52 protein-coding genes (2 of these 52 only partly in view) are annotated in these 56,482 nt (G+C 61.7%); 23 read left to right on the top strand and 29 right to left on the bottom strand.

What is annotated here, in order from left to right:
• Window positions 1-718 carry the 5' portion of a L(+)-tartrate dehydratase subunit alpha gene (gene ttdA / locus D886_RS0109710; RefSeq protein WP_027593742.1) on the bottom strand. Its footprint begins 182 nt before the window's first position, so the window shows 718 of its 900 coding nt (coding positions 1-718); its start codon is at window positions 716-718; its stop codon lies off the left edge, out of view.
• Between the two features lie 49 nt (window positions 719-767).
• A complete protein-coding gene (locus D886_RS0109705) occupies window positions 768-2,117 on the bottom strand; it encodes a dicarboxylate/amino acid:cation symporter (protein WP_027593741.1) in 1,350 nt (449 codons plus the stop codon).
• A gap of 192 nt (window positions 2,118-2,309) precedes the next feature.
• Here D886_RS0109705 and D886_RS0109700 point away from each other — a divergent pair, with 192 nt between their 5' ends.
• The 4 genes from D886_RS0109700 to D886_RS0109685 all read left to right on the top strand — a co-directional run bounded on the left by D886_RS0109700 (window position 2,310) and on the right by D886_RS0109685 (window position 7,612).
• A complete protein-coding gene (locus tag D886_RS0109700) occupies window positions 2,310-3,236 on the top strand; it encodes a LysR substrate-binding domain-containing protein (RefSeq protein ID WP_027593740.1) in 927 nt (308 codons plus the stop codon).
• Between the two features lie 110 nt (window positions 3,237-3,346).
• Window positions 3,347-3,856 (top strand): sigma-70 family RNA polymerase sigma factor, encoded by a 510-nt coding sequence (locus D886_RS0109695; protein WP_027593739.1) that lies wholly within the window; start codon window positions 3,347-3,349, stop codon window positions 3,854-3,856.
• A 3-nt stretch (window positions 3,857-3,859) separates the two neighbouring features.
• Window positions 3,860-4,807: a FecR domain-containing protein gene (locus D886_RS0109690; RefSeq protein WP_027593738.1), complete on the top strand. Its 948-nt coding sequence runs from the start codon at window positions 3,860-3,862 to the stop codon at window positions 4,805-4,807.
• 327 nt (window positions 4,808-5,134) lie between these two features.
• Window positions 5,135-7,612 carry a TonB-dependent siderophore receptor gene (locus tag D886_RS0109685; RefSeq protein WP_027593737.1) on the top strand — a complete coding sequence of 826 codons (2,478 nt, stop codon included), beginning with the start codon at window positions 5,135-5,137 and terminating at the stop codon, window positions 7,610-7,612.
• Window positions 7,613-7,663: 51 nt separating this feature from the next.
• Here D886_RS0109685 and D886_RS0109680 read toward each other — a convergent pair whose 3' ends face one another.
• A complete protein-coding gene (locus D886_RS0109680; protein WP_027593736.1) occupies window positions 7,664-8,104 on the bottom strand; it encodes a GNAT family N-acetyltransferase in 441 nt (146 codons plus the stop codon).
• A gap of 167 nt (window positions 8,105-8,271) precedes the next feature.
• Here D886_RS0109680 and D886_RS0109675 point away from each other — a divergent pair, with 167 nt between their 5' ends.
• The 4 genes from D886_RS0109675 to D886_RS0109660 all read left to right on the top strand — a co-directional run bounded on the left by D886_RS0109675 (window position 8,272) and on the right by D886_RS0109660 (window position 12,287).
• Window positions 8,272-8,526 carry a helix-turn-helix domain-containing protein gene (locus D886_RS0109675; protein WP_027593735.1) on the top strand — a complete coding sequence of 85 codons (255 nt, stop codon included), beginning with the start codon at window positions 8,272-8,274 and terminating at the stop codon, window positions 8,524-8,526.
• On the top strand, window positions 8,510-9,748 hold the full coding sequence (locus D886_RS0109670; protein WP_027593734.1) for a type II toxin-antitoxin system HipA family toxin: 1,239 nt from the start codon (window positions 8,510-8,512) through the stop codon (window positions 9,746-9,748). Before D886_RS0109675 ends, D886_RS0109670 begins: the two co-directional genes overlap by 17 nt.
• Window positions 9,749-9,859: 111 nt before the next feature.
• Window positions 9,860-10,339: an isochorismatase family cysteine hydrolase gene (locus tag D886_RS0109665; RefSeq protein WP_027593733.1), complete on the top strand. Its 480-nt coding sequence runs from the start codon at window positions 9,860-9,862 to the stop codon at window positions 10,337-10,339.
• Window positions 10,340-10,436: 97 nt separating this feature from the next.
• Window positions 10,437-12,287 carry a DUF3857 domain-containing transglutaminase family protein gene (locus tag D886_RS0109660; RefSeq protein WP_027593732.1) on the top strand — a complete coding sequence of 617 codons (1,851 nt, stop codon included), beginning with the start codon at window positions 10,437-10,439 and terminating at the stop codon, window positions 12,285-12,287.
• Between the two features lie 35 nt (window positions 12,288-12,322).
• Here the strand turns inward: D886_RS0109660 and pbpG are convergent, their stop codons facing one another.
• The 3 genes from pbpG to D886_RS0109645 all read right to left on the bottom strand — a co-directional run bounded on the left by pbpG (window position 12,323) and on the right by D886_RS0109645 (window position 14,111).
• The gene (gene pbpG / locus D886_RS0109655; RefSeq protein ID WP_027593731.1) at window positions 12,323-13,246 is read right to left on the bottom strand and encodes a D-alanyl-D-alanine endopeptidase; all 924 of its coding nucleotides are present in this window, start codon (window positions 13,244-13,246) and stop codon (window positions 12,323-12,325) included.
• A 240-nt stretch (window positions 13,247-13,486) separates the two neighbouring features.
• Window positions 13,487-13,669 carry a hypothetical protein gene (locus tag D886_RS0109650; protein WP_027593730.1) on the bottom strand — a complete coding sequence of 61 codons (183 nt, stop codon included), beginning with the start codon at window positions 13,667-13,669 and terminating at the stop codon, window positions 13,487-13,489.
• Between the two features lie 94 nt (window positions 13,670-13,763).
• Window positions 13,764-14,111: a hypothetical protein gene (locus D886_RS0109645; RefSeq protein ID WP_027593729.1), complete on the bottom strand. Its 348-nt coding sequence runs from the start codon at window positions 14,109-14,111 to the stop codon at window positions 13,764-13,766.
• 159 nt (window positions 14,112-14,270) lie between these two features.
• Here D886_RS0109645 and D886_RS0109640 point away from each other — a divergent pair, with 159 nt between their 5' ends.
• The gene (locus tag D886_RS0109640; protein WP_027593728.1) at window positions 14,271-15,095 is read left to right on the top strand and encodes a shikimate 5-dehydrogenase; all 825 of its coding nucleotides are present in this window, start codon (window positions 14,271-14,273) and stop codon (window positions 15,093-15,095) included.
• 115 nt (window positions 15,096-15,210) lie between these two features.
• On the opposite strand, the gene D886_RS0109635 is transcribed toward D886_RS0109640, so the two are convergent.
• The 3 genes from D886_RS0109635 to D886_RS0109625 form a co-directional block, all read right to left on the bottom strand.
• Window positions 15,211-15,453: a hypothetical protein gene (locus D886_RS0109635; RefSeq protein WP_027593727.1), complete on the bottom strand. Its 243-nt coding sequence runs from the start codon at window positions 15,451-15,453 to the stop codon at window positions 15,211-15,213.
• A 95-nt stretch (window positions 15,454-15,548) separates the two neighbouring features.
• Complete coding sequence (gloA, locus tag D886_RS0109630) at window positions 15,549-16,076, bottom strand: lactoylglutathione lyase (protein ID WP_027593726.1); 528 nt, start codon at window positions 16,074-16,076, stop codon at window positions 15,549-15,551.
• A gap of 221 nt (window positions 16,077-16,297) precedes the next feature.
• A complete protein-coding gene (locus D886_RS0109625; protein ID WP_027593725.1) occupies window positions 16,298-16,657 on the bottom strand; it encodes a histone-like nucleoid-structuring protein, MvaT/MvaU family in 360 nt (119 codons plus the stop codon).
• Between the two features lie 359 nt (window positions 16,658-17,016).
• Between D886_RS0109625 and D886_RS0109620 the strand changes: the two genes are divergently transcribed.
• Complete coding sequence (locus D886_RS0109620; protein WP_027593724.1) at window positions 17,017-18,306, top strand: OprD family porin; 1,290 nt, start codon at window positions 17,017-17,019, stop codon at window positions 18,304-18,306.
• A gap of 91 nt (window positions 18,307-18,397) precedes the next feature.
• On the opposite strand, the gene D886_RS27430 is transcribed toward D886_RS0109620, so the two are convergent.
• Entirely contained in the window at window positions 18,398-19,969 is a 1,572-nt protein-coding gene (locus D886_RS27430) for a metallophosphoesterase (RefSeq protein ID WP_050580742.1), read from the bottom strand.
• A 159-nt stretch (window positions 19,970-20,128) separates the two neighbouring features.
• Here D886_RS27430 and cobF point away from each other — a divergent pair, with 159 nt between their 5' ends.
• Window positions 20,129-20,878 carry a precorrin-6A synthase (deacetylating) gene (gene cobF / locus D886_RS0109610; RefSeq protein ID WP_027593723.1) on the top strand — a complete coding sequence of 250 codons (750 nt, stop codon included), beginning with the start codon at window positions 20,129-20,131 and terminating at the stop codon, window positions 20,876-20,878.
• 167 nt (window positions 20,879-21,045) lie between these two features.
• Here cobF and D886_RS0109605 read toward each other — a convergent pair whose 3' ends face one another.
• Window positions 21,046-21,396, bottom strand: coding sequence for a response regulator (locus D886_RS0109605; protein WP_027593722.1), 351 nt, complete (start codon window positions 21,394-21,396; stop codon window positions 21,046-21,048).
• A 249-nt stretch (window positions 21,397-21,645) separates the two neighbouring features.
• Here D886_RS0109605 and D886_RS0109600 point away from each other — a divergent pair, with 249 nt between their 5' ends.
• From D886_RS0109600 to D886_RS0109580, 5 genes are read left to right on the top strand one after another with little or no spacing between them, the layout of a single operon-like run.
• Window positions 21,646-25,113, top strand: coding sequence for a response regulator (locus D886_RS0109600; RefSeq protein ID WP_027593721.1), 3,468 nt, complete (start codon window positions 21,646-21,648; stop codon window positions 25,111-25,113).
• On the top strand, window positions 25,110-25,931 hold the full coding sequence (locus D886_RS0109595; protein ID WP_027593720.1) for a protein-glutamate O-methyltransferase CheR: 822 nt from the start codon (window positions 25,110-25,112) through the stop codon (window positions 25,929-25,931). Before D886_RS0109600 ends, D886_RS0109595 begins: the two co-directional genes overlap by 4 nt.
• Complete coding sequence (locus D886_RS0109590) at window positions 25,928-26,503, top strand: chemotaxis protein CheB (protein WP_027593719.1); 576 nt, start codon at window positions 25,928-25,930, stop codon at window positions 26,501-26,503. Before D886_RS0109595 ends, D886_RS0109590 begins: the two co-directional genes overlap by 4 nt.
• Window positions 26,497-27,723, top strand: a complete 1,227-nt coding sequence (locus D886_RS0109585) for a hybrid sensor histidine kinase/response regulator (protein WP_027593718.1) — start codon at window positions 26,497-26,499, stop codon at window positions 27,721-27,723. The genes D886_RS0109590 and D886_RS0109585 overlap by 7 nt, the downstream gene beginning before the upstream one ends.
• Before the next feature lie 44 nt (window positions 27,724-27,767).
• The gene (locus tag D886_RS0109580; protein WP_027593717.1) at window positions 27,768-28,145 is read left to right on the top strand and encodes a response regulator; all 378 of its coding nucleotides are present in this window, start codon (window positions 27,768-27,770) and stop codon (window positions 28,143-28,145) included.
• A gap of 117 nt (window positions 28,146-28,262) precedes the next feature.
• Here the strand turns inward: D886_RS0109580 and D886_RS0109575 are convergent, their stop codons facing one another.
• The 3 genes from D886_RS0109575 to D886_RS0109565 are packed head-to-tail and all read right to left on the bottom strand — an operon-like array spanning window position 28,263 to window position 30,908.
• Window positions 28,263-28,850 (bottom strand): TetR/AcrR family transcriptional regulator, encoded by a 588-nt coding sequence (locus D886_RS0109575; RefSeq protein ID WP_027593716.1) that lies wholly within the window; start codon window positions 28,848-28,850, stop codon window positions 28,263-28,265.
• 12 nt (window positions 28,851-28,862) lie between these two features.
• Window positions 28,863-29,711: a 3-hydroxybutyryl-CoA dehydrogenase gene (locus tag D886_RS0109570; protein ID WP_027593715.1), complete on the bottom strand. Its 849-nt coding sequence runs from the start codon at window positions 29,709-29,711 to the stop codon at window positions 28,863-28,865.
• Between the two features lie 12 nt (window positions 29,712-29,723).
• Window positions 29,724-30,908, bottom strand: a complete 1,185-nt coding sequence (locus D886_RS0109565; RefSeq protein ID WP_027593714.1) for an acetyl-CoA C-acyltransferase family protein — start codon at window positions 30,906-30,908, stop codon at window positions 29,724-29,726.
• A 168-nt stretch (window positions 30,909-31,076) separates the two neighbouring features.
• Here D886_RS0109565 and D886_RS0109560 point away from each other — a divergent pair, with 168 nt between their 5' ends.
• Window positions 31,077-32,093 (top strand): AraC family transcriptional regulator, encoded by a 1,017-nt coding sequence (locus D886_RS0109560; protein ID WP_027593713.1) that lies wholly within the window; start codon window positions 31,077-31,079, stop codon window positions 32,091-32,093.
• 10 nt (window positions 32,094-32,103) lie between these two features.
• Here the strand turns inward: D886_RS0109560 and D886_RS0109555 are convergent, their stop codons facing one another.
• Window positions 32,104-32,541, bottom strand: coding sequence for a carboxymuconolactone decarboxylase family protein (locus D886_RS0109555; protein ID WP_027593712.1), 438 nt, complete (start codon window positions 32,539-32,541; stop codon window positions 32,104-32,106).
• Window positions 32,542-32,740: 199 nt separating this feature from the next.
• Here D886_RS0109555 and D886_RS0109550 point away from each other — a divergent pair, with 199 nt between their 5' ends.
• Window positions 32,741-33,199, top strand: a complete 459-nt coding sequence (locus D886_RS0109550; RefSeq protein ID WP_027593711.1) for a nucleoside deaminase — start codon at window positions 32,741-32,743, stop codon at window positions 33,197-33,199.
• The gene (locus tag D886_RS0109545; RefSeq protein ID WP_027593710.1) at window positions 33,196-34,392 is read left to right on the top strand and encodes a cyanate transporter; all 1,197 of its coding nucleotides are present in this window, start codon (window positions 33,196-33,198) and stop codon (window positions 34,390-34,392) included. The genes D886_RS0109550 and D886_RS0109545 overlap by 4 nt, the downstream gene beginning before the upstream one ends.
• On the opposite strand, the gene D886_RS0109540 is transcribed toward D886_RS0109545, so the two are convergent.
• The 9 genes from D886_RS0109540 to D886_RS0109500 all read right to left on the bottom strand — a co-directional run bounded on the left by D886_RS0109540 (window position 34,385) and on the right by D886_RS0109500 (window position 44,910).
• A complete protein-coding gene (locus tag D886_RS0109540) occupies window positions 34,385-35,818 on the bottom strand; it encodes a PLP-dependent aminotransferase family protein (RefSeq protein ID WP_027593709.1) in 1,434 nt (477 codons plus the stop codon). The two genes, D886_RS0109545 and D886_RS0109540, sit on opposite strands and share 8 nt — an antisense overlap.
• 77 nt (window positions 35,819-35,895) lie before the next feature.
• Window positions 35,896-36,234 carry a hypothetical protein gene (locus D886_RS0109535; RefSeq protein WP_027593708.1) on the bottom strand — a complete coding sequence of 113 codons (339 nt, stop codon included), beginning with the start codon at window positions 36,232-36,234 and terminating at the stop codon, window positions 35,896-35,898.
• Between the two features lie 383 nt (window positions 36,235-36,617).
• A complete protein-coding gene (glcF, locus tag D886_RS0109530) occupies window positions 36,618-37,841 on the bottom strand; it encodes a glycolate oxidase subunit GlcF (protein WP_027593707.1) in 1,224 nt (407 codons plus the stop codon).
• A 9-nt stretch (window positions 37,842-37,850) separates the two neighbouring features.
• Window positions 37,851-38,903 (bottom strand): glycolate oxidase subunit GlcE, encoded by a 1,053-nt coding sequence (gene glcE, locus D886_RS0109525; protein ID WP_027593706.1) that lies wholly within the window; start codon window positions 38,901-38,903, stop codon window positions 37,851-37,853.
• The gene (gene glcD / locus D886_RS0109520; RefSeq protein ID WP_027593705.1) at window positions 38,903-40,402 is read right to left on the bottom strand and encodes a glycolate oxidase subunit GlcD; all 1,500 of its coding nucleotides are present in this window, start codon (window positions 40,400-40,402) and stop codon (window positions 38,903-38,905) included. Before glcD ends, glcE begins: the two co-directional genes overlap by 1 nt.
• A 132-nt stretch (window positions 40,403-40,534) precedes the next feature.
• A complete protein-coding gene (locus D886_RS0109515) occupies window positions 40,535-40,852 on the bottom strand; it encodes a DUF2388 domain-containing protein (RefSeq protein WP_027593704.1) in 318 nt (105 codons plus the stop codon).
• Between the two features lie 241 nt (window positions 40,853-41,093).
• On the bottom strand, window positions 41,094-42,542 hold the full coding sequence (locus D886_RS0109510; RefSeq protein WP_027593703.1) for an aldehyde dehydrogenase family protein: 1,449 nt from the start codon (window positions 42,540-42,542) through the stop codon (window positions 41,094-41,096).
• The gene (locus D886_RS0109505) at window positions 42,539-43,507 is read right to left on the bottom strand and encodes an NAD(P)-dependent oxidoreductase (RefSeq protein ID WP_027593702.1); all 969 of its coding nucleotides are present in this window, start codon (window positions 43,505-43,507) and stop codon (window positions 42,539-42,541) included. The genes D886_RS0109510 and D886_RS0109505 overlap by 4 nt, the downstream gene beginning before the upstream one ends.
• Before the next feature lie 11 nt (window positions 43,508-43,518).
• On the bottom strand, window positions 43,519-44,910 hold the full coding sequence (locus D886_RS0109500; protein ID WP_027593701.1) for an FAD-binding oxidoreductase: 1,392 nt from the start codon (window positions 44,908-44,910) through the stop codon (window positions 43,519-43,521).
• 312 nt (window positions 44,911-45,222) lie between these two features.
• On the opposite strand from D886_RS0109500, the gene D886_RS26875 reads away from it, so the two are divergent.
• The 3 genes from D886_RS26875 to D886_RS0109485 all read left to right on the top strand — a co-directional run bounded on the left by D886_RS26875 (window position 45,223) and on the right by D886_RS0109485 (window position 51,395).
• Window positions 45,223-48,498 (top strand): neuraminidase-like domain-containing protein, encoded by a 3,276-nt coding sequence (locus D886_RS26875; protein WP_081717479.1) that lies wholly within the window; start codon window positions 45,223-45,225, stop codon window positions 48,496-48,498.
• A gap of 53 nt (window positions 48,499-48,551) precedes the next feature.
• Window positions 48,552-50,219: an RHS repeat domain-containing protein gene (locus D886_RS27425; protein ID WP_050580741.1), complete on the top strand. Its 1,668-nt coding sequence runs from the start codon at window positions 48,552-48,554 to the stop codon at window positions 50,217-50,219.
• A gap of 114 nt (window positions 50,220-50,333) precedes the next feature.
• Window positions 50,334-51,395, top strand: a complete 1,062-nt coding sequence (locus tag D886_RS0109485) for a GlxA family transcriptional regulator (protein WP_027593699.1) — start codon at window positions 50,334-50,336, stop codon at window positions 51,393-51,395.
• 72 nt (window positions 51,396-51,467) lie between these two features.
• Here the strand turns inward: D886_RS0109485 and D886_RS0109480 are convergent, their stop codons facing one another.
• The 5 genes from D886_RS0109480 to D886_RS0109460 all read right to left on the bottom strand — a co-directional run bounded on the left by D886_RS0109480 (window position 51,468) and on the right by D886_RS0109460 (window position 55,876).
• Window positions 51,468-51,806 (bottom strand): RidA family protein, encoded by a 339-nt coding sequence (locus tag D886_RS0109480; RefSeq protein ID WP_027593698.1) that lies wholly within the window; start codon window positions 51,804-51,806, stop codon window positions 51,468-51,470.
• An 11-nt stretch (window positions 51,807-51,817) separates the two neighbouring features.
• On the bottom strand, window positions 51,818-52,168 hold the full coding sequence (locus tag D886_RS0109475; protein ID WP_027593697.1) for a cupin domain-containing protein: 351 nt from the start codon (window positions 52,166-52,168) through the stop codon (window positions 51,818-51,820).
• Between the two features lie 12 nt (window positions 52,169-52,180).
• Window positions 52,181-53,560, bottom strand: a complete 1,380-nt coding sequence (locus D886_RS0109470; protein WP_027593696.1) for an MFS transporter — start codon at window positions 53,558-53,560, stop codon at window positions 52,181-52,183.
• A 213-nt stretch (window positions 53,561-53,773) separates the two neighbouring features.
• Entirely contained in the window at window positions 53,774-54,544 is a 771-nt protein-coding gene (locus D886_RS0109465; RefSeq protein WP_027593695.1) for an NAD(P)-binding domain-containing protein, read from the bottom strand.
• A gap of 12 nt (window positions 54,545-54,556) precedes the next feature.
• Window positions 54,557-55,876: an FAD-binding oxidoreductase gene (locus tag D886_RS0109460; RefSeq protein WP_027593694.1), complete on the bottom strand. Its 1,320-nt coding sequence runs from the start codon at window positions 55,874-55,876 to the stop codon at window positions 54,557-54,559.
• Between the two features lie 190 nt (window positions 55,877-56,066).
• On the opposite strand from D886_RS0109460, the gene D886_RS0109455 reads away from it, so the two are divergent.
• Window positions 56,067-56,482: the 5' portion of a glutathione S-transferase family protein gene (locus D886_RS0109455; RefSeq protein WP_027593693.1), read on the top strand. The gene runs 229 nt beyond the window's last position; only the first 416 of its 645 coding nucleotides appear in the window; its start codon is at window positions 56,067-56,069; its stop codon lies beyond the right edge, outside the window.

Below are 56,482 nucleotides of genomic sequence, written 5' to 3'. Positions count from 1 at the left end.
CGATGCCGATTTCGTTGAGGCCGTCTTCCAGGAGCTTTTCCATCATGGCGGCGCTTTCGTTCGGGTGGCTGGAATCGACCGGGCGCAGGATCGCCTTTTTCGACAGGCGCGCAGCGGTCTCCACCGAGGTCGACACGCCAACGCCAACCAGCAAGGGCGGGCACGCATTGACGCCTCGCGAAGTGATCACGTCGAAGACGAACTCGGTGACCCCTTCATAGCCCTGGCCTGGCATCAGCACCTTGGCCGAGCCTGGCAAGGTGCAGCCACCACCGGCCATGTACACATCGACAATGGCGTAGTCGGCATCCGGGATGATTTCCCAGTCCAGCCACGGGATCTTCGAGCCGGTGTTGGTGCCGGTGTTCTTCTCGATGAAGGTTTCTACCGCGTTGTGGCGCAGTGGGCCCTTGATGGTGGCCTCTTTGGTGGCGTTTTCCAGAATGCCTTCAAGCTCGCTCAGTAGCGGGAACCTGGCCCCCGCCGAGATGAAGTACTGAATGACCCCGGTGTCCTGGCAGCTGGGGCGGTCGAGCTTGTCGGCGTACTCCTGGTTGTCGGCCATCGAGTCATACACGGCGATGGCCAGCGGGTTGGTTTCTGCGGCGCGCAGTTTTGCGGTTTTCTCCTTGACGTCTTTGGGCAGGCGCTTGCCGATATAGGCGGTGAACTTCGCCATCACGTCGGTGAGCGATGACACGGCTGATTCTTTATCCACGGTTTTTTCCTCACTGCATCACAAGGCTGATTGTTCGATGTCTGGGTGTTCAGGGGGCCAGGGTGCCGCTGGTGCTGGCCTCCCTGTGTAGAAGCGGGGTGTGTAGCTGAGTGGCCTCGGGTTTTTCGGGTTCTGCGGGTAGCTGGCCGTCCAGCACCTGGGCCATGCGCGGTTTGTCCAAAGCGCCAACCCAGTGCGCGATGGCCACGGTGCCGACGGCGTTGCCGATGGTGTTGGTGATGGCGCGGGCCTCGGACATGAAGCGGTCGACGCCCAGCAGCAGCACCATGCCGGCCACCGGGATGTTGTCCATGGTTGCCAAAGTTGCGGCCAGGGTGATGAAGCCAGAGCCGGTCACGCCTGCAGAGCCTTTGGAGGTCAGCAGCAGCACGCCCAGCACGATCAACTGGTCCATCAGCGTCAGTGGCGTGTTGGTGGCCTGGGCGATGAAGATGGCCGCCATGGTGTAGTAGATGCATTGCCCGTCCGGGTTGAAGGTCAGGCCGGAAGGGATCACCAGGCCCACCACCGGTTTGGACACGCCGACCTTCTCCAGCTTGTTCATCAGTTGCGGCACCACCGACTCCGATGAACTGGTGCCCAGTACGGTGAACAGTTCTTCCTTGAGGTACTTGAGGAACTTCCACAGGCTGAAACCGGACAGCCGAGCGATGGCGCCCAGCACAATCACCACGAACAGGAAGCAGGTCAGGTACATGGTTGCCATCAGCTTGCCGAGCGAGACGATCGAGCCCAGCCCGTACTTGCCGACGGTAAATGCCATTGCACCGCAGGCCGCGAGCGGCGCCACGCGCATGATCATGCCGACGATGAAGAACATGCCGTGGGAGAACGCTTCAAGCACATCGACCATCGGTTTGCCGCGCGGGCCCAGGTGCGAGAGGGCGATGCCGAACAAGGTCGAGAACAGCAGGATCGGCAAGATCTCATTCTTGGCAAAGGCATCGGTCACGCTGCCGGGGATGACATGCAACAGAAAGTCGATGAACCCGCCCGAGCTGTTTGCAGCTGCCGCGGTGTAGGTGGAAATGCTTTTGGCATCGAGGGTGGCCGGGTCGACGTTCATGCCTTGCCCAGGCTGTACAAGGTTGACCACGACCAGGCCCAGCACCAGGGCAAAGGTGGACAGTACCTCGAAGTAGATCAGCGCACGTACGCCCACGCGGCCGAGCTCTTTCATGTTTTCCATCTTGGCGATGCCCAGCACCACCGTGGCGAAAATGATCGGTGCGAAGACCATCTTGATCAGTTTGATGAAGGCATCGCCCACCGGCTTGAGGTCGGCGCCGACCTGTGGCCAGAACACCCCGATCAGTACCCCGAGGGTTACCCCGATCAGCACCTGCACGTACAACTTGCCTAACACTCGCTTGGCCATTGCCGTCTCCGAATTATTGTTGTGAGTCGGTTCTTGTGGCGGCTGGGCTTATCGGTGGCGGCAGGCAACACCTGGCCGTGGCAGCTCGATAGCCCAGGTTTCTTAGGGTTAATCACGCAGGGCCAAGGTAATGGTTTTTCAAAAACCGTGTAATACAATGAAATTCAACTCATTGTTTCCTTCAGGTTAATTATGAACCCAGTGTCCGAGCTGGCTTTTTTCACCCAGCTCATCCGCGTGGGCAGCCTGGCTGCCACCGCGCGTGAGATGAACCTGACCCCACCTGCGGTCTCCAAGCGCCTGGCGCAATTGGAACAGCGGCTGGGCGTGCGGTTGCTCAACCGCACCACACGCAGCATCAGCCTGACCGCCGAGGGCGAGACCTACCTGGTCAATGCCCGGCGCATACTGGGTGAGATCGAGGAGATGGAGCGCCAGGTGTCCAGCAGTCGCGCCGAGCCCAAGGGCCTGCTGCGGGTCAATGCGCCGTTGGGCTTTGGCCGTACCCATGTGGGGCCGGCGATTTCATCGTTTGCCAAGCGTTACCCCGAGGTGGAGGTGCAACTGCACCTGACCGATCGGCCCATCCAGCTGCCCAATGACGCAATCGATGTGGCTATCCGCTTTGGTGAACTGCCCGACTCGCGCCTGATCGCGCGCAAGATCGCAGCCAACCGTCGCAGGCTGTGTGCCGCACCCAGCTACTTGGAAGCCTGCGGAACACCCGAGGTGCCCAAGGACCTGGCTGCACACAATTGCATCGTGTTACGCCAGAACGATGCCGCCTTTGGCGTCTGGCGCTTGAGCCGTGGCAAGCAGTCAGAATCGGTCAAGGTGCGTGGAAGCCTGAGCACCAACGATGGTGAGGTGGCGTTGAACTGGGCGTTGGAGGGGCAAGGCATCCTGATGCGGGCCGAATGGAACCTGGCGGACCACTTGCGCAGCGGGCGCCTGGTGGAGGTGTTGGGTGATTACCAGACACCGCCGGCGGATATCTACGCGGTTTACCTTGAGCGTTTGAACCTGTCCGCGAAGGTGTCGTGTTTCATCGAGCACTTGAGGGCGTTTTTTAAAAGCCATGCCGATGGACCGGAAGACAGCTTGGCGGCATGGCAGTAGCCGCATGAATGAAGCCATGAATGATGTCGCGTGAATGAAGAGTTGCAGAGCGTTGGATGGCTCATGTTAAATGAGAGTCATTATTAAAGACGTCCTGACCGGTTCACCCCATGTCCTGCGCTGACCCTTCCCTGCAAAAAACCGTGCATACCCTATACGCGGAGCACCATCCCTGGCTGTGCGGTTGGCTACGCAACAAGCTGGGGTGTGTCGAGCATGCGGCGGACCTGGCCCAGGACACGTTCATCCGCGTGCTGACCCTGCGCAAGGCGGCCGAGCTGCGCGAGCCACGGGCGTACCTCTCCAGCATCGCTCGTAGCTTGATGATCGACATGTTCCGCCGCCGTGCTGTTGAGCAGGCCTACTTGGAAACGCTCGCCGCCCGCCCCGAGCAGGTCGACGTTTCGCCCGAGGCGCGTACGTTGATCATCGAAGCGTTGATGGAAATCGACCGCCTGCTCGACGGCCTGGGCGCCCGCACCCGGGAGATTTTCCTGATGGCCCAGCTGGATGGCTTGAGCTATGTCGAGATCGGGCGACGCCTGGACATTTCGGTTACCACCGTCAAGAAGCATGCAGTGCGGGCACTGACCCATTGCCTGATGCTGGCTGAGGACTGAACCGTGGCCGGGGCCCCGCCACTGGATCGGAACGTGCTCGAAGCCGCGGCGAGTTGGTATGTCGAGTTGCGCTGCGATGCCGATGAACATACGCGCGCCGCGCATCAGCGCTGGTTGCTCAGCGATCCACTTCACCGGCAGGCCTGGGAGCGCCTGGCGCGCTTGCAGGGCACCTTCGAGCACGTGGCACCGGGCATCGCTCGGCCAACCCTGAGCAGTGCCAGGGCCAAGCGCCGCGAAGTGCTCAAGGTGATGTCGATTGTGCTGGCTGCGGGTGGGGCAGGGGGGCTGGCCTGGCACGAGGGGGGCATCGCGCGGTTAATGGCCGACCAACGCACAGGGGTTGGCGAGCGCCGTTCGCTGCGCCTGGAGGATGGCAGCCGCTTGCAGTTGAACACCGCCACCGCCGTCGATATCCGTTACACCGCCCAATGGCGCGCCTTGCACCTGTTGGGCGGGGAGATCCTTGTGCAAACCGCGCGCGACGCGCAGGCCCGAGCGTTCATCGTGCACACCGAACAAGGCAGCATTCGCGCCCTGGGCACGCGTTTTACTGTCCGCTGTGATGCTGACGTCACTCGGGTTTGCGTGCTGGAACATGCCGTGGAGGTACGCACGGCGAACTCGCTGGCGGCCGTGCGTGTCGAGGCCGGTCAGCAGCTAATCTTTCGCGCGGATGAAGCCGGCCTGGTGCAGCCCGCGACAGCGCTGGCGGATGCCTGGACCCGCGACATGCTGGTGGTGGACGACTGGCGCCTTGCCGATGTTGTTAGCGAACTGCAACGTTATCGGCCCGGCCATTTGGGGTGTGACGCGGCCGTGAGCGAGCTGCGCCTGTCCGGCGCGTTTCAGCTGGGCAATATCGATACTGCCCTGGACAACCTCACCCGCACCTTGCCGGTACGCATTCGGCGGTTCAGCCGGTTCTGGACGCGGGTCGAGGCTGTTTGAGGGCTTAGGGGGGAAGGTGTTCGCTCAGCATTTTCAGCGCCTATGAGATCGAGCGCCGCCCGCGCGGCGCTTCGCAGTACAAGGCTGCTCCTACAGTTGTTTCGGGCCAGTCGCGCCTGTGCGCAGGAATAATTGCCCCGAAAAAATGTAGGAGCAGCCTTGTGCTGCGAAACGCCGCGTGCGGCGCTCGATAGACGCCTCACCTCAAAACCAAAAGCAGGCACTCTTTTACCCAAGGGGGGTTATCGATTTCAATTCTCATTCGACTTGTTAAGTAGAGGCGCATCAGACGCCGTAAAAAACTGCCGCAGGGCGAAAGGAATACCCATGCTCCCTTCAGACACTCGCAACCCCGTTATCCTCATCAACTGTGCCAAAAACCCCTTGACGCGGGCGGTCAATCGCGCGCTGTTCAGCATCGCGCTCGCGACGCCTCTGGCTGCGGCGATGATCGCCCCGCCAGCCATGGCCCAGACCCGTGTCGAAGCCGCATTCGACATCCCGGCCGGCCCGCTGGGCGCTGCGCTCACCCAGTTCGCGGAGGCGGCGGGGGTGACCGTGTCGTTCGAGCCGTCCTACGTGCAGTCGTTGAAGTCGCCAGGCTTGCATGGCCGCTACAGTGCCGAGGCCGGGCTGCGCCAATTGCTGGTAGGCAGCCAGTTGCAGGTGCTGCGCCAGGCCAATGGCAGCTATTCGCTGTTGCCCATGGTCGGGGATGCGTCGACGCTGCAACTCGACAGTACCAGCATCACCGGCACGTCCGTGGAGTCGGCCTACGGGCCGGTAACCGGTTACGTCGCCACCCGCAGCGCGACGGGGACCAAGACTGATACGCCGATTCTGGAAATCCCGCAGGCCATCAACGTCGTCACTGCCGACCAGGTACAGGCCCAGGGCGCGCGCAACCTGACCCAGGCATTGCGTTATACGCCGGGGCTGGCAACGGGGGGGTTCACCGATCGCAACAGCATTGCCGACGAAATCACCAGCCGCGGCTTCGCCCCGACCCCGCTGTACCTGGATGGCGCGTACCTGCCGTATGCGGGCAGCCTGGGCGGCGCGCCACAGATCGACCCCTATACCCTGGAACGCATCGAGGTGCTCAAGGGCCCATCGTCGGTGCTTTACGGGCAAAACCAGCCGGGCGGGCTGATCAACATGGTCTCCAAACGCCCGACCCGCGAGCAGCGCAACCAGGTCAAGCTGGGTGCCGGCAGTTACAACCGGGCCAACGGTGCGTTCGACACCAGCGGCCCATTGGATGAGCAGGGCGCGTTCACCTATCGCCTGGTCGGTGTGGCCGACAAAGGCAACGAGCAGGTGGCGCACACCCACAGCGAACGCCTGCTGCTGGCGCCAAGCCTGACCTGGGCGCCGAACGAAGACACCGCCCTGACGGTGCTGGCACAGGTGCAGCGCGACGACGGCCTTGCCGACTACCAGTCGCTGCCGATGATCGGTTCGCTCAAGCGTGGCCCGACGGGCCAGCGCATCGACCGCGACTTCTTCTCGGGCGACTCGCATTACAACGATTACAAGCGTAACCAGTACATCTTCGGCTACGACTTCAGCCACCGTTTCAGCGATGACCTGGCGGTACGTTCCACAGCGCGCTACACCGATGTGCGTGACCGCTACAAAGGCTTCTACCTGCGCAGTTTCGTTTCGGACGACGAGGGGGTGGATTACACCCGGGCCAACCGGGTCAAGCTCGACTGGCGCCAGCACAATATCGCCTACACCCTCGATAACAATCTTGAGTACAAATTCAATACCGGCGCGCTGCAGCACACCACACTGGCCGGCGTGGACTACCGCCACTTCTCCCGCAAATACGATGGCTATAACGCCTACAACGTGTTGCCCGTCGACCTCTACGGCAAGAACAACTACGACACCAGCAGCGTAACCCCTGTGCTGGACACCCAATGGGATAATACCGTTCGCCAGACTGGGGTGTATGTGCAGGACCAGATCAAGCTCGACCAGTGGATCTTGACCGTTGGTGGGCGCCAGGACTGGGCAGAAATCGACAACAAAGACCTGCTGGCCAAAAGCATCGCTTCACAGCGTGACAACAAGTTCACGGGCCGTATCGGCCTGACCTACGTCACCGAGTTTGGCCTGGCGCCTTACGTCAGCTATTCCCAGTCGTTCTTGCCGACACTGGGCACGGACAGCGCCGGCAAGTCGTTTGAGCCGACCGAGGGTGAACAGTACGAAGTGGGGGTTAAGTACCAGCCACTCGAGGGCACCTTGCTCACCGCGTCGTTGTTCCAGGTCAAGCAGAAGAACGTGCTGACTCAGGACGACGACAACCCCCAGTACCAGGCGCAGGACGGTGAGGTGCGCTCGCGTGGCGTTGAACTTGAACTCAAGTCCACCCTCGACAACATCGACGTGCTGGCGGCAGCCACCTACATCGACTCGTTCTACACCAAGAGCAACTACGGCGACCAAGGCAACCGCAGCGAGTCGCAGGCGCCGGTATCGGCGTCCCTGTGGGTGGATTACCACTTTACCCAGGCCATGCTCAACGGCCTCACCTTCGGCGCAGGTGCCCGCTACACCGGCCGTAAACCGGGTGATTCGTCCAACTCGTTCGACGTGCCGGCCTACGCGGTGTATGACGCTACCGTCAGCTACGACCTGGGCAAATTCGACGCGAGCCTGCGCGGTTTGCAGGCCAGCCTGAATGTACAGAACATCTTCGACCGCGAGTATGTGTCGGACTGCAACTACGCGTTCGGTTGCTATTACGGCCAAGAGCGCGTGGCGTCGGTGGAGATGACCTACGATTGGTGATCGGGGGGTAGCCATGACCGGTGTTCGCGGGTTCGCGTGCGAACACCCGCCTCACGAGAGGAATTTGACAAAGATGAGCTCGGGATCGCCTTCATCCAGGTTGTCGATCTGCCCGCTCCTGATGAAGCCCAGTTTGCTAAGAAGACCCTGCATCGGAGCATTCGATGCATTCGTCGAAGTGAACAACTTGCTACCCCTGCATTGCGCCTCCAATGTCCGCATGATGGCTCCGGCAATACCGCGGCGGCGTGCCGACTCCCTCACCACGACCAGCGCAATGAAGGGATGGTCGTAGAAGGCGTCGTTGAGTACGCCGTACCCCGTCAGTAGCGAGGCATCGTGCGCGTCCGCAGCTACCCAGCATTGGCGACTGGCGATTGCCTGGGCGATGAAGGATCGCCGTTGCGGCGCGTGCCGGGCAATGGCGTCCAGCGCTATAAGCGCATCGACGTCTTCGGGCTGAGCGAGGCGTGGGGTTGAGTGCAAATCCATTGTGCGGGCTGCCATGGAAGGAGAGTGGCGAGTTTAGCGGCGAAGACGAGTAAGCTGCGAGCACTCATCCGATTTGATCTATAAAACGCTATACAGCGTTTTTTGAATCAAATACGATGCATTTATCGGATTCTTCAATTAATGCACTGTATATGATGCGTGGCGATATGGGCGACCTAGGGCTTCTGATCAAAAAATTGCGTAAAGAGGCAGGCCTTTCCCAAGCGCAGCTTGCTCTACGGCACGGCATGAGCCGCGCGACCATCTCGGGGATTGAAAACAATACGATTGCGGAGGTCGGGATTCGCAAGGTTGCAGCGATCCTGGAGGGATTGGGGTATGAGTTGACGGCTATACCCAAGCGTCGACGCATGACGCTCGACGAACTAAAATCCGCAAGTGTCCATGATCATGGTCGCTGATCGTTTGTATATTGGTGCCAGCGGTGTGGCCGTCGGCACGCTCGGGCGCAGCGAGGCCAATACGCGCGATTCGATCTTCTCCTATAACGGGGCGGTCGCTCAGGAGCAAGCAGTCTCGCTGACCATGCCAGTACGTCTTGAGAGCTATACCTGGGAATACGGAATCCATCCACTGTTCGAAATGCACATCCCTGAGGGATACCTCAGAGACGAACTCGTGCGGCGTTTCAGCAAGTCAGTACGCGGTTTTGACGACTTCGCCTTGCTCGGTATCGTTGGTCCGCACCAGTTGGGCCGTATCAGCATCGCCCATCAAGTAAATGGCGAGCCGCTGCCGGGGGTCAAGCTCGCCTCGTTATTGATTCATGATGGGGCAAAGGATCTGTTTGATGATCTGATGAGAACTTACGCGTCGTACTCCGGGGTGTCAGGTGTACAACCTAAGGTATTGGTACGTGACATTGGCGATGCCGAGGTCGAGGTTGAGGTTGAGCGGCTCACGCATCGTGGTGCCACGCACATAGTCAAGGCGTTCAACGAATCTGACTTCCCGCAACTGGCGGCGAATGAGTTTTTTTGTATGCGGGCAGCATTCTATTGCGGTCTAGAGGTCCCTGAGTTTCAACTCAGTCAGCATGCAAGGTTCCTGGTTGTTAAGCGGTTCGACATCGGCGATAGCAACTACCTCGGCTTCGAGGACATGTGCGTGCTATCCGGCTGGGGGACAAGAAAGAAGTATGACGGCAGCTACCAGGGCTGCGCACAGCTGATCAAGTCCTACGTCACGCCTAGCCGAGTGACCAAGGCGCTGGAGGACTTTTTCATCATGGTGGCGCTTTCTGCGGGTATTCAGAACGGCGACGCGCATTTGAAGAATTTTGGTTTGCTCTATGAAAACTGCGCTGAAGACGCCGACATCTGGCTCGCACCGGTTTACGACCTAGTGACGACAACCGTGTACAAAGCCAATGACATCATGGGGCTGTTGCTGGGAGGGTCCAAGGCGTGGCCGAAGCGCAAGATGCTGGTTCAGTTCGGGCGTAGCGCCTGCAATTTCACAGAAGCCCGCTGCAACGAATTGCTCGGTAGAGTGCATACAGGGATGAACTCTGCACTGGCGGAGATTTCCGAGTACCGAAACCACCATCCTGAATTCGAGGTGGTTGGGGCAAAGATGGAAGCTGCGTGGATCGCGGGGATGGCTAGAAGTATCAGACCTTAGCATTGCATCGGCGGTAGCCTCGATGCGGGTCATGCAGGCACTGTTTTCAGCAAACCGCAGTGCTAGCACCACGTTATACTCGGCGCTTTTTGCCCATGGCCGGAGACCCTTATGCGCCAGGTTTTGCTCATCGTCGATGTTCAATCCACCTTCAGCCCGCCCGAATGGCTGGTCGACGGTTTGCGGCGGTTGTCGGCGAATATCCCGACCATCGCCTCGGTCGAACTGCACGATGAGCAGGCCACGCCGTTCCAGCGTCAGTTGGGCTGGCACCCGGCAGCCGAGGACGAGAGCCTGGTCGAAGCAGACCAGGTGTTCGTCAAGCATGGCTACGGGCAGACCGTCGAAACCCTCGAATACATCAAGCAACTGGGCGTGGAGCGGGTGCTGGTGTGCGGCATGCAAACCGAAACCTGCGTGCTGGCTGCAGGCTTTGCGTTGTTCGATGCGGGGCTCACGCCAACCCTGGTGACCGACATGACGGTAGGGTCGTCGCTGGACAGGTCCGGGAAGATGGGCATCGACCTGTGGAAGCACCACTTCCGCCAGGTGACGACGTCTGCCGAGGTGTTGGCCGCGCTGGCGATGTGAGCACAGGAAGTGCAATCATTTTGCTATCCTTCTACGCCAATGAGTATCATTGTCGATTAATGACGGCCTCGATACACCTGGATTGAGAAGGATCTCCATGCTGAAACAGTCTTACCTTGTCGCTGTGCTGCTGCCGCTTGCAATGAGCTGGTGTGGCTCGGCGCAAGCCTTCACCGATGGCACTGACCGCTCCGTGACCTTGGAAAAGGTCGAGCAGACCTTTGTCGTGCAGAAGGATGGCAGCCACCGCCTGGACGTCGACAGCGTCTTGCTGATCAATGACGAACGCGCCATCAAGGCCCGCGCCCAGCAGCCGGTGAGCTTCAACCGCTCGCTGGAAACCATGGAAGTGATCGAGGCCTACACGCAAAAGCCCGATGGGCGCAAAGTGCGGGTGGATGCCGCACACATCAAGGAACAGCAAGAGCAGGCGTCTGCGCAGGCGCCGATGTTTCAGGACAGCGTCAATAAGGTGATCATCTTCCCTGAGGTCGCGGTGGGGGATCGCCTGGTTCTGCATTACCAGCGCAACCGTGTCACGCCGCTGTTCCCGGGGCAGTTCGAAGACATCACCGTGCCGGAATTCCACCCGGTCGGGCAGTTCACGCTGACCTACGACATGCCCGAGGACATGCCCCTGCAAGCGGACGCGCGCAGCTTCAAGGCGTCGATGCCAGCGGCTGCACCCGGGCGCAAGGTCTACCGCTGGGATTACGTACCGGCGGACCGGGCGCGGATCGAAGCCAGTGCGGTGTCCTACCTGGACTACGGGCACTATCTGGCCGTCTCGACCTTCACCGATTTCAAACAGTTCGCCGAGGCCTACCAGGCACGGGCCAAGGTCGAGGTCACGGCACCGATCACCGAGTTGGCGCACCGCCTGACGGCCCACTTGCCTACCGCACGGGAAAAGGCGCTGACGCTCAGCGACTGGGTGCGTGAGAACATTCGCTATGTCGCCGTGTATGTCGGTGCCGGTGGGGTGGTGCCACATGCCGCGCAGACCGTGCTGGACAACCGCTACGGTGATTGCAAGGATCATGTGGCATTGCTTGAAGCGCTGCTGGCGGCGGCGAGTATCAAAAGCACACCGGCCTTGATCAACCTGGGCAATGCCTATGTGTTTCCCAAGGTCCCTGCGCTGGGGGTGTTGAACCACGTGATCACCTACGTGCCGAGCCTGGACCTGTATTTGGACTCCACCGACCCTTCGATTGCCGCAGGCTACTTGCCGCTGGGCACATTGAACAAGCGCGTGCTGCTGACTGCCACAGGCGAGTTCGGGCGTACCCCGGCCATACAGCTCAACAAGGTATCCAGCGACCTCAAGTTCAAGGTCAACGGCAAGGGAGCGGCGGACTTCACCAACGTTGCCACCGTGCAAGGCTGGGCCAGCGAGGTCAGCCGTTATGGGGTTAAATCGATGAAGCCGGCCGACCGTGAACTGCTCGTCGAAAAAGTGCTCGGCGCCTATGGGCAGCGCGGCAACGGCACGTTCGAGGTACGCCCGCCGAGCGCCAGTGGCGAGTTTGTCAGCACCGTCGATGGGCGCACGGAAAACCTCGTCAACTTGCCCGGGCCGGTGGGGGTGGTGGCCTTGAGCAGCCTGGCAGGGGGCATCTCGCAGAACGTCTACAGCTTCGCCATGGAAAAGGAGCGCAGCCAGCACTTCGTGTGCATTTCCAACGACACCGTGGAAACATCGCGCTTCGAATTCCCACCGGAGGTCAGCGTGCTGGCAATCCCCAAACAGGTGCGTCTGCAAGACGCCAATGTGGAATACAGCGCGCGGTACGCTCAGGAGGGAAATGCGGTGGTGATCGAGCGGCACTTCAAGTTCAGCCGCCCGAACGTGGTGTGTTCACCCGAGGATTTTGCCGCCATGAAGCCGACGCTCGAGGCGATGGTCAAGGACCTGCAGAGCCAGATCATCGTGCAAGCGAGCTAGCCCCCAGGTCGTACGCCAATAGCAACGCGCCTGGCTTACTCGGCCGCCAAGCGCCCCTTCACCCGGTCAGCCTTGTACTGCATGGCCACTGCTGGCGCAGGCTTGGCTGCACCGGTTTCCAGCCACTGGCGCATGCGGCTGGCATCGGCAAAGTGGGTGTACTTGCCGAAGGCATCGAGGATCACCATGGCCACCGGGCGGTTGTCCATGCGGGTCAGCAGCACCAGGCAGTGGCCAGCCTCGTTGGTGAAGCCGGTTTTGGTCAGCTTGATGTCCCAGTTGCTCTTGTTTACGAGGTGATCGGTGTTACGGAAGCCCAAGGTGTAGTTGGGCGCGCGGAAGGCCACGGTCTTCTCGCGGGTGGTCGACAGTTCGCTCAGCATCGGGTACTTGCGCGACGCCATCAACAGCTTGGACAGGTCGCGGGCGCTGGACACGTTCTGCGTCGACAGGCCAGTCGGCTCGACATAGCGGGTGTGCGCCATGCCCAGGCTGCGGGCCTTGGCGTTCATGGCTTTGATGAACGCCGGGTAGCCGCCGGGGTAGTGGTTGGCCAGGCTGTTGGCCGCACGGTTTTCCGACGACATCAGGGTAATCAGCAAGGTCTCGCGGCGGTTCAGCTGGCTGCCCAGGCGCACCCGCGAATACACACCCTTCATCTCCGGGTTGTTGGCGATGGTCATGGTGAGCATTTCATCCATGGGCAGCTTGGCGTCCAGCACCACCATCGCCGTCATCAGTTTGGTCACCGAGGCAATGGGCACCACGCGGTCGGCGTGGCTGGCATACAGTTCCTGATTGGTGTTCAGGTCGATCAGCAATGCGCTGCCCGAAGCCAAGTGCAATTTGGCCGGGTCACGTTGCACCTGGGCCGGGGGTTGTGCAGCAGCAGTCGACGGGAGGGTCGCGGTACCTGTGAGCAACAGCAGCAGGCTGAGGATGGACAGGGATGTTTTCACGTTGAGGCTCACTAAAAGTTGGTATGTCGTTGGCTGTGCAAGGGTTTTCCCCCAAAAAACCGCTGCATTGTGGAGTATGGTCGAAGTGCTGTCGATTGCTCGTTGAAGCGACCCGGCGAAATGAAAAAAGCTTCATGCTGGATCGGTTCTGCCGCCTCCACTCGTCGGATCACACGGGCAAAAAAAAAGACCCGCCAAGCGGCGGGCCATAAGGTAGGGAGCAACGCACAACAAATACTGTCAAGCGACCAGGGTATCTGGCTGCAACTGGTCGGCCAGGGCTTGAGCCGAGGCGCGGGTCGCCAAGGGGCCGCTCACGGGTTCACCGTTACGCACCAGGTACCAGCAGGCCAGCAGGCCCTGCTGGCGCAGTGAAGGGGGGACGGCGCTGCCGACGACGGACATGATCTGGATAGTGGCCATGTGGACCTCCTGTAAAACATGGCCCTACCTTACGCAGCGGCCGCAGCGGTTTGAAATTAACTGAGTTGATAGTGATCATTGGTTTTATCAACGATCACCAACGGGGTGGCCCGTAGTACACCGGGGGCGGGCCGTAATAAGGGCGATAGCCCGGTGGCGGCGGGGCCGGTGCATAGTAGGGCTGGTAGTACACCGGCTGCGGCGGCGGCTGTACGTAGACGGGCTGCGGTGCGTAATAGACTGGCTGGCGCTCCACATACACGGTGCGATCACGCCCGCCATAAACCGTTGCCCCCACCACGGCACCGACCACCGCCGCGCCTAACAGCGGGCCGGGTCCATACCAACCACCGCCACCACCATGGCCACCATGGGCAGCAGCTTGTCCGCTGATGGCCAGGGCACCGACCAGCAGGGCGATTACGGGAATGTGACGGTTCATAAAGCGTCCTCGCAGGGCAACCCACAGATGGGGCCCTAATACTATGACTCTGCCTCTGTCAGCTGAGCACAGGGAAACGGTAAAGGTTGTGTAAGGGACGACAAGCGGCTGCGTCTGATACGCTGAACAAACGATTCAGTTCTGAAAATGGAGCAGGTTATGTCGACAACTCCCAGCAGAGACACGGTGCTGTGCATCTCCCTGGCCGGGCGGCCCGGCACCTTCGGCGTGCGTTTCCACAACCACCTCTACCAACAATTGGGGCTGGACTTCTACTACAAGGCCATGAGCACTGACGACCTGCCGGCGGCGGTCGCAGGCATTCGTGCCTTGGGCATTCGCGGGTGCGGGGTGTCGATGCCTTACAAGGAAGCCTGCATGGCCTTGGTTGACGAGGTGGACCCGTCCGCTGCGGCAATCGAGTCGGTCAATACCCTGGTCAATACCGGTGGCCATCTGAAGGCCTACAACACTGATTACCTGGCGGTGCGACAGTTGCTGGCGCAACACGAGGTCGACCCGGCGACTGCGTTTGCTCTGCGCGGCAGTGGTGGCATGGCCAAGGCGGTGGCGAGTGCCTTACGTGACGCGGGCTTTACCCAGGGCACGATCGTCGCGCGCAATGAACAGGCGGGGCGGCAACTGGCGGACGTTTGTGGTTATCGCTGGGTGGCCGAGCTCGGAGACCTGTGCCCGCCGATGCTGATAAACGTGACGCCGATCGGCATGGCCGGCGGGCAGGAGGCCAACGCGCTGGCCTTTAGCGAACAGGCCATTGCGGCAGCCGAGCGGGTGTTCGATGTGGTGGCGATGCCGGCGCAGACGCCGTTGATTCGCCGGGCCCGGGCGTTGGGCAAGCCAGTGATCACTGGCCTGGAGGTGATTGCGCTGCAGGCGCTGGAGCAGTTCGTGCTGTATACCGGCGTGCGGCCTACGCGTGAGCAGGTGGAAGCGGCCGTCGCATACGCGCGCGACCCTCTGTAGGAGCAGCCTTGTGCTGCGAAGAGGCCGGTAGAAGGATCATCAATCTCTGATCGCTGCACCGGCCTCTTCGCAGCACAAGGCTGCTCCTACAGGAGGGCGCGCTATGTTGCGTCAATCAGAACGCTTTATGCCCCTCGTCCAGTTGCTGATCCACCAGCGCACGGCCATGGGCCAGCGACACATGCTGGGCATTCTCAAGGTCTGAGAAGAACTTCATCGGCATTGAGATGCGCTTGCTGGTGTGCCCTTCAGGGTCGGTGATCAGGCAGCCGGCGGCATAGGGCAGGGGGGAGTCGGGGTGGGGCATCACACTGGCGGTGATGGTGTACTTGCGGTGCTCACAGTGAAGAGATTGCATCGTCCTTACCTCGCTGTGCTTATGAAGCGGTTACCTTCATATACCACAGCAAGGGGCCGGGAGTTCCCGGCCCGACGAGCGAATAGCGTTGTGCCTCAGCCTTTGAGTTCGGTCGGCTGGATCACTTCGACCCAGTAACCGTCCGGGTCCTTGACGAAGGCCAGGTGATTCATGCGGCCATCTGCCAGGCGTTTCTGGAAGGGCACGTCGAGTGCTTCGAAGCGCGCGCAGGCCTCACGCACGTCCGGCACCGAAACGCAGATATGGCCGAAACCGCGTGGGTCGGTGTTGCCGTTGTGGTAGGCAAAATCGGCGTCGTTTTCGGTGCCGTGGTTGTGGGTCAGCTCCAGAACGCCTGGGATCGACTTCATCCACTGGTGGCGCGCGGCGTCATCGGCAGGGATCTGCGCCGGGTCGACCAGGGCCAGGAAGTACAGGCTGAAGGCGGCTTCCGGGAAGTCGCGCTTGTCCACCAGGCGGAAGCCCAGAACACGGGTGTAGAAGTCCAGCGACTTCTCGATGTCCTTGACCCGCAGCATGGTGTGGTTGAAGACGAACTTGGAGGTGGCGGCATCCGGCTGCGCGGTGACGCCAGGCAGGGTTTGCAGATCGTGCAGGCTCATGGGAACTCCTGAGACGGGGCCGGTGCGCGGCACCGGCAAAACAGACAGGCTGGCCATGATACGGCAGTGAAGCGATTGCGCAAATGAAAGCGCCCTGCACGAGGCAGGGCGCTTGAATTAGAGGCCCGCATGTGCGGGCGCGTGGGGTCGCTAGTCCTTTAGCTGTCTCGATACTGAGCCAGCGCTTGTGAAAAAAGTGTGAAGTCCATGTGGACGTTTCATCAGCGTACCCAGCTTTCAACGGTGGCAGCGCCGTACTCTTCTTTCCAGGCTTTCAGCCCGCGATGGTTGCCGCCTTTGGTCTCGATCAGCTCGCCCGTGTGCGGGTTTTCATAGACCTTGACCACGCGTGGGCGGCGCTGTTGTTTGGGGGCTGCGGCAGTAGGGCGGGTGGCAGCCTTGGGGTCGAGGATGGCGATGATATCGCGCAGACCCTTGTCATAGCTTTTCATCAGGCCGACTAGTTTCTGCTCGAATTCGATTTCGCGTTTGAGGCCGGCATCCTTTTTCAGCGCTTCCAGTTGAGCCATTTGTTCCTGAAGCGCTTTTTCGGCAGCTCGAAACTCTGCAAGTCTGGACACTGTAATCACTCCTGTACGTCTTTCGTGGCAGGGCGTGACGAACATTGAAGAAGAACAAAACGCCGGCCACGGGGTGGGTTCCGCTGTTCGCTGATATCGAGTGTAGTCATTCATCGCTACTGGGTAAACTGCAAACTTTTTATAAGTAAGCACGGAACTTTACAGGTTTTTCATGCGCCAGTTTTTGACGACTTCGACGGGGCCGGCGACTGGCTCTAGACCAAGGTCCAATAGCCCGGAATAGAGCCTTTGACCGATCCTTTCAGATGATGCTCGGCGACTGTTCGAGCGTGTCGCAGTACCGCAGCAGGTGTTTGCTGCAGGTTGTTTTTCGCCTTTCTTTCTGGATATTTCCTCGCATGTTTGCCCCCCTCCCTCACGCCCCTGGGCGCCGTGTTGTCGGCCTGTTCCTTTTGTGTGCCGGCGTCAATGCCCAGGCCGCCGGTTTTCTTGAAGACAGCAGCGCCAAGGTTGAAGCGCGCAATGTCTACTTCAACCGGGATTTCCGTGACGGCTATAGCAGTTCCAGCCAGGGCGCGTCCAAGCGCGAAGAGTGGGCGCAAGGCTTTATTCTCAATGTTCTGTCGGGTTACACCCAAGGGCCGGTAGGGTTTGGCGTGGATGCGCTGGGCATGGTCGGTTTCAAACTCGACTCCAGCCCTGCGGACAGTAACAGCGGCCTGTTGCCGTCGTCTGGCCATGATCCACGGCACTCGGCTGATCAATACGCGAAGATGGGCTTGGCGGCCAAGGTCAAGGTGTCCAGCACCGTGCTCAAGTATGGCTCGATGATGCCGGATGTGCCGTTGCTCAAGTACAACGATGGGCGCTTGTTGCCGACGATGTTCCATGGCGCGATGCTCACCTCTGAAGAAGTGCGCGATTTGAAGTTTACCCTGGCCCGCCTGGACAAATACACCGCGCGTGATTCCACCGATCGCCAGGACATTCGTGTGCACTGCAAGAACAAGCGCTATGCCTGCGACATCGAAGCCGACCACTTCGACCTGGCAGGCCTCGATTACCGTTTCAATGACCGCGTCAGCGCTCAGTATCAAGTGGCCAAGCTTGAAAACATCTATCGCCAGCACTTCCTCGGTCTGGTGGCCAGCCAGCCGCTGGCGGTAGGCAGCCTGTCGGCCGACCTGCGCGTGATCAAGAGCGACGACATCGGCAATGCCCGCGCCGGCGACATCGACCACCGTGCCTTCAGTGGCATGCTCGGCTACAGCCTGGGCGGCCATAAGGTCAGCGCCGGCTGGCAGCGCATGTACGGCGAAAGCGCCATGCCTTACCTGGATGGCAGCAACCCGTACCTGGTCAACTACGCCCAGGTCAACGACTTTGCCGCCGCCCAGGAGCGTTCCTGGCAGTTGCGCTACGACTATGACTTCAAGGCACTGGGTGTGCCCGGCCTGACCTTCTTCACCCGTTACATCAATGGCGACCACATCAAGGTCCCGGGTAGCACGGCCGAAGGCAAGGAATGGGAACGCGACACCGAGTTCAAGTACCAGGTGCAAAGTGGCACGTTCAAAGACGTCAGTGTGCGCCTGCGTAATTCCACCTACCGCAGCAACTATGAGAAGTGGGCGCGAGATATGGATGAGACCCGCGTCATTGTAAGTTACAACTTTTCTGTGTGGTGATATATGTGAGCCCAGGCCTATATGACCTGGGCTCACTCCGCAGGGCTGATGCTTGTCCTCGCGCCGTTAGCGCACAGGCCTGTAGGTTGGCTCAGGTGCCACAGCCTTGAAACATATTTTTCAGATCAAGGGTGGCATCCTGCCCATCCACCAGTCCGGCGGATTGGTAACGTACGTGAATACGCGTGTTCATGAAGTTGTCTGGTTCCGGAAATAGAATTTCACGAGAGCGACTTCCTTGAGCAGCCCCCCTAAGCTCACTTATGAAATTGCCTTGAAGCGTATAAAGCGCAACACGGAACCAGTAGTTGCCCGGCGCATAGTTAGGGTAGGGCGGGCTCCATTGGATGCGGAAGCTATTGTTGGGGTTGCCGGGTTCCCCTAGGCTCACATAACACACGTCTTTCGGGGACAACAGCGCATTCAAGGTAGTTGCTGTGCCGTCGTACGTTTTGACGGGGGTAGCACTGCCACTGTCATACACGCGAATGCGGTAGTTGTAGCGTGTGTAGGGCGTCAGGTTCTCAATGGTTACCTTTTTTCTGCTGTCGGAGCGCACGTACGGCTTTCCATCAATCGAAACTTCGAAATGGGAGATGTCGCGGTCCCGTACATGAAGTAACGGTAATGTGAAGTCTAGCGATTCGGGCCAGGGTAAAACGGCCGGCTCTGGTACATAGAATCTAATAGGGATTGTCAAAAGGGGGCGCGTCAGCAGGGTATTATCCTTTGCCTGCTTAACCGTGAACGCATTGGCTTGAGGGTCAGCTTCACCGACCAAAAAGGTTTGATAAATAGGGGATCCCGAGTCCAGAACAGGCACATCACCAATCTTGCCTCGAAGGGCAAGCTCGTGTGTATGGCCCATGAAGATGGCCAACACCTTGTATTTGTTCACCATTTCCTGGAACCGCGTTCGCTCGGCTGCGCTTCCCCAGTCGTTGTCTTCGGGGTGTCGATGCATGTTGATAATAATCAGCTTGCCGGCTTGGTCAGCAATTTTTAGCTGGCTCTCCAACCAATCGAGAGAGGGTTTGATGTGAACGGTTTTATCCTCCTGGTTAAACCAGCCGCTAAAGCTTTTTTTATACGCAAAATGATTGTGTAGTTGAATGAACGCGAAATCTCCGAACGTTTTTCTGTAGGCCATGCTGCCGTGATATTTTTGCCAGGTAGGATTGCCATCGCCTTCTTGGTACTGGTCAAAAGCGTCCACATCCCAGCCCTTTATATCTTCGGTCAAGTGGGTAACGACGGAGAGCATGGCGCATTCATTGAGGCCGCAATCGTCGACGTTATTTTCATAGTCATGATTGCCCAGTCCATAATAAGTGCCAGCCAGCATCCGACCCTTCATGATGTTCCACTGGTACCGGTGGCCAAACTCAGTAACGTCGCCGTTGAGTATGATCGGTATGCCACCCCCATAGGCGTCTCGATAGGCCGTGATGGCAGCATTCTGCGCATCCAGAAGGGGTAACGACTCCCCGGGGTAGTCAGAACCGCTGGGCGAGCGTGGGTATTGAGTGTCTGATTGGAAAACGAAGCGTTGCGTTACGGTGTCGACTTCTGCAAGCGCACAATTATTAAGATACCCTGACAACAATAGGGTGCTGAGAAATACACGAGCGAGGGGGACTCGGCGTTTTTTAAAACTGAGCATATTTTAATCTCTTCGCGGAAGGTAGGCGAATGGTGAGTGCGCAGTCTGATAAAAGCCTGAACCCTTTATAACTAGGAGTTTTAAGGGTTGACAGATTAAAAATTCTGATTGTGGGTAGGGTGATTGGCGGTCGAAAAATCAAAAAAACAGGTCAAGACGATGAATACGATTTTATTAGTAGGAATCGGCGCCGGTGACCCGCGCCAAATTACCCTTGAAGCGGTCGAAGCGCTCAGGCGAGCAACGGTTTTCTTCGTGCTTGATAAGGGCGGGGAGCGGCAGGCGTTGGCTCGAGCCCGCAAGGCCTTGGTCGATCACTACGTGCAGCCCGGCAGTTACCGGTGGGTGCAAGTCGAAGATCCCTTTCGTGATGCAGATGCTATGGACTATGTCGCCGCCGTACAGGACTGGCACGTCCGTCGGGCGAGTCTGTATTCACGCCTATTGAGCGAGGAGTTGGGCCCCGATGATGTTGGCGCCTTTCTTCTCTGGGGCGACCCGAGCCTGTATGACAGTACGTTGAGAATTATTGAAAAGGTTCGGGAGCTGGGTGTGCGCGTACAGGTGGAGATTATCCCTGGCATCAGCAGCGTCCAGGCCCTGGCGGCCCGCCACCAAGTACCGCTCAATCGCATCGGTGAGCCGCTGACTGTACTGCCTGGGCGTCGTCTTGCCGAGCAGGAGCGTATCGACAATGTGGTGGTGATGCTCGACGGGCAGTGCGCGTTTGCCTCGTTGGATGACCCGGGTTTGATGATTTACTGGGGGGCTTACCTGGGCACCGCAGATGAGGTGCTGATTGCCGGGCCATTGCAAGCGGTGAAGGCGCAGATTCTGCAAGTGCGGGAGGAGGCGAGGACGCGCAAGGGGTGGATCATGGACACGTATCTGTTACGCCGCGAACTGTAGCTGGCTGCGGCCCCCACAGTCGTTAAAGACCTGTGGGAGCAACTGTCTTGTGGTGCTTGTGCCGACCTTATCGCTGGCAAGCCAGCTCCCACAGGTGCGGCGCTAGCCTTTGAGGCTACACAGTTCGGGTGGGAGCGGGCTTGCCCGCGAAAGCCGCCACGCGGGCATCAGGCCGTACCCAGTATGTCCACCACCTTGTTGCGCAATTGCTCGATGCTGAACGGCTTGCCAATCAGGTGCATGCCTTCCGGCACGTTTACGTTCTCGGCATAACCGCTGGCAAACAACACCGGCAGCAGTGGACGAAGTTCGCGTGCGCGTTGCGCCAGCACTTCGCCGCGCATGTCCGGCAGGCCCACGTCTGTCATCATCAGCGCCAAGGCCTGCGCAGGGTCTTCGAGCACCCGCAGTGCTGCGGCGGCGTCTTCCGCTTCGATGACCGTGTAGCCCAACTCGTCGAGCACTTCGACCATCAGCATGCGTACGATGTCGTCGTCTTCGACTACCAGAAGATGCATGGTTTGGATCCTGTGAAAATGAATGTCTTTATTCTGTACGCCGGTCGACGGCAGAAGTTCCCGAGGATACCGATCCCTGCAATCAGATGGAACGATTCGCGCCTGCAACCTTCAAATGCTGGCTAAATGCCCTGCCAGAGCCAGCAAAGCTGGTTAGACTCGCTATTACCGGTGAGCGCGGCGGCAGACAATTATAACGGTCTTGGTGCCACACTTTTTCATGGATTCTTTTCGCTCGGGCGTTTTCAGATGATTCAAGTAGCCTCGATTGACCAGCAAAGCTTTCGCAAGCTGCTGAGTCGCAACATCGGCCTGCCCCTTGGGGTCGGCCTGCTGGGCGCAGTGGCGTTCGTCGCGGTGATCAACTACCTGCTCTCGGCCATGCAGTGGGTCGAGCATACGGACCGGGTGATCGGCAATGCCAACGAAACGGTCAAGCTGTCGATCGACATGGAAACCGGCATGCGCGGCTTCCTGATCACCGGCGACGAACGCTTTCTCGACCCCTATGAGGTGGCCAAGCCGAAAATTCTCGGCAGCCTGCAGAGCTTGCGCGGCATGGTCGAGGACAACCCGCAGCAGGTTGACCGTATCGATCGGCTGTTGGCCCTGCAAAAGGCCTGGAATGACTTCGGCAGCGAGATGATTAGCCTGCGCCGCAGCGAGGGCAATTACCAGGCATCGATCGGCAATGGGCGCGGCAAGCGCATCACCGATGAAATCCGCAAGGAATTCGAAGGCCTGATCGACACTGAACAGCAACTGCGCATGGCCCGCAACGAGAAAGTCAGCTCGGTCACCGTGACCGCGATCTCGGCCTTCGTGCTGTTCATCGTCGGCCTCAGCGCCTTGCTGGCCTACCTCGGGCGCCGCGACCTGCTGGCGCTGTCGAGCAGCTATGACGAAAACCTGCAGGCCCAGCAGCGTGCGGCCGAGCGCCTGGAGCACCAGGCCTGGTTGCGTAATGGGCAGACCCAGTTGGCCCAGCAGGTGCTCGGGCAGCTGACCCTGCCCATGTTGGGCGACAATATTCTGCGCTTCTTTGCTACCTACCTGGGCAGCGTGGTGGGCGCGGTGTATGCGCGCGACGAACATGGCCGCCTGGTGCGCGTGGCCACCTATGGCCTGAGCGCCGAGGAACAGGCCCGTGAGCAGATCAAAGGCGACCACGATGGCCTGTTGGCCCAGGCCGTGCGCGAAGGCCGTCTGTTGTGCCTCGACGACCTGCCCGAAGACTACTACCGCCTGAGTTCGGGCCTCGGCAATGGCTTGCCGCGCAGTGCATTGCTGATGCCCGCCACCGATGATGGGCAGATCAATGGTGTGATCGAGCTGGGCTTCCTGCGCCCCTTGCAGCCGCGTGATGAAGAGCTGATGGAGCGGGTCGGCGGCAACCTTGGCATGTCCATCGAGAGTGCGCGTTATCGCCAGCGCCTGCAGGAAGTGCTGGCCGAGACCCAACAGTTGAACGAAGAGCTGCAAGTGCAGCAGGAAGAGCTGAAAACCGCCAACGAAGAACTCGAAGAGCAATCACGGGTGCTCAAGGAATCCCAGGCCCACCTGGAAACTCAACAGGCCGAGCTTGAACAGACCAACGAACAACTGTCCGAGCGCACCGACGCCTTGGACCGCAAGAACGATGAGCTCAGCCAGGCCCAGCAAGAGTTGCAGGCCCGCGCCGACGACCTGCAGCGTTCGAGCAAGTACAAGTCTGAGTTCCTCGCCAACATGTCCCACGAGCTGCGCACGCCGCTGAACAGCTCTTTGATCCTGGCCAAGTTGCTGGCCGAGAACGGCGAAGGCAACCTCAGTGCCGAGCAGGTCAAGTTCGCCGAATCGATCTACTCGGCGGGCAATGACCTGCTGAACCTGATCAACGACATTCTCGACATCGCCAAGGTCGAAGCTGGCAAGCTTGAAGTGCGCCCGGAGACCACTCAGCTGGAGCGGCTGGTCGAAGGCCTGCGCGGCATGTTCCTGCCGCTGGCCGAGCACAAAGGCCTGGCCTTCGAGGTCAAGGTCGAGCCGCAGGTACCAGTGACGCTGTTCACCGACCGTCAACGGCTGGAGCAGATCCTCAAGAACCTGCTGTCCAACGCCATCAAGTTCACCGACCACGGCCAGGTCAGCATGACCATCAGCCACCAGGCGGGTACCGGCATCATCTTCGCCGTCCGTGACTCTGGCATTGGCATTGCCGCCGACCAGCAGCAGGCGATCTTCGGCGCCTTCCACCAGGTCGACGGCAGCAGCAACCGGCGCTATGGCGGCACCGGCCTGGGCCTGTCGATTTCGCGTGACCTGGCGCACCTGCTGGGCGGGCAGATCAATGTCGAGAGCAACCCGGGGCAGGGCAGCGTGTTCAGCCTGGTCATGCCCGAACGCTACGAACATGAGGGCGAGGAAGTCGAGGCCCTGAGCCTGCGCCCTGCGGTAGACACTCTGCCGCCAGCGCCCAAGGCGTCCAACGCCGTGGCGCCGAAACTGCCGGCACCGACCTTCGCCGATGACCGCGAGCGGGCCCCCTTCAATAACCGCTGCATCCTGGTGATCGAGGACGAGCCGAACTTCGCCCGCATCCTCTTCGACCTGGCCCACGAGTTGGGTTACAGCTGCCTGGTGGCGCATGGCGCCGACGAGGGCTTTGCGCTGGCGTCCCAGTACATCCCCGATGCCATCCTGCTGGACATGCGCCTGCCTGACCATTCTGGCCTCACCGTGCTGCAGCGCCTCAAGGAGCTGGCCGGCACGCGGCATATTCCGGTGCACATCATTTCGGTGGAGGATCGCGTTGAAGCGGCCATGCACATGGGCGCCGTGGGCTACGCGGTCAAGCCGGCCAGCCGTGAAGAACTCAAGGAAGTGTTCGCCCGCCTGGAAGCCAAGCTGACCCAAAAGCTCAAGCACATCCTGCTGGTGGAGGACGACGACCTGCAGCGCGAAAGCATCGCCCGCCTGATCGGCGATGACGATGTCGAGATCACCGCCGTGGCCATGGCCCAGGACGCCTTGGCGCTGCTGCGCGAGAACATCTACGACTGCATGATCATCGACCTCAAGCTGCCCGACATGCTCGGCAACGAGCTGCTCAAGCGCATGACTGCCGAGGACATCCGCTCATTCCCGCCGGTGATCGTCTACACCGGGCGCAACCTCACCCGCGAAGAAGAAACCGACCTGCTCAAGTATTCGCGCTCGATCATCATCAAGGGCGCCCGTTCGCCGGAGCGCCTGCTCGACGAAGTGACGCTGTTCCTGCACAAAGTCGAATCGCAGTTGTCCCATGAGCGCCAGCGCATGCTCAAGACCGCGCGCAGCCGCGACAAGGTCTTCGAGGGGCGCAAAGTGCTGCTAGTGGATGACGATGTGCGTAATATCTTCGCCCTCACCAGTGCCCTGGAGCACAAGGGCGCCATCGTCGAGATTGGCCGTAACGGGCGTGAAGCCATCGAGCGCCTGGAGCAGCATGACGACATCGACCTGGTGCTGATGGATGTGATGATGCCGGAGATGGACGGCTTCGAGGCTACCCGGCTGATCCGCCAGCAACCGCGCTGGCGCAAGCTGCCGATCATCGCCGTGACCGCCAAGGCGATGAAGGATGACCAGCAGCGTTGTCTGCAGGCTGGCGCCAATGATTACCTGGCCAAACCGATCGACCTGGACCGCCTGTTCTCGTTGATCCGTGTATGGCTGCCGCAACTGGAGCGAATTTGACTAGCGAGCGCAACACCGACATCGAGATCCGGCTGCTGATCGAGGCGATCTACCTCAAGTACAGCTACGATTTCCGCAACTACTCCGGCGCTTCGATCAAGCGCCGGATCCTGCATGCCCTGCGCCAGTTCGACTGCCTGACGGTGTCGGCGTTGCAAGAGCGGGTGCTGCACGATCCGGGCATGTTCATGCAGTTGCTGCAGTTCCTGACGATCCCGGTCAGCGAGATGTTCCGCGACCCGAGCCACTTCCTGGCCCTGCGCAACGAAGTGGTGCCGCTGTTGCGGACCTGGCCGTCGATCAAGATCTGGGTCGCGGGGTGCAGCACCGGTGAAGAGGTGTACTCGATGGCCATCCTGCTGCGTGAGGAAGGCCTGCTTGAGCGCACCATCATTTATGCCACCGACATCAACCCGCATTCGCTGGACCGGGCCAAGCAGGGTATCTACTCGATGCAAAGCATGCGCGAGTATGAAGAAAACTACCGCCTGGCCGGTGGCCGCCGTGACTTTGCCGAGTACTACACCGCTGCCTATGGCAACGCCATCATGGACAGCAGCCTGCGCGACAACGTGACCTTCGCCGACCATAGCCTGGCCACCGACAGTGTGTTCTCCGAGACCCAGCTGGTGTCGTGCCGCAATGTGCTGATCTACTTTAACAAAGACCTGCAAGACCGGGCCCTGGGCCTGTTTCATGAATCCCTCTGCCACCGGGGCTTCCTGGTCTTGGGCAGCAAGGAGTCGGTAGACTTTTCGGCCTACAGCCAGCGTTTCGAGCCGCTGGTGAAGCCGGAACGGATCTACCGTAAGACATGAACGGCGCACGGGCAGTGGTGATGGGGGCCTCGGCTGGCGGGGTGGCGGCCTTGTTGCAGGTGCTCGGTGCGCTGCCGTCGGCGTTCGCCATCCCGGTATTGTGCGTGCTGCACTTGCCGGACGGGCGGCACAGCCAGCTGGCCGAAGTGCTGCAAAGGCGGCTGCAGCGCCCCGTGCGCGAGGCCAGTGACAAGGAACGGATCAGCGCTGGGATGATCTACGTTGCTGGGCCGGGGTACCACCTCTCGGTGGAGCGTGACCTGACGCTGTCGTTGAGCCAGGAAGCGCCGGTGCACTTCTCGCGCCCGGCCATCGACTTCCTGTTCATGTCGGCGTCCGATGCCTACGGCGCCAGCCTGCTTGGCGTGCTGCTGACCGGTGCCAATGAGGATGGCGCCGCGGGCCTGGCCTACATCAACAACAATGGGGGCCGCACGATTGTTCAGGACCCTCGCGACGCACAGGTCGCGCTGATGCCGGAAGCCGCCTTGGCCCTGCACCAGCCCGACCATATCCTTACTCTGAGTGGTATCGGGCAATTGCTCGCGACCCTGGAAACAAGCGCATGCTAAGCCACACCATCGCCAAACTGCTGATCGTCGACGACCTGCCGGAAAACCTGCTGGCGCTCGAGGCCCTGATCCAGGGCGAAGACCGCGAGGTGCACCAGGCCCAGTCTGCGGAAGCGGCATTGTCGCTGCTGCTTGAGCACGAATTTGCGCTGGCCATCCTCGATGTGCAGATGCCAGGCATGAATGGCTTCGAACTGGCCGAGTTGATGCGCGGCACGGAAAAGACCAAGAACATTCCCATCGTGTTTGTCAGTGCGGCGGGGCGCGAGATGAATTACGCCTTCAAGGGCTATGAAAGCGGGGCCGTGGACTTTTTGCACAAGCCGCTCGACACCTTGGCAGTGAAGAGCAAGGTCTCGGTGTTCGTCGACCTGTTCCGCCAGCGCAAGGTGCTTGGTCGGCAACTGGAAGCCCTGGAGCGTAGCCGTCAGGAGCAGGAGGTGCTGCTTGGCCAGCTGGAGTTGGCGCGGTGCGAGCTGGAGCATGCGGTACGCATGCGCGACGACTTCATGTCGATCGTCTCCCACGAAGTGCGTACGCCACTCAATGGCCTGATTCTGGAAACCCAGCTGCGCAAGATGCACCTGGCACGGGGCAACCTGGAGGCCTTCAGCGCAGACAAGCTGCAGGCCATGGTCGAGCGTGACGAGCGGCAGATCAACAGCCTGATCCGGCTGATTGAAGACATGCTGGACGTCTCGCGCATCCGTACCGGCAAGTTGTCGCTGCGGCCCAGGGTGTTCGATATTGGCCAACTGGTGCGCGGCCTGGTGGAAAACTTCAGCGCCCAGGCCACCGCGCTGGATACCCATATCGCGCTGCAACGTTGTGAAACGTTGCAGGGTGAGTGGGACGAATTTCGGATTGAACAAGTGGTGGCCAACCTGTTGTCCAATGCCTTGCGTTACGGTGAACGAAAACCGGTGCAGGTGCGGGTGTTCGCGGAGGGCGGCATGGCCTGGGTGCAGGTGCAGGATCACGGCATTGGCATCAGCGCCGTCAACCAGCAGCGCATTTTCCAGCAGTTCGAGCGCGTCGCAGCACACCAGGCCAGCGGCGGGCTGGGGTTGGGGCTGTACATCTCCGAGCAGATCGTCCAGGCCCACGGCGGGCGGATTCTGGTGGACAGCGAGGAAGGCGAGGGCGCCACATTCACGTTGCAATTGCCGCTGGCAACGTTCAAAGAACAAAACGACCAGGCGCGGGCAACCTCTGCGTAAGCCTGGGGTCAGATGGCCAACTGTAAGACTTTCAAGGCGTTATCATGAGTGAAGATGCACAAGATGTGGTGCTGGTGGTCGAGGACGAGCCGGCGATTCGGATGATTTTGCGCGACTACCTGGCCGGCGAGGGGTATCACGTGCTGGTAGCCGAAGACGGCGAGCAGGCGTTCAAGATCCTGGCGAGCAAGCCGCACCTGGACCTGATGGTCACCGATTTTCGATTGCCAGGGGGCATCTCTGGGGTGGATATCGCCGAGCCCGCGGTAAAATTGCGGCCGGAGCTGAAGGTGATTTTCATCAGTGGCTACCCGGCGGAGATTCTCGAATCGGGCAGCCCGATCACGCGCAAGGCGCCGATCCTGGCCAAGCCGTTCGACCTGGATACCCTGCACGAGCAGATCCAGAAGCTGCTGCGCTGAGGCTACCCGGATGTAGGAGCAGCCTTGTGCTGCGAAGAGGCCATCGCAGCCATAGAGAAGTAGGTGCCCATGCCGGCCTCTTCGCAGCACAAGGCTGCTCCTACAACAGCGTGAACGTTAGCGCAGGGTTCGCTCAATGCCTCCCAGCAACAGGCTTTCCATCAACCCCAGCCCTTCGCCTTCCGACAGGCGCCGCGCCTGCAGCAGCCCTGGCAACTGGTTGAGCAGCGTCGCCAGCACATGCGCGGTCGCCGCCAGTGCTTCGCCTTTGAGGCTTGCCCGCGGTGCAATCAGGTGCAGCACCCCGGTTTCGTAACGCCTGCGCAGCAGCAGCAGGCGCGCCTGTTGCGCTTCGCTCAAGCAGCAAAAATCCCGCTCGGCCAGGCGAAACTGCAATGGCCGCTCGGCATGCAACTGCCAATGCGCCGCAATCAGGCACGACAACGCCGAACCACCCCGTGCCATGGCCCTGCGCCCAAGGTCCAGGGTCGCCTGCAGCTCCTCGTACAACTCTTCGATCAAGTCGTACAGCAGGTCCTGCTTGCTGGGGAAGTGGTGATACAGCGAGCCCGCGGTCAGCCCGACGTGGGCCGCCAGTTCACGCATGCTGACCTGGCCGAAGCCCTTTTCGGCAAACAGCGCCATGGCCCGGTCACGTCGCTCTTCAAAATTGGCACAGCGCATTGCAGCGTTGACCGGGGGCATGGTACTTGCTCCTCAATAGGTGAAGAAACCGCGGCCGCTCTTGCGCCCCAGCCAACCGGCCGCGACCATTTCCTTGAGCAACGGCGCTGGGCGGTACTTGCTGTCACTGAAGCCCTCATGGAAGGCCTCCATGATTGCCAGCAGGGTATCCAGGCCGATCAGGTCGGCCAGTGCCAGTGGGCCGATCGGCTGGTTGCAGCCCAGGCGCATGCCGGTGTCGATGTCCTCGGCACTGGCTAGGCCTTCCTGGCGCACGAAGATCGCTTCGTTGATCATCGGCACCAGAATGCGGTTGACCACAAAACCTGGGCGATTGCCGGCGCTGATCGGGGTCTTGCCCACCTTCTCGGTCACCAGCAAGGCCTGGGCATAGGTGCTGTCGCTGGTCTGCAGGCCACGGATGATCTCGACCAGGGCCATCATCGGCACCGGGTTGAAGAAGTGCACACCGATGAACCGCTCGGGGTGCTCGATGCTCGCGGCCAATTGCGTGACCGACAGCGACGAGGTGTTGGTGGCGATCAGGCAGTCGGCGGCCACGCTGGCAGCCACTTGCTGAAGGATGCGCTGCTTGAGCTGCAGGTTTTCGGTGGCTGCCTCGATCACCAACTGCGCGCCACTGAGTTGCGCGTAGTCGGTGCTGGTGCGGATGCGGGCTTTCGCCGCCTCGGCCTTTTCGGCGTCGAGCGTGCCTTTGCTGACCTGGCGCTCGAGGTTCTTGCGCAAGGTGGCCACGCCACGCTCCAGCGCGGCATCGGAAACGTCCACCAGCAGCACGTGATAGCCCGCCACGGCGCACACCTGGGCAATGCCGTTGCCCATGGTGCCTGCGCCGATCACGGCAATCTGTTCGATGTTCATGTGTCAGTTTCCTCAGACGCGCTCGAAGACCACGGCGATGCCTTGGCCGCCGCCAATGCACATGGTGGCCAGGGCGTAACGGCCCTGAATGCGGTGCAGTTCATGGATGGCCTTGGTGGCGATGATCGCGCCGGTAGCGCCGACCGGGTGACCGAGGGAAATACCCGAACCGTTCGGGTTGACCTTTTCCGGGTCGAAGCCGAGCTCGCGGGCCACGGCGCAGGCCTGGGCGGCGAAGGCTTCGTTGGACTCGATCACGTCCAGGTCCTGGATGCTAAGGCCGGTTTTTTCCAGCACCTTGCGGGTTGCCGGGATCGGCCCCAGGCCCATCAGCTCGGGCTCGACGCCGGCATGGGCGTAGCCTACTAGGCGTGCCAGCGGTTTCAGGCCCAGGCGGCGCACGGCGTCACCATTGGCCAGCACCAGGCCGGCCGCGCCGTCGTTGATGCCACTGGCATTGCCGGCGGTGACGGTGCCGTCTTTCTTGAACACGGTCTTCATGCCGGCCAGCTGCTCGGCGGTGACATCGCCACGCACGTGCTCGTCGACGCTGAACTGTACGCTGCCTTTTCGGGTTTTCAGTTCCAGTGGGACGATCTGGCTGGTGAAGCGGCCTTCGGCAATGGCGCGCGCGGCGCGGCGCTGGCTGGTCAGGGCCAGCTCGTCCTGCATTTCACGGGTGATGCCGTGCTTGGCAGAGACGTTTTCGGCCGTGATGCCCATGTGGAAGTGTTCGAAGGGGTCTTGCAGCACGCCGACCGTGTAGTCAATACCTTGCAGGTCGCCCATGCGTGCGCCCCAGCGGGCTTGTGGCAGCAGGTACGGGCCGCGGCTCATGGACTCGGCGCCCGCCGCCAGGGCCACATCGGTGTCGCCGAGCAGTAGGCACTGTGCCGCCGAGACAATGGCCTGCAGGCCCGAGCCGCACAGGCGGTTGACGTTGAACGCCGGGGTTTCCTTGGGGATGCCAGCGTTCATCGCTGCAACCCGCGCCAGGTAGGCATCACGGGGCTCGGTGGGGATCACGCTGCCCATCACCACATGGCCGATTTGCCCGGCGTCCACGCCCGCGCGTTCGATGGCGGCACGGGTTACGGCGGTGGCGAGGTCGGCCAGCGGCAGGTCCTTGAGGGAACCGCCAAAGCCACCAATGGCTGAACGGACGGCACTGACGACGTAAATTTCTGCGCTGCTCATAGGGGCTCCGATTGCGAAGGCATGGCGGGACCGGGCCTGGCTCTGCGAGAATGGCGGGCGATCCCTTCGTTCATCCGAGTCTAGGCAAAGGCTCTGCCAGAGCCTATGCCGGATCTGTTCAATCAACCTGGCACTTTTTGCCACTCAGCATAGACAGCGAAATCCGCCATGCGCGATAGCGATACGGTCGCCGTGTACTTCCTCGAAGCCATGCTTCATGCCCTGCGCGAACGCCCGGACGTGCGCGATGCACACCTGCGTGCGGTCGGTATCGACCCGCAACTGCTCGAGCAGCCCCAGGCCCGCGTGCCGGCCAAGGCATTCGCTCAGCTGTGGCTGGCCCTGATCCAGCTGTTGGACGACGAGTTTTTCTGCCTCGACAGCCACGGCATGCCGCTGGGCAGCTTTGCCCTGATCTGCCGTGGCCTGATTCAGGAGCCGAACCTGGAAAAGGCCTTGCGTCAGTGCATGGGCGGTTTTGGCCTGTTCCTGCGTGACCTGCGCGGTAGCCTCACGCTACGCGGCGGCAGGGCGGTGATCAGCGTGCAGTCGAGCATTGCCGACCCCTTGACCCGTGTGTATGCCGAAGAAACCTACCTGGTGCTGATGATCGGCTTGCTGTGCTGGCTGGCAGGGCGGCGCATTGCCATCGACCGCACCGAGCTTGCGGTATCGCGCCCCGCGCAGGACGATGACCTGCTGCTGTGGGGGCCTGACCTGCGCCTGGGCAGTGGGCGTACCGAAGTGGAGTTCGACAGTGCCTACTTGCGCCTGCCGGTAGTGCAGGACCTGCCGGCCTTGAAGACCTTTTTGCGCAGCGCCCCCCAAGGCCTGGTTATTCGCTTTCGCAACCAGAACGGCCTGGTGGCCGAGGTCTATCGCCACCTGCGCGCTCGCCGCTACGGGCAATGGCCGACGTTGGCCGCGTTGGCGCAGGTGCAGGGAATCAGCGCCAGTACGTTCCGCCGTCAGCTGGAGCGGGAGGGCCGTTCGTACCAGCAGATAAAGGACGAAGTACGCCGGGCGATGGCCTTCGAGCACTTGCGCGAAGGGGTGCTGAGCATCGCCGAGGTTGCCGAGCAGGCCGGGTTCCAGGAGCCCAGTGCATTCCACCGGGCGTTCAAGAAATGGACCGGGCAGAGCCCCGGCAGCTATCGAGCCAAATTGACCGGGCGCAGTGGCTAAGCCGACACCATCAGGCCGGCACCATCGCAAAGCCGACGCCGAAGCGGTTCCAGGCATTGATGGTGGCGATGGCCAGCGTCAGGTTGACCACTTCCTGCGGCTCGAAATGCGCTTGCAGCGCTTCGTATTCCGGTTGTGGCGCACCGCGCTCCGGCAGCCGGGTCAGGCACTCTACCCACGCCAGTGCGGCACGTTCACGCGCAGTGAAGTAGGCGGTTTCCTGCCACACGCTCAGCGTTTGCAGGCGTGCTTCGGTTTCGCCGGCCTGGCGTGCGTCATTGGCATGCATGTTGACGCAGTAGGCGCAGCCGTTGATCTGCGAAGCGCGCAGGCGCACCAATTCGAGCAGTGAATTCTCCAGGCCGCACTTAGCCAGGGCCTGTTCCAGGCCGACCATGGCTTTGTAGGCTTCCGGTGCGTGCTTGGCCCATTCAATACGTGTGTTCATGGTGTTCTCCAGAAGGTGTTGGGTGGACATGGCGCTACCTTAGCGCTGTGCAGCGATCAGCCCGATAGCCAATCGCACACTTTGCCCGGAGGCCAATCTGGGCATTCAGGTGGCCACTGAGGTGCATCCAATCTCTTCATTTCTGCCAAGGCCGGCAAGCCGGGATAATGGCCAGGTCTTGCAGAAGGAGTACCGACTCATGTCCGAAGAACGCTATATGCGCGAAGCACTCGAACTGGCCCGCACCAACATCCAGGCCGGTGGCCGGCCCTTTGGTGCGGTGCTGGTCTACCAGGGGCAGGTGGTGGCGCGCGCGGTCAACGAGATCCACAGCACCCAGGACCCGACCGCCCATGCCGAGATGCAGGCCATCCGCAAGGCCGCGCATGCCTTGGGCCAGGCTCGTCTGGACGGTGCCGAGGTCTACGCCAGCGGTCACCCGTGCCCGATGTGCCTGGCGGCCATGCACCTGTGCGGCATCGAGCGTGCCTGGTTCGCTTATGACAACGATGAAGGCGAACCCTTCGGTTTGTCCACCGCTGCGGTGTATGCGCAGATGGCGCGCCCTCCGCAACAGCAGAGCCTGCCGTTGCGGCCGCTGAAACCCAGTGGCGAAGCCGGCCTGTACCTTGAGTGGAAGCAGGCCAACACGCAATGAGAACTGCCTTGAATCTGTTGCTGGTGGTGCTGCTGGCGCTGAACTTGCGCCCGATCCTCACCAGCGTCGGGCCGCTGCTTGAACCCATGCGCGCCAGTACCGGCCTGGGCTATCAGCAGGCCGCACTGCTGACCGCGCTGCCCGTGTTGTGCATGGGCCTGGTGCCGTTGTTGCAACCTTGGTTGCGGCGCTGGATCAGCGAACATGGCGGCATGCTCGCCGGCTTGTCGGCCATTGCGCTGGCGTGCTTGTGGCGCCTGCAACTGGACAGCGCCTGGGCATTGATTGCCAGCGCGGTGGTCGCCGGCCTCGGCGTGGCGGTGGTCCAGGGCATGATGCCGGGGTTGGTCAACCGTTGGTTCCCGACCCGCCTGGCTGGGGCCATGGGCATGTATTCCGCGGCCTTGATGAGTGGTGGCGGCCTGGCGGCGGTGCTTGGCCCGCATATCAGTGGGTACTTTGGCCATTGGCAGGCCGGGCTGGGCCTGTGGGCGATCCCGGCGCTTGTGGCGCTGCTGGCCTGGACGCTGCTGCGCCCACGGCAGGCTACGCCGACGCTGGCGGGTGCCACTGGCGGGCATTGGTTCGGCACCCGCCGTGCCTGGTTGCTGGCCGTGTATTTCGGCCTGATCAATGGTGGCTATACCAGCATGGTCGCCTGGCTGCCGGCCTATCACCTGGAGCACGGCGGAACCGCCCAGGGCGGTGGTGACCTGGTGGGGCTGATGACGATCTTCCAGGTTGCCGGCGCGCTGGGGCTGCCGTTGTTGCTGCGCCGCTGGGTGGACCGTCGGCCAGGTTTATGGCTGGCGCTTACGATCCAACTGGCCGGCTTTCTTGGGCTGCTACTGGCGCCCACGCTGAGCATGGGCCTGTGGGTGGCGATGATCGGCTTTGGCCTGGGGGCGTGCTTCAGCCAGAGCCTGACACTGACCCTGGAGCACCTGAAAACACCCGCCGAAGCGGGGAGCCTGGCGGCCTTTGTTCAAGGGATCGGCTTCATCATTACCGGGATCGTGCCGTACATCACGGGCTGGTTGCGCGACGTCAGTGGCGACTTCCAGGCGTCGTGGGTGCTGTTGACCGTGACCGTGGTGGCGATGCTGCTGGTGACGGCCTGTTTCGCGCCACGCGGCTATGCGGCAGCTATTGCCCGTTCGGTGCCGAACGGCCAGGCCGCGTCGGTCAGCTAAGGCGTTGCAGGGTATCGCGAACACGGTCGAGGGCAGGGTCGATGTCGAGCAGTTCGATGGCGCCGAAGCCCATTACCAGCCCAGGGCGCACAGGCACGTCACTGAAGAAGGGTGCCAGCGAGTAAAGGCCGACCTCCACCTTGCGTGCGAGGTTGGCCAGCAGTTCGACATCCACCCCCGGCTTGGCCAATGCGCTCAGGTGGAAACCGGCGCTGGCCGGCACGGCGCTGAACCAAGGCGCCAGGTCGCCGCCTAGGCGGGCGAGGATGCGCTCGCGGCGAGCACTGTAGACATCGTGGCAGCGGCGGATGTGCTTGTTCAGGTGGCCCTCGCTGATGAAGCGCGCCAGCGCCCATTGCAGCAGGGTCGGGCTGTGCCAGTCGCTCAGGTGCTTGGCCACACAGGCGGCCTTCAGCACCGCGGGCGGCAACACGGCGTAGCCCAGGCGCAGCTCCTGCAGCAGGGTCTTGGAGAAGGTCCCGACGTAGGCCACCAGGCCATGCCGGTCGAGGCGCTGCAAGGCGTCGGCGGGCGGCCCCTGGTAGCGGAATTCGCAGTCGTAATCGTCTTCAATGATCAACGCGCCAAGCTCGGCGGCGCGTGCCAATAACGCCCGCCTGCGCGGCTCGCTCATCGGCATGCCGAGGGGGAACTGGTGTGACGGGGTCACGTAGATCAGCCGCGTGCCGTCGGCGATCTGCTCGACGCACATCCCTTGATCATCGACCGGTATTGATTGCAGGCGTGCGCCCAAGGCCAGGAACAGTTGACGAGCCGGCGGGTAACCCGGGTCTTCCATGGCCACCGGGCAGCCCGGTTCGATCAGCACTCGGGCGATCAGGTCCAGCGCCTGTTGCGCGCCATTGCACACCAACACGTCCGCTGCGTTGCAATGCACGCCGCGGGCGTAGGCGATGTGGTGGGCGATGGCTTCACGCAGCTCAGGCAGCCCCTGGGCAGAGAACTGCCGCTCGGGGTGCCGCTGGCTGCGGCGCAGGGCGTAGTTCAGGCAGCTGCGCCACTGGTCGAACGGGAACTGCGTCTTGCTCGAAGCGCCGCCAACGAAGTCATAGCGCGACGGTGCTTGCAGTTGCGGCCTACCCAGCACGGTCGCGCGTTGCTGCCAGCGTTCGAGGGATGCCGCAGCCGCCAAGGGGATGGCCGTTGCCTCGTTGGAACGCAGGGGGTGGCGCGGAGTGATGAACGTGCCACGGCCGACCACGCCGCTGAGCAGGTTGTCATAGGTAAGCCTGGAGTACGCCTCGGCCACGGTCTTGCGCGACACGCCCAGTTGTTCGGCCAGCAGCCGGGTGGGTGGCAATTGGCTGCCGGCCGCCAGGTGGCCACTGTCGATGCCCGCGCGCAGTTGCTGGTAGAGCTGGTCGGCGAGGCCTTTACGGCCTTCCAGGCGGATGTGCAGTTCCATGAAACGATCCGGTGCGGGGGAGTGTTGAGGATAGCGGATCGCACTTCGACGTACAGTGCCAATGCACCGCGTTGTGCCTACAAGCGTGCCGTGCTGACCGTGATGTAGCCTTTGTCGGGCAGGGCGATGCGTATCACTGTTTCATCGGCCGGTGCCTTGTGTTTTTGCTTGATACGCACCCCGTCAACCGCAGCCGCTCGCATCCGGTGGGTGATGGCGCGGCCACTGGCGTCGAAGAAGGCTTCGCTGGCCAGCAGCTCGATGCGCTCGATCAACTGGCGGGTGCGCTCGTCGGTGGCACAGAAGAACAGCACACCCGACAGGTGCGGGTCGTCATCAGGGTTGCTGACCTTGTGGGCCAGCAGTTCACGCAGGGTGTGGCGCAGTTCGGCGGTGGGGCGAGCGGACTGGTGCATGCGGGGGGCCTCCTCTGAGTCGTCCAGAGGGGATCATGTTTTCAGCAGTCAGGCGCGACAAGTAGGGCATTTCTGACGTGGTTGTGGGGGATTTCTGAAAGTGTTCGGCCTTGGGATTTTCTGCGCTTATGAGATCGAGCGCCGCCCGCGCGGCGCTTCGCAGCACAAGGCTGCTCCTACATCTGTTTCGGGCCAGTGAGGCCTGTGATATTGGCGCGCGACCGCCTTGTTGGTCCAACTCGATATTGAGGTGGGCGGTAAGGGGCCGCGCGCCCATGGAACAGGAATGACTGGCCCGAAACAGATGTGGGAGCAGCCTTGTGCTGCGAAGGGCCGCGCGGGCGGCGCTCGATCTCATAGGCGCTGCACATCTAACGTCATACCTATCCCGCCCCCAAACCCGCATCAACAATTTCAACCCAATGCCGCACCGGCGTGCGCCCGGCCCCAGCAAGGTGGGCCTGGCAACCGATGTTGGCGGTAACAATGACCTGCGGCATGCCGCTCTCCAAGGCCTTCAATCGATTGTCCCGCAACTGCCGCGACAGCTCAGGCTGGGTCAGCGAATAGGTCCCCGCCGACCCACAGCACAAATGGCCATCCGGCACCGCGGTCAGGGTAAAACCGAGGCGAGTCAGCAGGCCTTCGACCGCGCCGCCAAGCTTGAGCGCGTGCTGCAAGGTGCACGGACAATGAAAGGCCACACGCTGCTCGGCGCACAGCCCAAGCTGCTCGACCGGCGCTTCGCACAGCACTTCCACCAGGTCGCGAGACAAGGCACTGACCCGCGCCGCCTTGGCGGCATACCGCGGGTCCGCCTCCAGCAAGTGGCCGTAATCGCGCACGAACGCGCCGCAGCCGCTGGCCGTTTGCACGATGGCTTCAGCCCCCGCTTCGATGGCCGGCCACCAGGCGTCGATGTTGCGCCGGGCGCGGTCCAGGCCTTGGGCCTGGGCATTGAGGTGGTAATCCACCGCACCACAGCAACCGGCTTCGCGAATCGGTTCGACGCTGATCCCCAACCGGTCCAGCACGCGCGCGGCAGCGGCATTGGTATTGGGCGACAGCGCCGGTTGCACGCAGCCTTCGAGCAACAGCACCCGGCGCGCATGCCGTGGCGCCGGCCGTACGCCGGGTGCGGTCACCTGGGCGGGCAGCTTGCTTTTCAGGGTTGCCGGCAGCACCGGGCGCAAGGCTTGCCCAGTGCGGCACAGGGCCTTGAACAGCGCAGGGCGCGGCACCACCGCCCGCAGCCCTCCCTGCAGCAGGCGCTGGCCAAGCGGGCGTGGCACTTGCTGTTCGACCACGGCGCGGCCGATGTCCAGCAAATCGTGGTATTTCACGCCTGAAGGGCAGGTGGTTTCGCAGTTGCGGCAGGTCAGGCAGCGGTCCAGGTGCAGTTGCGTGCTGGCGGTGATTGGTGCGCCTTCGAGCACTTGTTTGATCAGGTAGATGCGCCCGCGAGGGCCATCCAGCTCGTCGCCGAGCAACTGATAGGTGGGGCAGGTGGCCGTGCAGAAACCACAGTGCACGCAGCTACGCAGAATGCGTTCGGCTTCTTCGGCGCGGGGCAGGCGTTTGGCGGCTTCACTCAGGTTGGTTTGCATGGTGTGCCCTCATAGGTCTGGGTACAGGCGGCCAGGGTTGAAGATGCCCTGGGGGTCGAGCTGCTGCTTGAGGGCTTTGTGGTAGCGCAGCAGGGCGGCGGGCAATGGTGCGCTGCTCTGCTCGCCAGGTGCGTAGCAAGTGGCATGGCCGCCGACGTTGGCAACCGCTGCGCGAATCGACTCCACTGGCGCGCTCGACTTCAGCCAGCGCTGCGCGCCGCCCCAGTCGATCAGTTGGCGCCCGGGCAGGTTCAGTTCCCCGGTGGCGTTGGGCACGGACAGCCGCCACAGCGGTGCCGGGTCGTCAAAAAAAGCCAGGCGCTGTTCGCGCAGGTCGTTCCAGAAACAGCTGTCGAGCACGTCACCTCCCAGGCGTTGGCGTGCCGACTGCACCGAGCCTTCACCCCCTTCCAGACGCAGGTACAGCGCCTCGCCGTCATGGCAGGCAGCGCTGATCGGCAGCGGCTGCTGGCCCCAGGCGGTAAGCGCCGCCAGCGCCTGGTGACGGTCCATCGGCAGGCATAGGCTCAGGCATTGGCGCGGGCGCGGCAGTACTTTCAGCGACACCTCGGTCAGCAGGCCAAGGCAACCGAAACTGCCGACCATTAGCCGCGAGACGTCATACCCGGCGACGTTCTTCATGACTTCACCCCCAAAACGCAGCAGTTTGCCGTGGCCAGTGATCACCCGGGTGCCGAGCACATGATCGCGCACCGCCCCGGCCCAGGGCCGGCGTGGCCCAGACAACCCCGCCGCAACGACACCGCCGAGGGTCGCTTCGGGGCCGAGGTGCGGGGGCTCGCAAGGCAGCATCTGGCCAGCCTCGTGCAGCGCTGCCTCGACTTCCTGCAGCGGCGTGCCGGCGCGTGCGGTCAGCACCAGTTCGGTGGGGTCGTAGCTGACGATACCGCGATGGCCGCGGGTATCGATGACTTCCCCGGCGACCGGGCAGCCGAGCATGGCCTTGCTGTTGCCGCCCTGGATTCGCAGCGGTGTGCCCAGGTTCAGGGCCTGGTTGACCTGCTCCAGCAGGGCCTGGCTGATGTCGCGGTCCTTGCCCATCAGAAACGCTCCAGGTCGGGGAAGGGCAACTGCCCGTGGTGCACGTGCATCGCGCCGAATTCGGCGCAGCGGTGCAGGGTGGGGATGTTCTTGCCAGGGTTGAGCAACCCTTGTGGGTCGAAGGCGGCCTTCACGGCGTGGAACAGGGTGATTTCGTCGCTGTTGAACTGCGCGCACATCTGGTTGATCTTCTCCCGCCCGACGCCGTGCTCGCCGGTAATGCTGCCGCCTACCGCCACGCACAGTTCGAGGATCTTGCCGCCAATGGCTTCGGCACGTTCCAGTTCGCCGGGCAGGTTGGCATCGAACAGGATCAGCGGGTGCATGTTGCCGTCGCCGGCATGGAACACATTGGCCACGCGCAAGCCGTACTGTTCGGACAGTGCGCTGATGCCCTTGAGTACGCGCGGCAACTCGCGGCGTGGGATGGTGCCATCCATGCAATAGTAGTCGGGTGAAATGCGCCCCACCGCCGGGAAGGCATTCTTGCGCCCGGCCCAGAAACGCGCGCGTTCTGCCTCGTCGCAGGCCAGCCGCACCTCGCGTGCGCCGGCTTGGGTCAGCACGGCCGCGACCCGCTCGCAGTCGTCATGCACATCGGCTTCGACACCATCGAGTTCGCACAGCAGGATCGCCGCGGCATCCACGGGGTAGCCTGCGTGGATGAAGTCCTCGGCAGCGCGAATCGCCAGGTTGTCCATCATCTCCAGCCCGCCGGGGATGATCCCGGCGCCGATGATCTCGGCCACTGCCCTGCCGGCGTCCTCGACGCAGTCGAAGCTGGCGAGCAACACCCGCGCCACCTGGGGCTTGGGCAGCAACTTGACGGTCACTTCGGTGACGATGCCGAGCATGCCTTCAGAGCCGGTGAACAGTGCCAGCAGGTCGAAACCGGGGCTGTCGAGGGCGTCGCTGCCCAGTGTCAGGCGTTCACCCTCGACTGTGAGAATCTCCACCTTGAGCAGGTTGTGCACGGTCAAACCGTACTTGAGGCAATGCACGCCCCCGGCATTTTCGGCCACGTTGCCGCCGATGGAGCAGGCGATTTGCGAAGACGGGTCGGGGGCGTAGTACAGGCCATAGGGCGCGGCAGCCTGGGAGATCGCCAGGTTGCGTACCCCGGGCTGAACACGGGCGAAGCGCCCCTCGGGGTTTATCTCGAGAATGCGGTTGAAGCGCGCCATTACCAGCAGGATGCCTTTGGCCAATGGCAGGGCACCCCCGGAAAGCCCGGTGCCGGCCCCGCGCGCCACCACCGGTACGCCGCGTTGGTGGCAGAGCTGTAATAAGGTCTGAACCTGTTCCAGGCGTTCGGGCAGCACCACCAGCAGTGGCACCGTCCGGTAGGCGGAGAGGCCGTCACACTCGTAGGGTTTGAGGTCTTCTGCGCGATGAAGAATCGTCAGGTCCGGCAGCGCATCGCGCAGGGCCTTGAGCAGGGCGGGCAGGTCCACGTCAGGCAGCGCTCCATCGACCCGCTCGTCGTAGAGGATGTTCATGGGGCTCACTCGGCGGCAATTGTTATTGTCGTTGGAAGCGTATCACCCCTTCAGCCTGCGTGTGCCCGCAGCACACCCACGCCTGCTAAATCTGCGAAGAGAAGCAGGCGTGGGTGTGCTGAGTGCAAGGTTTCAATGATGTGCTACAGGATCGTCCTGGGAGAGAATGGCCCGGGCCAGTTCTTCGTCATTGGCCTGCAGGCCGGGGTGGTCCTTGCGTGCCTGTTCCAGCGCCGATTCCACGTAGGCACCACGGATAGCACCGCCGCTGGCGACGAAGGCAGACAGCTCGTCACGGGCCGGGATAATCCGTTTATCGTCCTTGAAGGTCGAATACAGCGAAGCGGAAACACCGGCCGAGGTGGCCACGTCGCCCGCATCGACGCGGGCCAGGGCAGCACCGGCAGGCAGCAGGAGCAGCAGCGCGGGGGCGAGGAATAGGTGGCGCATAGTGTGTTCTCCAGTAGCGTCAAGCCCAAGGAAATAAACCACTCACTGAGTAAGAGCGCTTGGGTGTGCGAGTAGTTCAATCCTTGCCTGGGGACTGCCGCACGTGCGGGTCATGCACGGTCTTGCGTCCTGTGTAGGAGCAGCCCTGTGCTGCGAAGAGGCCGGTGATGCCACACCAACTTTTGTGTTGCATTCACCGGCCTCTTCGCAGCACAAGGCTGCTCCTACACAGTGCGTAAGATCAGGCCAACTGATACGTGGTTTTTACCCGGGTGAAGAACTGCCGTGCGTGAGTGCCTTGCTCTCGTGAGCCCAGGCTCGATGCACCATTGCCACCAAATGGCACGTGGTAATCCACCCCTGCCGTGGGCAGGTTGATCATGACCATGCCCGCCGAACTGTTGCGCTTGAAATGCTCGGCATGGCGCAGCGACGTGGTGACGATCCCGGCCGACAAACCAAACACGGTGTCCTCGGCAGCCGCAAACGCCTCGTCGTAGTCACGCACCTTCAGCACACTCAGCACCGGGCCGAAGATTTCTTCGCGGTAGATGCGCATCTGCGGCGTCACGTCGGTGAACAGCGCGGGTGTAAACAGGTATGCCCCGTCCTTGTTGTCGATGCGCTCCCCGCCGCACACCAGCTTCGCGCCTTGCTCAAGGCCTGAGGCCACGTACGACAGGTTCTGCTCCAACTGCCGGCTATCGACCACGGGGCCTATGTCGGTGGTGGGCTGCAATGCATCGCCCACCTTCAGCGCCCGGGTACGCTCGGCCAGGCGCGCCACGAACGCGTCATGAATACCCGCGGTGACAATCACCCGGGAGCTAGCCGTGCAGCGTTGGCCGGTGCTGTAGAACGAGCCGTTCAATGCCACGTCCACGGCCTGCTCCAGGTTCGCATCGTCCAGCACGATCAATGGGTTTTTGCCCCCCATCTCCAGTTGCACTTTCTTCATGCCATCGGCCGCCAGCCTGGCGATCTGCCGGCCGGTGTGCTCGGAGCCGGTGAAGCTGATGCCATCCACCAGCGGCGAGCGGATCAGGGTGTCACCGACGCTGCGCCCCGGCCCGATTAGCAGGTTGAACACACCGGCGGGCAAACCGGCCCGCGAGATGATTTCGGCCAGCGCCCAGGCCGAGGAGGGCACCAATTCGGCCGGCTTGAACACTACACAGTTGCCGAAACACAGGGCTGGGGCAATCTTCCAGGCCGGGATGGCGATCGGGAAGTTCCACGGCGCGATGATGGCGACCACGCCCAGCGGCTGAGTGAACACGTCGATGCCTACGTCCTGGCGTACCGACGGGTATTTTTCGCCTTCGGCGCGCAGGGCTTCCTGGGCGTAGAACTTGAACGAGCGGCCGGCACGGTCGACTTCGCCCAGTGCCTCACGCACCACCTTGCCTTCTTCGCGGGCCAGCAGTGTGGCCAGCTCTTCTCGGCGTGCGAGAATCTCGCTGCCGATGAAGTCCAGCGCATCGGCGCGTTGCTGCGGGTTGCTGCGCGCCCAAGCGGGCGCGGCGCGGCGGGCAGCAAGCAGGGCCTGTTCGGTCAGTGCCTGATCGGCGCGGGCGAAGCGCTCGATCACTTCGCTCGGGTTGGACGGGTTGCGGTTTTCCAGCACATCGCTGCCGCCTGGGGCGACGAAGGCGCCATCCACATAGCTGCTCTTGGTGACCAGGGTCATGCGGTTCGGCTCCTTTTTACGTTGGCTTGGCGGGCGACGAAGTCGCTGATGTTGTCCACGGCGCTGTCCATCAATTGCTGCATGGCATCTTCACTGCTCCAGGCGATGTGCGGGTTGAGCAGGAAATCATCACGCTCGATCAGCTGGAACAGCGGGTTGCTCGGGTGCAGCGGCTCATGCTCGACCACATCCAGCGCCACACCGCCCAGTCGGCCGTCCCGAAGCGCCTGGATCAGCGCAGCTTCGTTGACCACGCCGCCACGGCCGGTGTTGACCACCAGGGCGTCCGGCTTCATCAGGGCCAGTTGTTCGGCATCGATGAGGTTGTAGGTGTCGGGCGTCAGCGGGCAGTTTATCGACAGCACGTCGCAACTGCGCAGCAGTTCGGCCAGCGGTCGGCAGTCCGGCCCCTGGCGCTTGCCGCCACGGTCTTCGAACAGCACCTGCATGCCGAAGGCCCGCGCCAGGTGCGCCAAGCGCAAGGCGATCGGGCCGCTGCCGATGATTGCCAATTGCTTGTCGCGCACGTCACGGATGCGGTGGTTGAAGTAGATGTTCTGCTGCGGCTTCTCGCCCGCATGCACCTGGCGCATCAAACGCGTGAACGCGGCCGGGCGGCGGAACAGTTCGAGGATCATCGCCAGGCTGTGCTCGGCCACGGTATTGGCGGCATAGCCCGGCACACTGGCCACTTCGATGCCATGGGCATCGCAGTAATCGACATCGACGATATCGCGGCCGGTGAGGGCCAGCGAAATCATCTTCAGTTTCGGCAACTGGCGCAGGTGTTCCTCACGCAGCGGCACGCTGCAGGTAAAGGCGATGGTTGCGTCCTTGAGGTGCTCGAGCACCTGCTCGGGGTGGGTGTAGGCAAACTGCTGCCAGGTGTGCTCGCAGGCCGGGCGCTTGAGGCGGGTGGAGGGCGCCAGGCCCTCGTCGTCGAGCAGTACGATATGTTCGCTCACGGTCCGTTTCCTTATTTTTTCTGGGCCGGCACGTAGCCGGCTGGGGCCATGGCCACCAGACGGCGGGTGAGGAAGCCGGCGTCCTGATCATGGTCTTCGAGGGACTCCTTGCGGACCAGGGCATCACGCACCATGTGCGCGCCAAAGAAGCGGAACGGCTCTGGCGGCAGCATCTTCATCTTCTGGTTGACCAGGCCGCAGTTGGCCCATTCGTCATTGGCATGCTCGACCAGCGACTTGATGATGCGGCTGGCAAACACGGTGGTGGCCACGCCATTGCCAGAGAAGCCGATGCCGTAACTGATGTTCTGGTGGTGATCGAGGTAGCCGAAGTTCGGCAAGCCTTTCATGGCCCGGTCGATGGGGCCGGTCCAGCTGCTGACCACCGGTACATCGGCAAGTTGCGGGTACAGCCGGCGCAGCTCGGCAGCCACCTTGTCGGCAGCAGGGGAAGGCTTCTCGTAGAGGTTGCCGATGCGTCCGGCATAAGCGAACTGGCCCAGCGGCTTGCCGAAGACTACGCGGCCATCAGGGGTGTTGCGCCAGTAGTTGAGCACGGTGCGCGAGTCGGTCATGCATTCGCCGCGGCTGAAACCGATGGCATCGAGCTTGGCCTTGACGGGTGCTGTCGCCACCATGTCGCTGGACATGATCGCGATCATCCGGCGCAACTCCGGGAACTGCGCGCCCCAAGCGTTGAGTGCCAGCACCACGTGCTTGGCCTTCACATGGCCCTTGGCGGTGTGCACCACCGGGTTGGCGCCACGTTGCAGGTGGGTGAATGGCGATTTCTCGAAGATCTGCACACCAAGCTTCAGCGCCACCCGGCGCAGGCCCCGCGCGAGCATGGCGGGCTGCACGGTGGCGGCGTTGGGGTCATAGATGCCACCCAGTACCAGCGGTGAGCCGACGCGCCCGCGAATGGTCTGGCGGTCAAGCTCTTGGAACGGGTTGACGTCTAGCTTTTGCAGGCCATCGGTCAGCACCCGCCAGGAGTTCATCTGGCGTTGGTTGGTGGCCGTCCACAACCAGCCATCCTTGCGGTACTGCGCGTCGATGCCGTGTTCCTGGCAGAAGCTGCCGATCTCATCGATGGCCGACTCTGCCGCCTCGCAGATGCGCCGCGCCTCGACGTCGCCGCAAATGGTCCGCACCGACAGGTACTTGCCCCACCAGTTGGTGGCAACGCCACCGTTGCGCCCGCTGGCGCCCGAGCCACAACGGTCGCGTTCGACGATGACGATGGTTTTTTCCGGGTGGGCCTGCTTCAGGCGAATGGCCGACCACAGGCCAAGGAAGCCACCGCCGACAATGCACACGTCGGCTTGAATCGAGTCCTGCAGGGCAGGGGCGAGGTCGCTGTCCAGGTCCAGCGCCTGGGCATACCAGAATCCACGGTACATGAGGGGTGCCTCTGAGCATGTTTGTCTTGTGTACACATGATGCTCAGTGCGGTCGGGGCGCGATATTACAGTCATGACAATTGATAGGACGTGGGCGCGTGCCTGGAGGGGGCGCTCTGAAAACGCTTACATCATGAGGGAATAAAACGGACGGCATGTTTTGGAGGGTTACAGTTACTAGCTAGCAGTTCTGAGAGGTCTTTTTTTAGGAGTGATCCATTAGTGTTGCCGCGTTTGAATTGGCTCGCCAAGTTTAAAAGTTGCTCACCTTGGGGTGGGCTTGTCTAGTGGTTATTGCGGCAAGGTTATCTAATGATTCAAGATTTTTCTGAACAAAGTAAGTCTCTCATGAGCCAGCTTAAAGTCGATTCGCTGGCGGGTATGGATGATCTGTCCTTTGAAGAACTGTGTGAGCAATTGGGCGATATGGTTGATATTGGCGAAGCTCGCCAGTTGCACGAACAAGTACGCCGGGCACGCAACCAAACCCTGCTCGATGAGAAAAGTATTATCATCCGTCATTCTCCGCTTGTGCCGAAGCGTCTCCAGGACGTTAACGATGGGCCGATCGAGCGCCCAGGACGATACTGTGCCCCTGGGGATGTGGCCTCGATGTTTTCGCCGGCGGCTTACCTGGCAGAGCTGTATAAACAGGCGAAGGAGTTGTATCCCGCGAAAAACCCCTGGCATATCGACGAACGCCGCCCCGACCTGCGGCAATTGGTACTCAGCCAGAACAATCTGGACACGCCGATCAGTGCCCTCAGCCTGTCCAATGAGATCTTGCTGAGCCGGGCGATTGCGGCGCTTACCCAGGAGGGCAGCCCGGCGTTGAATAATGACCAGCTCCTTGAAGCCCTGTCGGCTGATGTCGGTACCAGCACTACGCCATATCATCATCATTACAACCGCCTGCGTCAGGTGTTCGTCCAGAACGATGCGGATTTGTCGCACTTGCTGGCGGCCCCCCGTTTCGCCAAACATCTGAATGACGCTGCACTGGCGTGCCTTCACTACGATATCTCGCCCGCGTTGCGCTGTTTATTGACGGACGACATCAACGAGGAGAATGCTGAGGCGCAGTTTATCAAGTACTTCCCTGGCATGACGCCAACCTCCATGATGCAGCCCGCGCGCTTGCGCAGTTGGTTTGGCCTGACAGACGCTGAGCTGCAAGGCTTCATGGGGGAAATGGATAAAGCTGAATACATTGGGCGCACGCTAACTGCACGTGCCGATGACGAAATTATCCAGTTGACGCTGAGTGATACGCCTCCCAATATGCGTTATGTTCGATTGTATCCATTGCATAACGGCACCTGGCAGTTGGCGTTCAAGTTTCAGATCAATCGCGTTGTTAAATTTGAACTCAGCGGTCCTTTTGCGCTTGAACTGAGAGCTTCAGATTTTGGATACGACTTGTTCTTGCCCGATGAAGAGTATCGGCACAGTTTCGAATGGGCCGACGTGCCGGCCGAGGCCGCGCTCACCGCTAAATGGACGCGGTCCGCTAGCGCTGACCATGAGAGCCGTGAAAGCACGTTAACTGTTACCTGCACGCGGTTGTCGATCGCAGCGTACCTGCTTCAGTTGAACAAGATCGTGCGCCTGTACAAAGTGACCCAGCTGTCCCCACGGGCACTGCAAGACATCATAAACAGTGTCGACCCAAGCCAGATCACCGACCAGACGCTGGCCGTTGTTTTCCGCACCGCCCATTCAGTAAAGCGTTACGGCATCGATCACCAGGACGCGCTGCTCATGGCCAGGGGGTTTATCTCCGAAGCGTCCGACGGCATTGAAAAAAGCCAGTTCGACCGCCTGTTCAATGACCCGCCACTGGTTGCAGGCGGTTTGATCAGGGACAATACGCGGCTGCGCCTGCACCCGGACCATGCCAGCGAGCATGCCGACATCAAGGCAACCCTCAAGCGTGCCTGCCAAACCGATGACGAAGGGCTGCTCGAGCTGGGCCGGCTTATCAGTGGCCTTGCGGATGCCGACGTCGGCATGAATGTCATCATGTCCCATTTGTCCGCGCTGTACACCTTGAGCCTGTGGGCTCGGCATCACGGTCTGACGCTTACTGAGCTGCGCCAACTGCTGCAGATGATGGGCGCGCCGCATCCGATGCATTCGCTGGACAACAGCGGATGGCAGCTGTTGTTGCAGGAGGTGCGCAGTACCACCGACTGGATGGCTGCCCGTGGCTGGACCGTTCACGATCTGCAACTGATGACCCGCGCTGTCGAGGCCATCCCAGCCAGTACCGAAGTCGGCAATCTACTCAACGACATGCGGGCCGCCTTGAGCGCCGCGCAACTCCCCGACGCACCGACCGTGCAGGATCTGCTAGGCGTGCTGTCGCCCTTGATCGCCTCCACGTTCAACCTCAGTGGTGATGCGTTGGCGCAAGCCTTGTTGGACTGGGTAAACCATGCCGAGCCGAGTGAGCTCACGCTGCAGCAGGCCTGCGAACGCCTGCGCAAGGCCGACCCATCGGCCCCGCATGAGCGTGCCTTGGTCGACTTTGCCTATACCCTCGCGCAAATGGCGCTCATCGCACATGGATGCGGCGTCACAGGCGATGCGCTGCACCTGTTGGTGGAAAAGCCGCAGTTGCTGGCAGCCAACGCCGGGCACAGTGGCAGTGCTGGCTTGCTGCGGGATGTCCAGACCGTCATGGCGCTCGGCAACTTCAGTGACTGGCTAAGCAAGCTAGCGGACCAATCAGGCGCAGGCGGCGCACTGCTGGCGGCACTTGGTGAAGGTGCAGGCGTATCGTTGCCCCAGCTTTCCATGACGACCGGTGTTGCTCAAGCGACATTGGCGCAGGCGGCTGTGCATGCACATGACCAAGACGAGCTGAAAGAGCCGACAAAGGTCCACAGCTGGCAGGAAATCGAACTGCTGATGCAATGGGCGAAACTGGCCGAGGCCTATGCCGTGATACCAGACACGCTGGCAAAATTGCTGGCCCAGGACGACGACTGGGCCGCATGGCGGCAGATGGCAGACGCTTTTCAGGCAGGCCTGAAACCGTCGCAGGTCACTGCGGCCCATGCCGCCACGGAGCGGCCGCTCAGCCTGGCGCTGACGGGCGTGCTGGGCGCGAAAGAGCACTTCACTGTCGAAGGGCTGAACAAGCACCTGTTGATCGACGTCCTGAACGCCGAACAGGTGATAAGCAGCCGTATCGCCGAAGCGATGTCGGCCCTGCAGCAGTTCATCCACTGCACCCTGTCGACCCCAGAGGACCCGGCCAACGTGCGCCATGCTGTGCTGGGTCGCCAGTTCTTCAAGGACTGGACGCGTTGGAACGCCAGCTATGCCAACTGGGCAGCAGGGCAAATGCTGATGTACTACCCAGAAAACTACATCGACCCGACAGTGCGCCTGGGGCAAACCCCGGCAATGGACGACATGCTGCAAACGCTGGGGCAGGCGCAGATCAATGACGATACCGTGGGCGATGCCTTCCAGGGCTACCTGAGTGCGTTCGAGGAAGTGGCCAACCTGGAGACTATCAGTGGCTATCATGACAGCCGCGAACCCGCTTCTGGCGCAATCAGAAAGTCGAACCGCTAAGCACCTATGTCTATGACAGCCTGTACCAGCTGGCCAGCGCCACCGGGCGCGAGATGGCCAATGCCGGCCAGCAGGGCGTCAACCTGCCGGATATGGCGCCCCTCGATAACGTCACCTACAGCCGCTACACCCGCACCTATACCTACGACATGGCGGGCAACCTGACCCGCATCCGCCACAGCGCGCCTGCCACAAACCATAGCTACACCACCGATATCACTGTCAGCGACCGCAGCAACCGGGCGGTGCACAGCGCGCTCACCCAGGACCCGGCCGCCGTCGACGCGTTGTTCAATGCCAGTGGCCAGCAAAAGGCTTTGTTGCCTGGCCAACAGTTGAACTGGACACCGCGTGGTGAGTTGCACGCCGTTACCCAGGTCATGCGCGAAGGGGCGGAGGACGATGGCGAGAGTTACCGCTACGACATCGGCAACCAACGGGTGCTCAAGGTCAGTACCCAAAAGACCGCGACCCACATGCGCACGCAACGTGTGCAGTACCTGCCAGGCCTTGAGCTGCGCAGTACAACCCAGGGCGGCACGCTGATCGAGCAGTTGCAGGTGGTGCTGGTGGGCGAAGCTGGGCACGCCCAGGTGCGGGCCTTGCACTGGGCTGCAGGTAAGCCGCCAGAACTTGCCGACGCGCAATTGCGTTACAGCTACGCCGACCAGCTGGGCAGCGGTTGCCTGGAGGTCGATGGCAGTGGTGCGGTGATCAGCCAAGAGGAGTACTACCCGTACGGCGGCACTGCGGTATGGGCCGCTTGCAGCGAAGTGCAGGGGCGCTACAAGTTCGTTCGTTATTCGGGCAAGGAGCGTGATGCGACAGGGCTGTATTACTACGGGTATCGCTATTACCAGCCTTGGCTGGGGCGGTGGTTGAGCGCGGACCCTGCAGGCACTGTGGATGGCTTGAATTTGTACGCGATGGTGCGTAACAACCCGATGACTTTGGTTGATGAGTTGGGGTTGATGCCTAAGAAAAATGACGACAGAAACAGTTCAGGAGCAAAAGACACGCGGGTTGTCAGCCGAAGGGGTGACGCTGATCCTGCGCCTGTCGCGCCAACCACATCTTCGGCAGAGGGGAGCCGTGACGGTGCTGGTGCGGTGGCCTTATCTTCCCGCCCAGAACTACCTGCTGCAGATAGTCCGGTCGAAGAGGAATGGGAAACCGTACCTACTCGTCAGGGCAGACAGGAAAGAAAGGCGGAAAAAAAGAAGGAGAGTACGGGAAAGGAAGTCAATTTCAAGAGTGAGTTCGCTATTCCCGGCAAACCACTATTTGAACGTCTGGCGCGGGAGCTCCCTTTGAATAGACAAGCGAATATGAGCAGCGTTAAGGCAATAGGCCAAAGGATAAACCCTGATACTGGCCAACGACAGGTTGTTTTCTTGGATCAGGGTAATAAGGATGAGGGTTTAAGCCATATCACCTCCAGACACAGAGCCGAATTCGAAGCCGCAGGAATTGAAAAAGGACCAGGCATCATCAGTGCGGTGATGACGGCCTTGATCGACGGCAAGATGGTCGGCATCCAAGGTGCCCAGACAGGTAGAGCCGGCCGACCGATCTATGAGTTTAAATTCAAAGGGAAAAATCAGATCCTCGCGGTTCAGCTCAAAGATGACGGCAGTGTGTTGGGTGCCAATACTAAGGCGCAGGGCGTAAGTTTCAGAGAGAAAGAGGCCTTAGCCTTGGCGCAGTCGCGTAAACGGTAGTGGAGGAGCCATTTCGTGTCGGAAATCTTCTATTTTCAGCACTAAATATGATAGGACGGACGCCTAAAGACGCCTAGAATGATACCCACTTCGGATGTCATGTGAGCAGCGTCCATGGTCGCCCTACAACATCAACAACAACCACAGCCCCCCGAAGCCGCCTCGCAGATAAAACCTGAACTGCGGGTTGGCTTCGTGCTCCTCAACCAGTTCACCCTGGTCCCGGTCGCCGGCCTGGTCGACTCGTTGCGCTTCGCCGCCGACAAGTCGTTCCGCAGCCAGCAAGTGTATTGCCAATGGGACTGGATGACCCTGGACGACCAGCCGATCACCGCCAGTTGCGGCATGCCCATTTCGCCGACCAAACCGCTCAACCTGTTTGCCCAGTACGACTACATTGTGCTGGCGGGCGGGCTGCTGGGCGAAACGCGTAACCCCCCAGACTGGCTACTCGATGCGCTGCGTGAGGTGTACGCCGCCAATATCCCGATCATCGCCCTGTGTTCAGGTTCGTTCGTGCTGGGTAAGGCCGGCCTGCTCGATGGCCGGCGTTGCGCGTTGCATTTCACCTTGCGCGATGAGTTCAAGGAGCGTTTCCCGCTGTCCACCGCCGTGATCGACAAGAGCTATGTGGATGACCGCGGCATTATCACCTGCCCGGGCGGCACGGCCATCGACCTGGCGGCCAACCTGATTCGCCGGCACTGCGGAGCGGTGCGTGCGCAGAAGGGCTTGGAGTACCTGCTGGTGGACGAGCGTGCCGACGCGCAAGAGGACAAGGCCGCCAGCGAAAGCGTTTACCAGAACGACCGTGTGCAGCGGGCCATTGCCTTCATGCGCGCCAACCTGGATGCCTCGATGACCCTCAAGGCGGTGGCCGAGGCAGTGGGCACGCACCCGCGGCAGTTGCACCGCGAGTTCGTTGCCAACACACAAGAGCCACCGGCCAACTACTGGCGCAAGCTGCGCCTGGACCATGCCCGGCGCTTGCTGGTGAATACCAGCCAGAACATCACCACCATTGCCTTGGCGTGTGGCTTTTCCGATGCATCGCACTTCATCTTGTGGTTCCGCAAGCAGTACGGCGAGACGCCTTACAGCTTTCGCAAACGGCGGCATGAAGTGGAGCGGTTTGACTGGCATGGGGACAAAGTAGGCTTGGACCCGGAGCTGTAGCTGTGTAGCCATCTCCTACCCGTGTAGGCGCTGGCTTGCCTGCGAATGGGCCGCAAAGCGGCCCCGGCGCTATCAAAGCTGACCAAATGCCTGAATTTCGATCCGATACTCAGGCGCCGCCAGCGCAGCCCCTACACACGCCCGCACCGGTGGTTGCTGCCCGACCCAGGCGTCATACACCTCATTCATCGCCGCAAACTCCCCCATGTCAGCAAGCCAGATCTGCACGCGGGTGAGGTTGCCCTTACCTGCGCCAACCTGTGCCAGCCACTGCTCCAGCTGCGCCAGCACGCACCGCGTCTGCGCAGCGATATCGCCCGGCGCAAGGGCGACGATCCCGGAGGTTTCCAGGCGGCCATCCACCAGAACCATCTGGCTGGCCCGTTTGCCGGGGTTGATACGTTCGATCATCCGCGCGCTCCTCAGAACAGTACGTAGGTCTTGCGCAGGGTCTCGCGGATCTCCCACACGCCTTCGCAGTTCTCCGGGAACAGCACCGCATCGCCCGCCCGCAGCTCGACCGGCTCGCCACCGTCGGGGGTAAAGGTGCAGCTGCCGCTGACGATATGGCTGAATTCGCGGTTTTTGAGGAAGCGGCGGAATACCCCGGGGCTGCTTTCCCAGACGCCGATGCTGGCGCCCACCGCTTCATCGGTCTGGTCCTGGGCACTGGCGGCGTGGGCGATCGGTTCGCCGATCGGCAGACGGGCAGGGGCTGGCACACCCAGCGGCGAGGCAGCGGCATTGCGGACAACGGTAAGTACTTGGCTCATGATGTGGCTCCTTCAGGCTTTTCGGGCAACGGTTTTGTAGGACGGTGACGGTGCAGGGGCGGCCCCGCCCAACGCGGCGGCTTGCTGCAGGTCGAGCTTGCTGGTCTCTGGGGCCAGCCACCACGAGATCAGTGCACCGAACAGTGAGATCAACGCGGCGGCGAACATGGTGTTGGCAATGCCATAGGTGGCCAGGGAAATAGGCACCAGGTAGGTGCCCACGGCCGCGCCGATACGCGACAGCGAAGTGGCCAGGCCAACGGCAGACGCGCGGATCTCGGTGGGGAACAACTCGTTGGGGTAGACGTACTCCAGCACTTGGGCGCCGCCAATCAACACTGCGTAGGCGCCAAACAGCACCAGCACGGTGGTGGGCGATGCGTCGGGGAACACGCCCAGCAACACCAGCGACATGCCCGACCAGAGGAAGCTGTGGATCAGCATCTTGCGCCGCCCCAGGCGGTTGATCAGCTTGGTTGCCAGCAGGCAGCCGAGGGTGAACAGCAGGGTGATGGCGATCGAGCCGTAGGCGGCCCAGTCGCCGGTGAGCTTCAGCGCCTGCAGCACCTTTGGGGCGAACGCGTAAATGGCGAACAGCGGGACGATGGCGCAGGTCCAGAACAGGGTGACGAAGGCCATGCGTTTGCCGTAGCCGGAGTGGAACAGCGACCACACCGACACCGGTTTGCCGCTGACGTGTTCGGGCAGGTCGGCGATGGAGTAATCCGGGCCATAGACGCGTTTGATCACGGCATCCGCCTCGGCAGTGCGGCCCTTGCTCAGCAGCCAACGTGGCGATTCTGGCGTACCGCTACGGGCAATCAGGAACAACGCACCCGGGACCAACGCACTGGCCAATACCCAGCGCCAGCCGTCATCGCCGCCGACGCGCAGCAACAGTTCACCGACCACATAGGCCACGGCGGCCCCGGCGAACCACATCAGTACCATTGCCGCCAGCAGCGGCCCGCGTTGCTTGCGTGGCAGGAACTCGGCCAGCAGCGAGGTAGCGATCGGGTAGTCGGCGCCGACCGCGATACCGATCAACAACCGCCAGGCGAACAATGCCCAGGCCGACTCGACCCAGAACTGCGCCACCGAAAAACCGACAATGGCGATGAGGTCGACCAAGTACAGCACCTTGCGCCCGTATTTGTCGGTGAACCAGCCACCCAGGAAGCCGCCGAGGAACACCCCGATCAGCGCCGAAGCTGCAATCAGCCCCTCCCAGAAGGCCGACAGTTGCAGGGCCTGGGTGATCTGCAGCATGGCCACGCCGATGATGCTCAGCACATAGCCGTCGAGGAACGGGCCACCGGCGGAATAGACCGTCAGTTTGCGGTGGAACGCATTGAGTGGCGCATCTTCGACGGAGCGTTTGGGGACAGACATTGGACTTACCTCTTGTTGTTATTTGACGCACTTGCGTGGCGGCACTATGGCACCGGGTTGCAGGGGTTCCCTATAACGGTTCGGACGGGTCGTGGGATGGCATTGCGAAGTGTGAATGGCACTGTAGGAGCAGCCTTTTGCTGCGAAGAGGCCGGCGACATCAGCCAAGATTTACGGCGTTGTCACCGGCCTCTTCGCAGCGCAAGGCTGCGCCTACCGCGACCGAGTCAACAGCGCATCCAGCACCACTTCGCAGGCCGCGCCCCAGCTGGCACTTACCGGTTGATGCATCAACACGGCCAGCCCATCGGCGGTAAAGGTGCCCGGCGTGGCAATCGCTTGCCCCAGGGCCTTGAGCGTGTGTTCGGGTTGGCGCTGGGCACTGCTCACACAGTCGTGCAGGTTGCCCAGTACCAAAGCGCGTGCGTCGGTTGCGGGCAGGCCTTTGTCGGTCAGCCACTGCTGCAGGTCGTGCAAAAGGAAGTAGAACCAGCCATTCATGCACGCGGCCACCGTGGCCAGCTCGAACGCCGCTTCATCCTGCAATACCACCAGGTTGCCCAGCCCGACCAGGCATCGCTCAGCGGGGGGATCCGGGGGGTAGACCACTACTGTGGACTGGTTGTGTTGCGCGGCATAAGACAGCATCACGCGCACGCAGTGAGCGGCGGGGAAGGCGGCTTGCAGCTGTTGCAGGTTCACACCTGCCGCCAACGACAGCAGGCGTTGTCCGGGGTGCAGGTGTACCTCGCCGGCCAGGTGTGCCAGTGATTCCGGGCGCACGCCCAGCATCAGCACCTCGGCCTGGTCGACTACCGCCTGATTGCTCGGCAGTACCTGGCAACCGTGTGCGTGGGTCAGTGTTTCGGCGCGCTGGGCGTTGCGTGGCGACAGCAGGATCGCGCCGTCGAAACCACTGCGGCGCAGGCCGATAACGACTTTTTCGGTCAGCTCGCCGACCCCGAGGATGCCCAGGCTATGCATGATGCCTCCTTGTCAGCTTTCCAGGCCGGCGCGGCGCTGGCCCCAGTGCAGGTTCAGGTTGACGCCCAGGCCCAGCAGCGGCTCCGGCGGGTTGCGGTTGGGCCCGGCCGCGCCCAGCAGGAAGTCGATCAGCTCGTCACGCTCGCCACTCAGCCAGTCGGCCAACAGGGTCCCGGTGGCAGTGCCCCGTGTAATTCCCAGGCCGTTGCAGCACAGCGCCGCATGGACATTGGGTGCCAGCGTGCCGAAGTGCGATTGGTGGTTGCGCGACAGGCACATCGAACCGCCCCAGGTGAATTCGAACGGCGTACCCGCGAGCATCGGGAACCGCCGCTCGAACGACGCCCGGTGCTGTCGCCCGGCGCGTTGCAGGTGGCGCTGGTTGGCGCGCCCATCGGCGTTGAAACTGAAGCTGTTGCGCACCAGCAGGCGCTGGTCCGGGGTGCGTCGCAGGGTGCTGCCAAACGGGTCGGCGGGGATGATGCCCCAGGTCGCCTTGCCACCCAGGCGTGCTTGTTCGTCTTCGCTCAGGGGCCGGGTCATGCTGGCGTAGGTGAAAATCGGCAGCAGCCGCCCCGGCAGGAAGCCGAAGTACGAGGCGAAGGCGTTGTTGGTTAGCAGCAACTGCTCGGCAACGATCTCGCCATGGGCATGCGTGAGGGTGATGCGCGTGCCCTGTTCGATGCGGGTGATGGTGGTGTGTTCGTACAGCGTCACGTTGCTGGGCAGGCTGTCTGCCAGGCCTTTGGCCAAGGCGGCCGGCTGCAGTAATTGGGTGCCTGGGGTGTACAACGCTTTGCGGTAGAACGCGGTGCCGAAGTGCTCGGGCAGGTCACGGGCATCGATCATCTGGTAAGGCTGGCCGAGTTTCTCCAGGCCGCTGCGGTACGCTTCGAGCACCGCCAACCCCTTGTCTTCGACCGCCGCCTGGTACTTGCCGTCCGGGCGGATCTGGCAGTCGATGCCATGCTGCTGGATCAGCGTGTGCAGTATCGACTGCGCGCGCAGGTTGAGCTTGAGGTTCATCCGCGCCGTGGCCAGTTCACCGATGTAGTCCGGTGCGCCGATGTCATGGGGCAGGTCGATGGCAAAGCCCGAGTTGCGCCCCGAGGCGCCAAAGCCGACTTCCTGGGCTTCGAGCAGGATCACCTCGTCATCCGGGTGATGCAGCGCCAGCTGCCGCGCGGCGGCAAGGCCGGTGAAGCCAGCACCGAGTACCACCCAGCGCGCTTCGCTCCGCCCCCGGTGCGCGGCACGTGGCTGGCGCATGGAGCTGAGGTGGAACCAGCCGCAACCGTTGTCGTCCGCGGGGGTAGAGGTGTTTCTGTACATGGGTTTTATCCGTGTTGTTTTCTTCACTGTCGCATGGCCCGGGCGGGGGGCATATAACGGGAATGACGGGTCGTGGGAGGTTTTGGATTGACCGCGGCAAGCCCTGCGTGATTTGCTCGGTTTGCCGGTGACTGGCCCGAGCAAAAGCCCCGGCACTTAACGATCATTCAAAGGAAACTGAAGGTCTGCCATGTCCGAATACACGCTCCACTGCTTCGCCGAATCCGGCAATGCCTACAAAGCCGCCCTCATGCTCGAACTCACCGGCCAGCCTTGGCAGCCGGTGTTCGTCGACTTTTTCAACGGCCAAACCCGCGAGCAGGCCTGGCGCGATGAAGTGAACGAGCAGGGCGAGGTGCCGGTGCTCGAACACGCGGGCAAGTCGTTCACCCAATCGGCCTTGATCCTGGAATACCTCGCTGAGCAAACCGGCCAGTTTGGCCCACGCGATGAGGACGAAAAGCGCGAGATCTGGCGCTGGATGCTGTTCGACAACCACAAGTTCACCAGCTACTACGCGGCGCTGCGGTTTATCTATTGCCTGAAACAGATGGGCGAAACCGATGTGACCAAGTTTTTGCGTGATCGCGCCACGGCGGCCTATCG

The sequence above is a fragment of the Pseudomonas sp. LAIL14HWK12:I7 genome, from assembly GCF_000483465.1.
Lineage (GTDB): Bacteria > Pseudomonadota > Gammaproteobacteria > Pseudomonadales > Pseudomonadaceae > Aquipseudomonas > Aquipseudomonas kermanshahensis.
Note: the sequence above shows the minus strand (reverse complement) of the source record. Positions and strands in the feature narration are given on the sequence as shown.

Bases quoted from the DNA above. Each gene is read 5' to 3' on its own strand.
- D886_RS0109645 (WP_027593729.1), bottom strand. From the start codon at position 14,111: ATGAACCGTCACATTCCCGTAATCGCCCTGCTGGTCGGTGCCCTGGCC.
- D886_RS0109510 (WP_027593703.1), bottom strand. From the start codon at position 42,542: ATGACCCTGGTCACCAAGAGCAGCTATGTGGATGGCGCCTTCGTCGCC.
- D886_RS0109540 (WP_027593709.1), bottom strand. From the start codon at position 35,818: ATGGAACTGCACATCCGCCTGGAAGGCCGTAAAGGCCTCGCCGACCAG.
- cobF (WP_027593723.1), top strand. From the start codon at position 20,129: ATGAATACGATTTTATTAGTAGGAATCGGCGCCGGTGACCCGCGCCAA.
- D886_RS0109515 (WP_027593704.1), bottom strand. From the start codon at position 40,852: ATGCGCCACCTATTCCTCGCCCCCGCGCTGCTGCTCCTGCTGCCTGCC.
- D886_RS0109670 (WP_027593734.1), top strand. From the start codon at position 8,510: ATGATCATGGTCGCTGATCGTTTGTATATTGGTGCCAGCGGTGTGGCC.
- D886_RS0109480 (WP_027593698.1), bottom strand. From the start codon at position 51,806: ATGATCGAACGTATCAACCCCGGCAAACGGGCCAGCCAGATGGTTCTG.
- D886_RS0109555 (WP_027593712.1), bottom strand. From the start codon at position 32,541: ATGAACACACGTATTGAATGGGCCAAGCACGCACCGGAAGCCTACAAA.
- D886_RS0109620 (WP_027593724.1), top strand. From the start codon at position 17,017: ATGTTTGCCCCCCTCCCTCACGCCCCTGGGCGCCGTGTTGTCGGCCTG.
- gloA (WP_027593726.1), bottom strand. From the start codon at position 16,076: ATGAGCCTGCACGATCTGCAAACCCTGCCTGGCGTCACCGCGCAGCCG.
- D886_RS0109575 (WP_027593716.1), bottom strand. From the start codon at position 28,850: ATGCCCCCGGTCAACGCTGCAATGCGCTGTGCCAATTTTGAAGAGCGA.
- glcE (WP_027593706.1), bottom strand. From the start codon at position 38,903: ATGGGCAAGGACCGCGACATCAGCCAGGCCCTGCTGGAGCAGGTCAAC.
- D886_RS0109535 (WP_027593708.1), bottom strand. From the start codon at position 36,234: ATGCACCAGTCCGCTCGCCCCACCGCCGAACTGCGCCACACCCTGCGT.
- D886_RS27430 (WP_050580742.1), bottom strand. From the start codon at position 19,969: ATGCTCAGTTTTAAAAAACGCCGAGTCCCCCTCGCTCGTGTATTTCTC.
- D886_RS0109665 (WP_027593733.1), top strand. From the start codon at position 9,860: ATGCGCCAGGTTTTGCTCATCGTCGATGTTCAATCCACCTTCAGCCCG.
- D886_RS0109700 (WP_027593740.1), top strand. From the start codon at position 2,310: ATGAACCCAGTGTCCGAGCTGGCTTTTTTCACCCAGCTCATCCGCGTG.
- D886_RS0109560 (WP_027593713.1), top strand. From the start codon at position 31,077: ATGCGCGATAGCGATACGGTCGCCGTGTACTTCCTCGAAGCCATGCTT.
- D886_RS0109675 (WP_027593735.1), top strand. From the start codon at position 8,272: ATGGGCGACCTAGGGCTTCTGATCAAAAAATTGCGTAAAGAGGCAGGC.
- D886_RS0109545 (WP_027593710.1), top strand. From the start codon at position 33,196: ATGAGAACTGCCTTGAATCTGTTGCTGGTGGTGCTGCTGGCGCTGAAC.
- D886_RS0109475 (WP_027593697.1), bottom strand. From the start codon at position 52,168: ATGAGCCAAGTACTTACCGTTGTCCGCAATGCCGCTGCCTCGCCGCTG.
- D886_RS0109680 (WP_027593736.1), bottom strand. From the start codon at position 8,104: ATGGATTTGCACTCAACCCCACGCCTCGCTCAGCCCGAAGACGTCGAT.
- D886_RS0109695 (WP_027593739.1), top strand. From the start codon at position 3,347: ATGTCCTGCGCTGACCCTTCCCTGCAAAAAACCGTGCATACCCTATAC.
- D886_RS0109590 (WP_027593719.1), top strand. From the start codon at position 25,928: ATGAACGGCGCACGGGCAGTGGTGATGGGGGCCTCGGCTGGCGGGGTG.
- D886_RS0109470 (WP_027593696.1), bottom strand. From the start codon at position 53,560: ATGTCTGTCCCCAAACGCTCCGTCGAAGATGCGCCACTCAATGCGTTC.
- D886_RS0109650 (WP_027593730.1), bottom strand. From the start codon at position 13,669: ATGGCCACTATCCAGATCATGTCCGTCGTCGGCAGCGCCGTCCCCCCT.
- D886_RS0109635 (WP_027593727.1), bottom strand. From the start codon at position 15,453: ATGCAATCTCTTCACTGTGAGCACCGCAAGTACACCATCACCGCCAGT.
- D886_RS0109570 (WP_027593715.1), bottom strand. From the start codon at position 29,711: ATGAACATCGAACAGATTGCCGTGATCGGCGCAGGCACCATGGGCAAC.
- D886_RS27425 (WP_050580741.1), top strand. From the start codon at position 48,552: ATGGCCAATGCCGGCCAGCAGGGCGTCAACCTGCCGGATATGGCGCCC.
- D886_RS0109605 (WP_027593722.1), bottom strand. From the start codon at position 21,396: ATGCATCTTCTGGTAGTCGAAGACGACGACATCGTACGCATGCTGATG.
- D886_RS0109465 (WP_027593695.1), bottom strand. From the start codon at position 54,544: ATGCATAGCCTGGGCATCCTCGGGGTCGGCGAGCTGACCGAAAAAGTC.
- D886_RS0109565 (WP_027593714.1), bottom strand. From the start codon at position 30,908: ATGAGCAGCGCAGAAATTTACGTCGTCAGTGCCGTCCGTTCAGCCATT.
- D886_RS0109660 (WP_027593732.1), top strand. From the start codon at position 10,437: ATGCTGAAACAGTCTTACCTTGTCGCTGTGCTGCTGCCGCTTGCAATG.
- D886_RS0109685 (WP_027593737.1), top strand. From the start codon at position 5,135: ATGCTCCCTTCAGACACTCGCAACCCCGTTATCCTCATCAACTGTGCC.
- D886_RS26875 (WP_081717479.1), top strand. From the start codon at position 45,223: ATGATTCAAGATTTTTCTGAACAAAGTAAGTCTCTCATGAGCCAGCTT.
- D886_RS0109485 (WP_027593699.1), top strand. From the start codon at position 50,334: ATGGTCGCCCTACAACATCAACAACAACCACAGCCCCCCGAAGCCGCC.
- D886_RS0109600 (WP_027593721.1), top strand. From the start codon at position 21,646: ATGATTCAAGTAGCCTCGATTGACCAGCAAAGCTTTCGCAAGCTGCTG.
- D886_RS0109705 (WP_027593741.1), bottom strand. From the start codon at position 2,117: ATGGCCAAGCGAGTGTTAGGCAAGTTGTACGTGCAGGTGCTGATCGGG.
- D886_RS0109550 (WP_027593711.1), top strand. From the start codon at position 32,741: ATGTCCGAAGAACGCTATATGCGCGAAGCACTCGAACTGGCCCGCACC.
- glcD (WP_027593705.1), bottom strand. From the start codon at position 40,402: ATGAACATCCTCTACGACGAGCGGGTCGATGGAGCGCTGCCTGACGTG.
- D886_RS0109585 (WP_027593718.1), top strand. From the start codon at position 26,497: ATGCTAAGCCACACCATCGCCAAACTGCTGATCGTCGACGACCTGCCG.
- D886_RS0109580 (WP_027593717.1), top strand. From the start codon at position 27,768: ATGAGTGAAGATGCACAAGATGTGGTGCTGGTGGTCGAGGACGAGCCG.
- glcF (WP_027593707.1), bottom strand. From the start codon at position 37,841: ATGCAAACCAACCTGAGTGAAGCCGCCAAACGCCTGCCCCGCGCCGAA.
- D886_RS0109460 (WP_027593694.1), bottom strand. From the start codon at position 55,876: ATGTACAGAAACACCTCTACCCCCGCGGACGACAACGGTTGCGGCTGG.
- D886_RS0109500 (WP_027593701.1), bottom strand. From the start codon at position 44,910: ATGTACCGTGGATTCTGGTATGCCCAGGCGCTGGACCTGGACAGCGAC.
- D886_RS0109640 (WP_027593728.1), top strand. From the start codon at position 14,271: ATGTCGACAACTCCCAGCAGAGACACGGTGCTGTGCATCTCCCTGGCC.